Origin of the sequence: Shewanella sp. ECSMB14101, assembly GCF_000773485.1 — a bacterium.
GTDB lineage: Bacteria > Pseudomonadota > Gammaproteobacteria > Enterobacterales > Shewanellaceae > Shewanella > Shewanella marisflavi.
Genome location: NZ_JSFF01000004.1, coordinates 173,015 through 230,685, shown reverse-complemented (window position 1 = coordinate 230,685; position 57,671 = coordinate 173,015). Strand labels below are relative to the sequence as shown.

At 49.5% G+C, this 57,671-nt stretch carries 45 protein-coding genes (2 of these 45 running past the window's edge); 24 read left to right on the top strand and 21 right to left on the bottom strand.

What is annotated here, in order from left to right:
• The 4 genes from NY07_RS05890 to NY07_RS05875 all read right to left on the bottom strand — a co-directional run.
• A protein-coding gene (locus tag NY07_RS05890; protein ID WP_161783152.1) for a DEAD/DEAH box helicase crosses the window boundary here: on the bottom strand, window positions 1-167 show its 5' portion. 2,992 nt of this gene lie to the left of the window's left edge; only the first 167 of its 3,159 coding nucleotides appear in the window; the start codon lies at window positions 165-167; its stop codon lies off the left edge, out of view.
• Window positions 168-322: 155 nt separating this feature from the next.
• Complete coding sequence (locus NY07_RS05885; RefSeq protein WP_033538408.1) at window positions 323-1,537, bottom strand: RsmB/NOP family class I SAM-dependent RNA methyltransferase; 1,215 nt, start codon at window positions 1,535-1,537, stop codon at window positions 323-325.
• A 129-nt stretch (window positions 1,538-1,666) separates the two neighbouring features.
• Window positions 1,667-2,932 carry a sugar MFS transporter gene (locus NY07_RS05880; protein WP_033538407.1) on the bottom strand — a complete coding sequence of 422 codons (1,266 nt, stop codon included), beginning with the start codon at window positions 2,930-2,932 and terminating at the stop codon, window positions 1,667-1,669.
• Window positions 2,933-2,995: 63 nt separating this feature from the next.
• Entirely contained in the window at window positions 2,996-4,618 is a 1,623-nt protein-coding gene (locus NY07_RS05875) for an alpha-glucosidase family protein (protein WP_033538406.1), read from the bottom strand.
• A gap of 484 nt (window positions 4,619-5,102) precedes the next feature.
• Here NY07_RS05875 and NY07_RS05870 point away from each other — a divergent pair, with 484 nt between their 5' ends.
• The 3 genes from NY07_RS05870 (at window position 5,103) to NY07_RS05860 (ending at window position 12,032) form a co-directional block, all read left to right on the top strand.
• Window positions 5,103-7,931 (top strand): TonB-dependent receptor, encoded by a 2,829-nt coding sequence (locus NY07_RS05870; RefSeq protein ID WP_033538405.1) that lies wholly within the window; start codon window positions 5,103-5,105, stop codon window positions 7,929-7,931.
• Window positions 7,932-8,112: 181 nt separating this feature from the next.
• A complete protein-coding gene (locus NY07_RS05865; RefSeq protein WP_033538404.1) occupies window positions 8,113-10,062 on the top strand; it encodes a glycoside hydrolase family 13 protein in 1,950 nt (649 codons plus the stop codon).
• Entirely contained in the window at window positions 10,062-12,032 is a 1,971-nt protein-coding gene (locus tag NY07_RS05860) for an alpha-amylase family protein (RefSeq protein WP_052125513.1), read from the top strand. Before NY07_RS05865 ends, NY07_RS05860 begins: the two co-directional genes overlap by 1 nt.
• Before the next feature lie 138 nt (window positions 12,033-12,170).
• Here NY07_RS05860 and NY07_RS05855 read toward each other — a convergent pair whose 3' ends face one another.
• The 4 genes from NY07_RS05855 to NY07_RS05840 form a co-directional block, all read right to left on the bottom strand.
• Window positions 12,171-12,548: a hypothetical protein gene (locus NY07_RS05855; protein WP_033538403.1), complete on the bottom strand. Its 378-nt coding sequence runs from the start codon at window positions 12,546-12,548 to the stop codon at window positions 12,171-12,173.
• Window positions 12,549-12,657: 109 nt separating this feature from the next.
• Window positions 12,658-13,065, bottom strand: a complete 408-nt coding sequence (locus NY07_RS18990) for a hypothetical protein (protein ID WP_140946898.1) — start codon at window positions 13,063-13,065, stop codon at window positions 12,658-12,660.
• Window positions 13,066-13,788: 723 nt separating this feature from the next.
• Window positions 13,789-15,252 carry a DEAD/DEAH box helicase gene (locus NY07_RS05845; protein WP_033538402.1) on the bottom strand — a complete coding sequence of 488 codons (1,464 nt, stop codon included), beginning with the start codon at window positions 15,250-15,252 and terminating at the stop codon, window positions 13,789-13,791.
• 233 nt (window positions 15,253-15,485) lie between these two features.
• Window positions 15,486-16,643, bottom strand: a complete 1,158-nt coding sequence (locus NY07_RS05840) for a BamA/TamA family outer membrane protein (RefSeq protein WP_081953778.1) — start codon at window positions 16,641-16,643, stop codon at window positions 15,486-15,488.
• Window positions 16,644-17,035: 392 nt separating this feature from the next.
• On the opposite strand from NY07_RS05840, the gene NY07_RS05835 reads away from it, so the two are divergent.
• Window positions 17,036-18,319, top strand: coding sequence for an HD-GYP domain-containing protein (locus NY07_RS05835; RefSeq protein ID WP_033538400.1), 1,284 nt, complete (start codon window positions 17,036-17,038; stop codon window positions 18,317-18,319).
• A gap of 169 nt (window positions 18,320-18,488) precedes the next feature.
• Here the strand turns inward: NY07_RS05835 and NY07_RS05830 are convergent, their stop codons facing one another.
• From NY07_RS05830 to NY07_RS05810, 5 genes are all read right to left on the bottom strand, one after another.
• Window positions 18,489-18,911: a DUF3465 domain-containing protein gene (locus tag NY07_RS05830; RefSeq protein WP_081953782.1), complete on the bottom strand. Its 423-nt coding sequence runs from the start codon at window positions 18,909-18,911 to the stop codon at window positions 18,489-18,491.
• Window positions 18,912-18,916: 5 nt separating this feature from the next.
• Complete coding sequence (locus NY07_RS05825) at window positions 18,917-19,360, bottom strand: hypothetical protein (RefSeq protein WP_033538399.1); 444 nt, start codon at window positions 19,358-19,360, stop codon at window positions 18,917-18,919.
• Window positions 19,361-19,453: 93 nt separating this feature from the next.
• A complete protein-coding gene (locus NY07_RS05820) occupies window positions 19,454-19,897 on the bottom strand; it encodes a GNAT family N-acetyltransferase (RefSeq protein WP_033538453.1) in 444 nt (147 codons plus the stop codon).
• 102 nt (window positions 19,898-19,999) lie between these two features.
• Window positions 20,000-21,043, bottom strand: a complete 1,044-nt coding sequence (locus NY07_RS05815; RefSeq protein WP_052125511.1) for an NAD(P)H-dependent flavin oxidoreductase — start codon at window positions 21,041-21,043, stop codon at window positions 20,000-20,002.
• 108 nt (window positions 21,044-21,151) lie between these two features.
• Complete coding sequence (locus NY07_RS05810; RefSeq protein ID WP_033538397.1) at window positions 21,152-21,556, bottom strand: GFA family protein; 405 nt, start codon at window positions 21,554-21,556, stop codon at window positions 21,152-21,154.
• Window positions 21,557-21,800: 244 nt separating this feature from the next.
• Here NY07_RS05810 and NY07_RS05805 point away from each other — a divergent pair, with 244 nt between their 5' ends.
• From NY07_RS05805 to NY07_RS05790, 4 genes are all read left to right on the top strand, one after another.
• Window positions 21,801-23,891, top strand: a complete 2,091-nt coding sequence (locus tag NY07_RS05805) for a glycoside hydrolase family 97 protein (protein WP_033538396.1) — start codon at window positions 21,801-21,803, stop codon at window positions 23,889-23,891.
• Window positions 23,892-24,135: 244 nt separating this feature from the next.
• Window positions 24,136-25,569 carry a M20/M25/M40 family metallo-hydrolase gene (locus NY07_RS05800; protein ID WP_033538395.1) on the top strand — a complete coding sequence of 478 codons (1,434 nt, stop codon included), beginning with the start codon at window positions 24,136-24,138 and terminating at the stop codon, window positions 25,567-25,569.
• 561 nt (window positions 25,570-26,130) lie between these two features.
• The gene (locus NY07_RS05795; protein WP_033538394.1) at window positions 26,131-27,675 is read left to right on the top strand and encodes an MFS transporter; all 1,545 of its coding nucleotides are present in this window, start codon (window positions 26,131-26,133) and stop codon (window positions 27,673-27,675) included.
• A 41-nt stretch (window positions 27,676-27,716) separates the two neighbouring features.
• Window positions 27,717-30,212 (top strand): glycoside hydrolase family 15 protein, encoded by a 2,496-nt coding sequence (locus NY07_RS05790; protein WP_033538393.1) that lies wholly within the window; start codon window positions 27,717-27,719, stop codon window positions 30,210-30,212.
• A gap of 83 nt (window positions 30,213-30,295) precedes the next feature.
• Here the strand turns inward: NY07_RS05790 and NY07_RS05785 are convergent, their stop codons facing one another.
• Window positions 30,296-31,210, bottom strand: a complete 915-nt coding sequence (locus NY07_RS05785) for a transporter (RefSeq protein WP_235363898.1) — start codon at window positions 31,208-31,210, stop codon at window positions 30,296-30,298.
• Window positions 31,211-31,747: 537 nt separating this feature from the next.
• Here NY07_RS05785 and fusA point away from each other — a divergent pair.
• Window positions 31,748-33,841: an elongation factor G gene (gene fusA / locus NY07_RS05780; RefSeq protein ID WP_033538392.1), complete on the top strand. Its 2,094-nt coding sequence runs from the start codon at window positions 31,748-31,750 to the stop codon at window positions 33,839-33,841.
• A 95-nt stretch (window positions 33,842-33,936) separates the two neighbouring features.
• Window positions 33,937-34,551, top strand: a complete 615-nt coding sequence (locus tag NY07_RS05775) for a 3'-5' exonuclease (protein WP_033538391.1) — start codon at window positions 33,937-33,939, stop codon at window positions 34,549-34,551.
• Here the strand turns inward: NY07_RS05775 and NY07_RS05770 are convergent.
• Complete coding sequence (locus tag NY07_RS05770) at window positions 34,548-35,576, bottom strand: LacI family DNA-binding transcriptional regulator (protein WP_033538390.1); 1,029 nt, start codon at window positions 35,574-35,576, stop codon at window positions 34,548-34,550. The two genes, NY07_RS05775 and NY07_RS05770, sit on opposite strands and share 4 nt — an antisense overlap.
• Before the next feature lie 64 nt (window positions 35,577-35,640).
• A complete protein-coding gene (locus tag NY07_RS05765; protein WP_033538389.1) occupies window positions 35,641-36,333 on the bottom strand; it encodes a DUF3334 family protein in 693 nt (230 codons plus the stop codon).
• Between the two features lie 360 nt (window positions 36,334-36,693).
• Between NY07_RS05765 and NY07_RS05760 the strand changes: the two genes are divergently transcribed.
• The 14 genes from NY07_RS05760 (at window position 36,694) to NY07_RS05695 (ending at window position 49,043) form a co-directional block, all read left to right on the top strand.
• Entirely contained in the window at window positions 36,694-38,331 is a 1,638-nt protein-coding gene (locus tag NY07_RS05760) for a methyl-accepting chemotaxis protein (RefSeq protein WP_033538388.1), read from the top strand.
• 182 nt (window positions 38,332-38,513) lie between these two features.
• Window positions 38,514-38,906, top strand: coding sequence for an ACT domain-containing protein (locus tag NY07_RS05755; RefSeq protein ID WP_033538387.1), 393 nt, complete (start codon window positions 38,514-38,516; stop codon window positions 38,904-38,906).
• A 26-nt stretch (window positions 38,907-38,932) separates the two neighbouring features.
• Window positions 38,933-39,190 carry an HPr family phosphocarrier protein gene (locus NY07_RS05750; protein WP_033538386.1) on the top strand — a complete coding sequence of 86 codons (258 nt, stop codon included), beginning with the start codon at window positions 38,933-38,935 and terminating at the stop codon, window positions 39,188-39,190.
• Window positions 39,191-39,201: 11 nt separating this feature from the next.
• Window positions 39,202-40,911 (top strand): phosphoenolpyruvate--protein phosphotransferase, encoded by a 1,710-nt coding sequence (gene ptsP / locus NY07_RS05745; RefSeq protein WP_033538385.1) that lies wholly within the window; start codon window positions 39,202-39,204, stop codon window positions 40,909-40,911.
• A 64-nt stretch (window positions 40,912-40,975) separates the two neighbouring features.
• A complete protein-coding gene (gene crr / locus NY07_RS05740; RefSeq protein ID WP_033538384.1) occupies window positions 40,976-41,485 on the top strand; it encodes a PTS glucose transporter subunit IIA in 510 nt (169 codons plus the stop codon).
• 140 nt (window positions 41,486-41,625) lie between these two features.
• Window positions 41,626-42,018 carry an ArsC family reductase gene (locus tag NY07_RS05735; protein ID WP_052125510.1) on the top strand — a complete coding sequence of 131 codons (393 nt, stop codon included), beginning with the start codon at window positions 41,626-41,628 and terminating at the stop codon, window positions 42,016-42,018.
• Window positions 42,018-43,148 (top strand): succinyl-diaminopimelate desuccinylase, encoded by a 1,131-nt coding sequence (gene dapE, locus NY07_RS05730; RefSeq protein ID WP_033538383.1) that lies wholly within the window; start codon window positions 42,018-42,020, stop codon window positions 43,146-43,148. The genes NY07_RS05735 and dapE overlap by 1 nt, the downstream gene beginning before the upstream one ends.
• Window positions 43,142-43,849 (top strand): M15 family metallopeptidase, encoded by a 708-nt coding sequence (locus NY07_RS05725; RefSeq protein ID WP_052125509.1) that lies wholly within the window; start codon window positions 43,142-43,144, stop codon window positions 43,847-43,849. The genes dapE and NY07_RS05725 overlap by 7 nt, the downstream gene beginning before the upstream one ends.
• Window positions 43,846-44,679 (top strand): alpha/beta fold hydrolase, encoded by an 834-nt coding sequence (locus NY07_RS05720; RefSeq protein ID WP_033538382.1) that lies wholly within the window; start codon window positions 43,846-43,848, stop codon window positions 44,677-44,679. Before NY07_RS05725 ends, NY07_RS05720 begins: the two co-directional genes overlap by 4 nt.
• 106 nt (window positions 44,680-44,785) lie before the next feature.
• Window positions 44,786-45,397: a carbonate dehydratase gene (gene can / locus NY07_RS05715; protein ID WP_033538381.1), complete on the top strand. Its 612-nt coding sequence runs from the start codon at window positions 44,786-44,788 to the stop codon at window positions 45,395-45,397.
• Between the two features lie 209 nt (window positions 45,398-45,606).
• On the top strand, window positions 45,607-46,794 hold the full coding sequence (kdnA, locus tag NY07_RS05710; RefSeq protein WP_033538380.1) for an 8-amino-3,8-dideoxy-alpha-D-manno-octulosonate transaminase KdnA: 1,188 nt from the start codon (window positions 45,607-45,609) through the stop codon (window positions 46,792-46,794).
• Between the two features lie 89 nt (window positions 46,795-46,883).
• Window positions 46,884-47,954, top strand: coding sequence for a 3-deoxy-alpha-D-manno-octulosonate 8-oxidase KdnB (gene kdnB / locus NY07_RS05705; protein WP_033538379.1), 1,071 nt, complete (start codon window positions 46,884-46,886; stop codon window positions 47,952-47,954).
• A gap of 87 nt (window positions 47,955-48,041) precedes the next feature.
• The gene (gene kdsB, locus NY07_RS05700) at window positions 48,042-48,779 is read left to right on the top strand and encodes a 3-deoxy-manno-octulosonate cytidylyltransferase (protein WP_033538378.1); all 738 of its coding nucleotides are present in this window, start codon (window positions 48,042-48,044) and stop codon (window positions 48,777-48,779) included.
• A gap of 21 nt (window positions 48,780-48,800) precedes the next feature.
• Window positions 48,801-49,043 (top strand): DUF2897 family protein, encoded by a 243-nt coding sequence (locus NY07_RS05695; RefSeq protein WP_033538377.1) that lies wholly within the window; start codon window positions 48,801-48,803, stop codon window positions 49,041-49,043.
• A gap of 147 nt (window positions 49,044-49,190) precedes the next feature.
• Here NY07_RS05695 and NY07_RS05690 read toward each other — a convergent pair whose 3' ends face one another.
• The 5 genes from NY07_RS05690 to bamC all read right to left on the bottom strand — a co-directional run.
• Complete coding sequence (locus NY07_RS05690) at window positions 49,191-49,508, bottom strand: hypothetical protein (RefSeq protein WP_052125508.1); 318 nt, start codon at window positions 49,506-49,508, stop codon at window positions 49,191-49,193.
• 192 nt (window positions 49,509-49,700) lie between these two features.
• Complete coding sequence (locus NY07_RS05685; protein ID WP_033538376.1) at window positions 49,701-52,805, bottom strand: efflux RND transporter permease subunit; 3,105 nt, start codon at window positions 52,803-52,805, stop codon at window positions 49,701-49,703.
• Window positions 52,802-53,887 carry an efflux RND transporter periplasmic adaptor subunit gene (locus NY07_RS05680; RefSeq protein ID WP_033538375.1) on the bottom strand — a complete coding sequence of 362 codons (1,086 nt, stop codon included), beginning with the start codon at window positions 53,885-53,887 and terminating at the stop codon, window positions 52,802-52,804. Before NY07_RS05680 ends, NY07_RS05685 begins: the two co-directional genes overlap by 4 nt.
• A gap of 163 nt (window positions 53,888-54,050) precedes the next feature.
• A complete protein-coding gene (locus NY07_RS05675; RefSeq protein WP_033538374.1) occupies window positions 54,051-56,414 on the bottom strand; it encodes an EAL domain-containing protein in 2,364 nt (787 codons plus the stop codon).
• 243 nt (window positions 56,415-56,657) lie between these two features.
• On the bottom strand, window positions 56,658-57,671 hold the 3' portion of the coding sequence (gene bamC, locus NY07_RS05670; RefSeq protein ID WP_033538373.1) for an outer membrane protein assembly factor BamC. 108 nt of this gene lie beyond the right edge of the window; only the last 1,014 of its 1,122 coding nucleotides appear in the window; the start codon falls outside the window, past its right edge — the gene reads right to left on this strand; it ends in the stop codon at window positions 56,658-56,660.

The window sequence follows — 57,671 nt, the reverse complement described above, 5'->3', positions numbered from 1 at the left end:
TGCCCGCAAGCATTCAGGTTAACGTGGCAATCGACAGGCGTATCACCGGCAAATTTACCACTTAATTGATGGGCAGTTAGCTGGCACTCAAGCAACCGCCCTGCGAGCAGGAGTTGGAGCGCCGCAAATCTTTCCTGATGAGAGAACTCTTGTACAGCCGTTTGCAATAACATCATCCGAGAAAAAGCAATTAGACCTGATTAAACGATCGAAAGGATCCATCATATCACTTTTAATTGGCGATGGTGTAGCGGCCTTAAGCTAAGTGTCGGCTTAGTACTCAAAATTGTGAGCCTAATGCCGACTTAGATTAGCCCCAAGCCTAGGCTTGATTACGTTTCATACGCGCTAGGTAAAAACCATCGAACCCTGTCTCGGCAACACTGACGGTTTCGTCATCAATAAAGCTGAAATTAGGATTCGCGCTAAGGAAGGCATCGACCTGCTGGCGGTTTTCCTCAGGCATGATAGAACAGGTCGCATAGATCAAGATGCCATCGACCTTAACCATACGGCTATAGCTCTGTAAGATCTCTTTTTGCAGTGCAACCAGCACAGGCAAGCGCTCTGGGGTATCGCGCCATTTCGCATCAGGGTTGCGCTTAAGCACCCCAAGACCCGAACAGGGGACATCCAGCAGCACTCTGTCGGCGCTCAGCTTCAAACGTTTAATCGTCTTACTGCTGGCGATAATGCGTGTCTCAACGTTATGAGCAGCGGCGCGGCGCGCACGCTGCTTTAAATTGTCTAATTTCCACTGCTCCACATCCATGGCCAGCAAGCGCCCCTTGCCCTGCATCTGAGCTGCAATAGCCAGCGTCTTACCACCGGCGCCAGCGCAGGCATCGATCACCCGCATGCCGGGCTCGGCTGCAACAGCCGCCGCCACATGCTGAGAGCCTGCATCTTGCTGCTCAAATAGCCCTTGCTTAAAGCACTCGGTACGAAACAGTGCCGCATCTGAGATAACTTCCAGCGCGCTAGGAACTCCTGGCACTTCGCGGGCCTCAACGCCTTCCCTAGCGAGTTGCGATAACAGGTCGGCTGCCGTGGTCTTTAAGGCATTTACCCTTAGGTAGCGTTTCGGCGCCTGGGCCAATGCGGCACGCTCTTTCGGCCAGGCTTCACCTAATTGGGCAGTTCCTAACTTATCCAGCCACTCGGGACAACCGTCAAACAACGCCGGATCTTCCTTGGCGCTGGCAAGACGCTTGGCAAAATCTTCTTCATCGATAGCTAAGGTGTATTGCAACTTAGGGATCGGCAACTCGTAAAACATGTGCCAGGCGTTTAACAGACGTGAGCCCATACGCTCTATATCTTCGGTGCTGATATCGGCTAGATAGCAATAGAGATTGAGACGGCGCAAAATATCGCCGGTGACACTGGTGATCCTGGCTTGCTCAGACGGCGCCAGCTTCAGCCCGGAAAAGTGGTGCGAATAGGCGCGATCCAGGGGTTTCCCCTGCTCGAGTACCATAGCAAGCACATTGATAACTAATTCGGTTGAACTTGGAGACAGCGACGCATTAATCATGATAAAGCCTAGATAGTAAAAATCGCACGGATCATAGGAGTTAAACCCCTGTGACGCAAGCGATACCCAAAGATATGCCAATAAAAAAGGCAAGCATTGCTGCTTGCCTCCTGTTCTTAGGGCTTGCTGTTAGAGCTTAGAGCCCTTCAAGCCATAAAACAGAATGAAGAGATAACAGATGATCGGCAGGAAGAAAGCCTGTTGGATCCCGATATTATCGGCTAATACGCCTTGTATAAGCGGTAAGATAGCACCGCCAACAATGGCCAGACACAAGACACCTGAACCCTGCGAGGTGTGTGGACCAAGATCTCTCAGTGCCAGACTGAAGATAGTTGGGAACATGATAGAGTTAAACAAGCCAACACCTAAGATAGCCCACATGGCGACCGCACCAGAACTGGTCATCGCCAGCGCTACTAGTAATGCAGCCATCATGGCATTGAAACCGAGCACAGTACCGGCTGGTACCTTCTGCATCACGGCACTACCGATAAAGCGTCCCACCATGGCGCCGCCCCAGTAGTAGGTGATATAGCCCGCGGCGCTCGCCTCGGTCAATCCGGCAATGTCATCCTGAGCCAAGAAGTTGACCAGGAAGCTACCAATCGCCACCTCAGCGCCCACATAGACGAAGATACCCACAGCGCCAAGCACCAGGTGAATCGACTGCAGCGCACTGGTTTTGCCATTGTGTACCACCTCACCCTGCTCGCTGCTTTGGCAGTGCTCTTTGATCTGTGGCAGATCCAACTTAGCAAAGATAAGAGCAAGCAGGCCCAGGGCACTGGCAAGGATTAAGTAAGGCAGTTTAACCACCTCGGCTTCAGCCTGAGCCTGGCTCAATGTCTCGGTCGCTTCCACGGCCACAGAGAGGATCAATACCGCGCCAAAATATGGCGCCACGGTAGTACCCAGGGCATTAAACGCCTGGGTGAGGTTCAAACGACTAGAAGCCGTTTCAACACTGCCTAGTGCGTTCACATAAGGGTTGGCTGCCACCTGCAAGATAGTGATCCCAGAGGCCAGTACAAACAAGGCGCCTAAAAACAGACCGTAGGTGGCCAGCGCCGCTGCCGGATAGAAAAGCGCACAACCTAAGGCGGCGATCAGCAGCCCGGTTACTATCCCCTTTTGATAACCGAGCGCCTTTACCAGCTTACCAGCCGGCATAGACACCAGAAAGTAAGCACCGAAGAAGCAAAACTGGATTAACATCGCTTCGGCATAGCTAAGGGAAAACGCCGCCTTGAGATGTGGAATCAAGATATCGTTCAGACAGGTGATAAACCCCCACATGAAGAACAGTGAAGTGAGTGACACTAGAGCAAAACGATAGTTTTCGTTTTGTCCGTCAACCCCGGTAGCCGTGCTAGTTTGCTGCATTATTGCCATCTTTAGGTTCTCAGTTATTTTTGTTGTTAAAATTTTTCAATCAAAGTTTACTGCATCCAGCGCCTACAGCTTCCACCCATAGAAGCAACCAAAGGCCTCAAAATGAATTTGTGGCGCTTGCCACTCGGCATTTGGCAGCCCATGTCCATCAAGCGGTGTCAGTTCACAGGCTTCGGATAGCCTATAGGCTTGTGGCTGATTGCTTAAGTTAAAGGCAACCAAGAGCGTCTTGTCGTCTAAGGTGCGCTCAAATAGCAAAATTTCATCGGTTGCATCGATAAATTTGATATCGCCCGTGACCAATATCGGATGCAGTTTACGCCAGGCCAACATATGACGGTAGTGATTTAAAATCGATGTTGGCTCGGCTTCCTGAAGATCCACCGCCAAGGCTTTATGACTTTGGGGAACAGGCAACCAAGGCGTATTGGGACTAAAGCCGGCATGAGCGGCGTCATGTTGCCACGGCATAGGAGTACGACAACCATCACGTCCCTTAAACATAGGCCAGAAGGTGATACCAAACGGATCTTGCAGCTGCTCATAGGCAATTTCTACTTCGCCTAAGCCCAGTTCTTCCCCTTGATAGCTGCAGACACTGCCGCGTAGTGAACAGAGCAGACCATTAAGCATCTTGGCCATATCACCATTAAAGGCTTCTCGCCCCCAACGGGTGGCAACCCGCTGAACATCGTGATTACCAATGGCCCAACAAGGCCAGCCATCACCTATGCTCTGTTCCAGCTCCTCTACCGTCTGGCGGATATAGCCAGGACTAAAGTCATCGGTGAGCAGCTCAAAGCTATAGGCCATATGCAGACGCTCTTCGCCCTGAGTATACTCAGCCATGGTCGCAAGCGAGTCTTCAGACGAAACCTCGCCTAATGTAACCACACCAGGATATTGATCAATCAGTGCCCGCAGCTCCTCGATAAAGCCAACGGTCTGCGGACGCGTATTATTGTAGTAGTGATACTGATAGGCATAAGGGTTATCTTCACTAAAGCCCCTGCCCTGACGCTTGTCCGCTGGCTTAGCTGGATTGTCTCTAAGCTGCTCATCGTGGTAACAGAAGGTGATCGCATCTAAGCGGAAGCCATCGACACCTTTATCTAGCCAGAACTTTACATTGTCCAGCACGGCCTGACGCACTTCAGGATTATGGAAGTTAAGATCTGGCTGACTAGCTAGGAAGTTATGCAGATAGTATTGCTGACGACGTGGCTCCCACTCCCAGGCGCAGCCACCGAAAATAGCCAACCAGTTATTGGGCGCAGTGCCATCTTCTTTAGGATCGACCCAGACATACCAGTCCTGTTTAGCATTATCGCGACTTTCGCGACTCTCGCTAAACCAAGCGTGTTGATCTGAGGTGTGGCTTAACACCTGGTCGATAATCACCTTAATACCCAGGCGATGCGCCTTGTCGATCAACTCATCGAAGTCATTCATGGTGCCAAACAGTGGGTCGATGGCACGGTAGTCACTGATGTCGTAGCCAAAATCTTTCATCGGCGACTTAAAGAAAGGTGAGATCCAGATGGCATCGACATTCAAACTGGCAATGTAGTCCAGCTTACTGATGATACCCTGAAGATCGCCAACGCCATCGCCGTTAGAGTCCATTAAGCTGCGAGGATAGATCTGATAGATGACGGCGCCGCGCCACCAGGAGAGTTGGTTCATTATCGCCCCTATGTCATCAACGACTATATTAAAGACTGTAAAGCCTCTGGGTTGCATACCTGTTACCCAATCGTTGTCGACGAACAATTGTTATTAGAATGAAACGAGCATACGTCATCCATGAAATCGGGTTCAACATCTCTGCATACGTATGCAAAACCCACAGGTACAAAGCACCTTCTTAAGCGCCAATGTGTATTCCATAAAAAACAATTAGATAGCAAGATTTTTGGAGGCGATTTTGTGACCCTGAGCAGGCCAATCAATCCCCTTTGTGAGGCCTGAGTCACTTTTGAATACGTATGCATAATATTGTTACAGCAACAAGTGCAAGAGTAGTATCGGGTCTGCTACATAACAACTTAGAAACAAGTACAATAACAAGCACTCTCATTCACCTATATAGTTGTGAACAAGGGAACCCCCCTTTATTCACACACAAGAAGTAATACAGCATGAATAGAGTGAAAAAAGGGGAAGATGGATGTTTCAATTTAAACCTAACCTGCTCACGTTAGCCCTGCTTTCGGCTGGCGTTTGTACCCAAGTCTATGCAGCTGACAATGAGGTGGCTAACACTGAATCAACTGCAACGGCTCAAGAAGAATCGATTGAAGTCATTGAGGTTCGCGGTTTTCGTACCAGTGTGATTAAATCGCTTAATAACAAACGCTTTGCTGACACGGTATCAGAAACTATTTCTGCTGACGATTTAGGCGCCCTGCCAGATCAGTCAATTGCCGATGCACTTACTCGTTTGCCAGGTGTTACCGCCGTCCGTACCGGTGGCCAGGCAAGTGGTCTTAATATTCGTGGTTTAGACGGTGACTTTGTTTCAGCAACCTTAAACGGTCGCGAGCAAGTGACCACAGGTGGTAAGCGAGCGATTGAATTCGATCAATATCCATCTGAGCTGATTAACCAGGCGCAAGTCTATAAATCACCAAAAGCATCTCTAATCGAAGGTGGTGTGGCCGGTACGGTAGAACTCAAAACAGCCGATCCCCTACAAGCACCAAAAGAGCACAACTTCACCGTTAATGCCCGTGGTAGCTTTAACGACCGTGCTGGTGAAGTGTCTGACGCTGAGGAGTATGGTAATCGCCTAAGCTTCTCTTACCAAGGTAAGTTCCTTGAAGAAACGCTAGGTGTTGCCGTTGGTTATGCCCACCTTTATCAACCTTATGTATCAAGTCAGTTCATTGGTCTTCGTTTTAACGATGACAGACGTGATGTGAACGGCGATGGCAATCTAGAGTCCATCAGTGAAGGCTTCGAGATGCAACAGAAAGGCGGCACCGATACTCGTGACGGTTATATGGGCGCCATCCACTGGCAACCAAATGATAACTGGAGCATCAAAGGCGACATTTTCCATTCTAAGTTCGATTCAGAAAACTTTGCCCGTGGTTTCCGAGTTAAATCACTGAAAAATGGTCAAATCAGTGATGCTATCGTAGAAGATGGCTCAATGGTTGGCGGCACAGTTTCAACCGACGGCACAGATAACTTTGCCGTATTTGTGGTAAACGACAACGATTCTAAATTTTCTGAGCTGACCTCTGGCGCTGTCAACATTGAATGGAATAACGGTGAAAACCTGACTATCGCGGCCGACATTAGCTACTCTTCTGCCGACGGTGAATTTGTTAACGGCGGTACCCGAGCGGTTATCTATGACGATATTGGCAATCAGGTTAGATCGGGAGAGTCTGTTACTTACAAACTTAATGGATTAAACCCAGCGGATATCGCTTTCGCAAAAGACTACACAGATACCTCAACATTAGGTCTTAGGGAAGTGGGTATGTGGCCATATGATCAGCAAAACGATCTGATTGCCTACAAACTTGACCTGAACTACCAGCTGGATAATAGCGTTGTCTCTTCTATTGATGTAGGCGTGAGATATTCACAGCGTGAGTTTAATGCCCAGCGTTCTCAAGCGGGTTACGGCTTTGAGTTTGGTACCAACCCAGAGAATCAACCTGTAATAGCGCTTACCGATGATATGACACGTGTCGTTAATTTCGGCGGTGAATTATCAGGATACCAAAGTTTCCTAGCTATCGATTTCGATAAGGCAGTGGATCTGGTTAACGCACAATTGGCCGCAACCGGACAAGATCCTTTTGCACCGACAGCCAATTGGGCAAACAACTGGACCATGATCCAGAGCGGTTCGGTCAATGAAGATGTACTGGCTGGATACGTACAAGCTAACCTTGATTTTGCCATAGGCGATCTGCCTGTGACCGGTAATATTGGCCTGCGTGTTGTTAACACTGACCAATCAAGCACGGGTTTGCAGCAAGTTGGCTTTGGTTTAGGTGAAGAGATTGTCGATGAGAAAGGTGTGGTCAGCACAGACTATATCCGCAACGAAGTGGGTAAGTCTTATACCGACTACCTACCTTCAATCAACTTAAACTTCCACCTGACACAGAACGATCAAATCCGTTTCGCCGCCGCATCGGTTATGGCTCGTCCACCTATCGACAAGCTAAAATCAGGTATGGGTTCTTGGTATGACGATGCGTCGACTCCTGGCTATAAGAAGTACAATGCCTGGGGTAACACCAGTCCGCTACTGGATCCTTTCTACGCCGATCAATATGACCTGTCATATGAGCACTATTTTGAAGAGTCGGAAGGTGCGATTGTTTTAGCCGTGTTCTACAAAGATATTAAATCTTTCATCAACAACTTCACCATTCAGCCATTTGACTTCGAAAAAGCGGGCTTTATCGTGCCTGACACTATTGTCGATAACGGCGTAGAGTTCCCTGTTGTTAAAGATGAAGGTCAGTATCAAACGGCAATCAACAATGATAACGGCGGTTACATCCGCGGTGTCGAGCTTGCATATACTCAAGTGTTTGATTTCTTACCCGGAGCTTTGAATGGCTTAGGCTTTACAGGCAGTTACTCATACTCAGACAGTGAAGTTGAGTTCGAAACTGATTTAAGCGGTCAATCGTTATCAATACCACTGCCAGGCTTATCAGAGCATGTGTTGAATACCACCTTGTTCTACACCTTAGATGGTTTCGATACTCGCTTAAGCATGCGCTATCGTAGTGAATATGTATCTGAGCAGGTTGCGGTTGAATCTCAACTGGCCTTCTTCGATGCAGAAACAGTTTTCGATTATCAGGCGTCATACGCGATGGACAACGGCCTTAAGTTCCTGTTCCAGGTTAACAACCTAACGGATGAAGCCAACAAGACTTACTTTGGTCAAACCCATCAAACAGGTACGATTCAAAGCTTTGGTCGCCAGTACTTCCTAGGATTTAGCTACACTATGTGATCTTAGGTCATTGCTGATAAACACCTGCTTTAGTCAAATAAAGCAGGTGTTTCTATATCTGCCCTATAAAAAACCAACAAGGTCAGATTAAGCTTAAACGCTACCTGATTTAAGCCCTAATGTAATTTCAAACGCTAATCTACTTTTAAGCGCGAAACCAATAAGCGCGAAAGGACAGCCCATGAGACGTCTTCATAGCAAGTTTACCAGCACACTCATTGCTACATCACTCATACTGTTAACGCCAGTCACGCATCACACTTTGGCAGCTCCCCTTCCCTTAAACCATGATACAGCACTTCGTATCGAGCCCCTTAACTGGTGGGCAGACATGCACCATAGCCAGCTGCAGCTGATGGTTTATGGCAAAAATATCGCCAAGGCCAAGGTAAGCATCACCGCCGATGGCGTGACCCTTAAAGGCGTTGAAACCACAGAGAACCCCAACTACCTGTTTATCAACCTGGACACCCAGGGCGCGAAGGCCCAGACCTTTCGGCTGATATTTGACCAAGACGGCGAGGCGCAAATTAGCGTGGCTTATGATCTCCTCAAGCGCGATAAGGGCAGTGCCGAGCGCCTCGGCTTTAGCAACAAAGATGTTATCTATCTCATCACCCCAGATCGCTTCGCGAACGGCGATCCCGGCAACGACAATCATCCTGATATGATAGAGCGCGCCGATCGCAGTAACCCAGGTGGTCGTCATGGCGGTGACATTCAGGGGATCATCAACAGCTTGGACTATCTGGCCGATCTCGGCGTCACGCAACTGTGGATCAACCCACTGACGGAAAATAACCAGGCCGAATACTCCTATCATGGTTATTCTGTGACAGACCATTACCGTATCGACCCAAGATTTGGCAGCAATCAAGACTATCGTCAGCTAGCCCTGAAGGCACAAGAGAAAGGCATTGGCATCATCGCCGATGTGGTGGTTAACCATATCGGTTCTAACCACTGGTGGATGCAAGATCTGCCGACCAACGACTGGGTCAACCGGCCTTCATCCTCATTAGCGAAAGGCAAGGACAATGCGAAGGCGCTTACCTTTACCAGCCACAGACGCACAACCTTACAAGATCCCTATTCTGTAGACAAGGACACACAGGAGTTCACTGATGGCTGGTTTGTCGAGTCGATGCCTGACCTTAATCAGCGCCAGCCACTTCTGGCTAATTATCTGATCCAAAACAGCATCTGGTGGGTAGAGCATGGTCACCTAAGTGGTATCCGCGAAGACACCTACTCCTACTCCGACAAGGCGTTTCTGGTAGATTGGACCCAAGCCATCATGGCCGAATATCCACACTTTAACATTGTCGGCGAAGAGTGGACGGGTAACCCGATCACCATCTCTTACTGGCAAAAAGACAAGATCAATAAAGATGGCTATCGCTCGGCGCTGCCCAGCCTGATGGACTTTCCACTATATGAAACCCTGCTTAAGGCGCTTAGCGAAGAGGAAGGCTGGAGCGAAGGCCTGATACGCCTATACGAATTTCTGGCCAACGATGTGGTCTATGCGGACCCAACCCAACTGGTACTGTTCGAGGGTAACCATGACACCAACCGCCTCTACAGCCTGCTAGGCGACAATCTGGCCCTCACTAAGATGGCCCTGGCCTATGTGCTGACCAGTAACCGTATTCCACAGATATTTTATGGCTCAGAAATTTTGATGCAAAGTCCCACTAAAGATCGTAATGACGGCATCACACGCTCTGATTTCCCTGGCGGGTGGCAAGATGATGCTGTCTCTGTTTTTGATAACAAAGGGCTAAGTGATGACCAAGCCTCTATGCTGAGCTTTACCCGAAGCTTATTAAATTACCGCAAACAGGCAGACTTTATTCACAATGGCGGGCTGCGTCACTATGTGCCCCAAGATGGCGTGTATGTGCAGATGCGCTGCGCTAAACAAGATTGCAGTGACAAGGCGCGCCTCATGGTGGTGTACAACAAAAACGATAAGCCAGTAACACTTCCCCTCGCCCGCTACCGCGATCTGCTCGCAAGCGCTAGCAGTGCCCGCGATGTGATCAGTGGCGAGACCATCGCGCTTGGGAAAACACTAACACTTAACGGCCAAGGGATTACCCTGCTTGCCATAGAGGAAACCAATTGATGCCCACACATGCATTAGTTAAACGCTGCAAGCAGCCCTATCAACTGCTACTGACTAGCGCTGCACTGCTGTTATCGGCGCAGGTGGCGGCGCTGCCATCGGCGTTGCAGCCTGAAGTTGGCGCTCAGCACGCCGTTGTGCCTAAAACAACTGCTGAGGCACAGCCAGCTTTCGTTAGGAGTGAAAAGCCTGTGATCTATCAGGTCTTCACCCGTTTGTTTGGTAACACTCAAACCGCCAATATTCCATGGGGTACCAAAGCGCAAAATGGTGTCGGTAAATTCAGTGATTTTACCCCGGCGACGCTTGATAGCATAAAGTCATTAGGAGCAAGCCACATCTGGTATACAGGGATCCCACACCATGCCTTGGTGGGTGATTATACCCAATACGGCATAGGCAATGATGATCCCGATGTGGTCAAGGGGCGTGCAGGCTCTCCCTACGCGGTAAAAGACTACTATAATGTCAACCCGGATCTGGCAGACGATCCCGCCAAGCGTCTGCAGGAGTTCGAAGCCCTTATTGCACGAACTCATGAGGCGGGCATGCAAGTGATCATAGACATAGTGCCCAACCATGTGGCGCGTCATTATAAATCGCTATCGGCGCCAAAAGGCGTCAGAGACTTCGGCGCAGATGACAATACCCAAGTCAGTTATGCTAAGCACAACGACTTTTACTATGTGGTCGACACTCCCTTCAAGGTGCCCTTGCTTTCAGATGCGATAAAGCCCCTTGGCGGCGAGTCCCATCCCCAGGTTGATGGTAAGTTTGATGAGTTTCCCGCCAAATGGACAGGCAACGGTGCCCGCGCCGCCCAGCCAGATGCCAACGACTGGTATGAGACAGTAAAGATCAACTATGGCATCACGCCAGACGGCCGCATCGACTACCCGCAGCTGCCCTCAGGCTATGAGACGAAGTCTGTTGCTGAGCACTACGCCTTCTGGCAACAGGTGCCTGACAGCGAGATCCCAAGCGCCTGGCATAAGTTTAACCAGATAGCCCAATACTGGCTCGACAAAGGCGTAGACGGCTTTCGTTTCGATATGGCCGAGATGGTACCCGTAGCCTTCTGGAGCTATCTGAATAGCCATATCAAGCACACCAATCCCGATGCCCTACTTCTGGCCGAGGTCTACACCCCGAGTCGTTATCGCGACTATATTCACCTTGGCAAGATGGACTATCTCTACGACAAAGTTGGGCTCTATGACAGCCTCAAGGCGATCATTCAGGGTAAGGCGGACACCCGGGCGATCGAGCGCGATCGTAAAAGTGTTGCGGACATCGCCGAGCATATGCTGCATTTTTTGGAGAACCACGATGAGCAGCGTATCGCCAGCCCGGAGTTTGCCGGCGATCCCACCAAGGCACTGCCAGCCATGGTGGTATCCACTACCCTGAGCCAGGCACCTACTCTGATCTATTTTGGCCAGGAAGTCGGCGAAGATGGCAATGAAGATGCAGGCTTTGGCAAGCCAAGTCGCACCAGTATCTTCGATTATATTGGAGTGCCCGCCCACCAGCGCTTTATGAACATGGGTAAATTTGACGGCGGTCAGTCATCAAAACAAGAGTTGAGCCTGCGAGCTTACTACGCCAAGCTACTAAACCTTAGCCACAGCCTCAGCGCCCTAAGCGGTGAGTATGGCGATCTGCACAAGGCCAATCTCGCGCAAGAGAAGGGTTATGACACAGGTCTCTTTGCCTTCAGTCGCTTCGACGAGACGCAAAAGCTGATCATCGTCAGCAACTTCTCATCCACTGAGACAAAAAGCCTGACACTAGCACTACCCGAGACCTTGGTTAACCAATGGCAACTCAATCCCGGCGCTTACCCGCTTAAAGAGATGCTAAGTGATAAGAAGCCAACAACACCGCTGACACTAACGACAAAGGAAGGCCAAGTCACACTAACCCTAGCCCCACTGGAATCTAAGGTGCTCCTTGTCGGAGAGAAATAACCCTACAGATAGATCTCTTCAAGACATCAGAGCGAGTAGAATGAGCATTAACCACGCTCAGCCTACTCGCTTTTTTTTGCGCATGTTGCTTGATGTGGAGATGCGCCTCCAAGCAGAACTTGTGTTTTAATTGGATTGCTATGTTTCGTCGCTCGGGCAACTATTGTCATCAAAAGAATATTGATAGAGACCATGTTCACTCTCTAAAACGACATTATTTTTGTCCACTATGCGCATTGCTAAGTTGCTTTCAGTTAAAGCCGACAGTAAGCCTTTGCAGTCACCTATATCTTTGGGTTGCGGAAGACTCTGTAAGCGCGCTAAAGCCTGCATAAAGTTACTAGACCCATTTTGCTTATTTAATCTCATCGTCAGTTTTGGCCCTGGCGGCATTTCGGACCGCTCTATTCTAGTACCCGTTATTGTGATCTTTTGAGAAGATTGATCGTCAACTTGTGGTTTTGAAGCACACCCAGACGCAAGAATGACAAGTAAAAACATAGCCAAGACTTTCATTTAAATTCCTTTTTTTGACGTCTCACACTAACTAGTAAGCTTTGTTACACCCTACGATATACACTGCAAAAGGTAGAACAGCCTTGATGAGTCCTAACTCAGTGGCTTGTTAAGTGGCATTTTTATTCTGCTCCACTCTCTTTCTAATTTCAGGAAGTTGGTACTGTAGAATACCAAAAGTTATAACCACTGGAATTACAGCAACCCATAATAAACCCTCAATGAACCATAATGACGTAAACAATAATTGAAGGGCTACATATAACAGTAACTTTAACCAATTGGGAGCAATAAGCATTTGTCCCATAATCATAATCGGCAAGGCAAAAATTAAAGTACCCAAAGTGATTGAAGCAGCATGATGGCCAAGCGAATCACCACCTATGAACCACTGATATAAATCGTAGCTAAAAATGACAAATATGGGGATTAGGGATAAAGCTACCAGAAAAACACTATGCCTTTCTTTAGCAACCAATCTTAAATGTTCATCATTTTTTTGTTGAAGTGTCTTCATGCTATCCATGTCATATAGTGCTTAACATATTGATACCTTAAAAGTGCTTTATCAACGCATAAATTTTTCACCACAATGTTTGTGGGAAGTAATAAACATCTAAACTACGTTTGCTTGCATGGACTTAAATCTTTACCTTTAACTAATAATGATTTCACCATCAAATGTATTACTAAGACTTCAAATAAAACCCAATCACAAACTAATGCGTTTCTAATACTGACAGGAAAATAGTCAATTTAATGCCAACAACTTAGCATTGATTTTTATGTGATAACAACTGCTAAGTGCTCATAGAAAGCGAGACTTTACATAAAAGCGCCAAAGTTACTGCTCTTCGTTGTTTCCAGCAATTAAGTATGCGGCCAAATCGAAGAGACATTTAGATACCAGTGTAGATACGCCGGTGACCTTCGGTTTCAGGGATGAAACCGCAGAGCGGCCATGGATGGCGCACAGCGTGTCACAGGTGTATCTGCACATTCCCCCGCCGGGCAGGCGATAAGTAACAGGGAAGGTTTGACCTTCAATTGCCTCCCCAACATCCATTCAGGTCAGAAGACGCATAGCTTGTCACAGGCGTATCTGCACATAAGCCTACCGCAGGTAATAGGTTGCCATGAAGGTATGACCTTCAATACACCCTAATACATCTACGCAGCGCAGATAACAAAACCACCTGCCACAAAAAAGCCCTCGACTAGAGGGCTTTCTATTTTAACCTTACTCCTTCGAAGGCCAGCTATCCGTCCAAGGATTAAAAGCTGGCTTTTGTTCAGCCTTACGCTCTGAGCTTTGATCTTTACCACCGTCATCAGGCGCTGCTGATTTAGCTTTAGCAGGCCTAGCCTTCTTGTCTGTAGAATTACCTTTATAGGATGATGCCTTAGCTTGAGGCTTAGACTGTCCGCTAGGCTTAACCTCTCTGTGCTTATCCTCTCTTGCCTTATCTTGGACCTTCTCACCCCGGCTGGTCGATGCATCAGACCCCTTTTCACCTTGCTGCTCACGCCTGGCCTTAGGCACATAATTGAGAATTGAGATAGGTACAGGCTTTCTTGGCGCAAAGCCCTCAATTTCACGGCGCTCGAGTAGATGATCGAGACGACTCTCAATCATACAGAGGTTCTTAAAGTCATCTTTTGATACCAAGGAGATCGCCTCCCCCTTGGCACCAGCGCGGCCGGTACGTCCGATACGATGCACATATTCGTCCGCAGGAAACGGCAGGTCATAGTTAATCACCAGCGGCAGGTTATCGATATCGATACCGCGCGCCGAGATCCCGGTCGAGATAAGATAGGCGATCTTACCCGCCTTAAAATCAGCCAGGATCTGCTCACGTACCGCCTGAGTACGGCCGCCGTGAATACACTCCGCCTGAATCCCCCGCTTCTCAAGCTGACTCACCAACTTGGCGGCGCCATGTTTGGTCTCGATAAAGATAAGCGCCTGAGGCCAGGCATTCTCTTTGATCAGCTGACTAAGCAGCGCCGACTTCTTATCCTTGTCGACTGTGGTGATCCACTGCTCAATATCAGGCTGACTCTCTTCATTTCTAGTCACCGACAGGTGGATCGCCTTAGGTACCGCCTGTTTTGCTAGTTCTCGAACCGGACGTGACAAGGTGGCAGAAAACAGCAGGTTTTGTCTCTCTTCAGGCAAGGTATCGATGATCTTAGTAATATCTTCAATAAAGCCCATATCCAACATGCGGTCGGCTTCATCGAGCACCAAGAACTCAACTTCATCGAAGCGAATCGCTCTTTGGGTATAGAGATCCCGCAGACGCCCGGGCGTCGCCACCACGATATCGACCCCTTCTATCAACTGCTGTTTTTGCGCCGCGGCATCGACGCCACCATAGATGGCCATAGAGACCAAACCAGAACCTTTACCATATTCGCTAATTCGGCCATTAACCTGACTCACTAGTTCACGAGTCGGCGCTAAAATGATGGCTCGGGCGCGCTTCTTACGCTGAGTCTCACCTTGCATAAGCTTGGACAACATGGGCAACACGAAACTGGCCGTCTTACCACTGCCGGTCTGCGCCGCCGCGATCAGGTTTTTCCCCTTGAGCGCCAACGGAATCGCTTCCTGTTGAATAGGTGTGGCTTGCTGATACCCAAGTTCGGCTAGATTGGATAACAAGGTGGCCGGCAGGCCAAGGTTGGCAAAGGTCATGTGTACTCTCTAATGGTGGCTAAGAAGGGCTAAATGCAAACGCCGAGCCAGGCGACAGGCAATTTAGGCGCGCTAGTATAACAGAGCTAACTACTAAGACTAGCACGACATAACTCAAATAAGACTTAATGGTTTGCCAGACAAAGACTTTCCCGCCGCTATGCTAGCAGCCTGATCATTAGCCTGTCGCCTATGCTATTTACGACTGTAGGCTTTGTCCTGAGTCTGCTAGGCTAAAAAGCCTCTCCGACCGATAAATAAAGCGCATCATTGTTATTGGATGAACGCGCATAATCTAAACGTAAGTTAATTCGCTCGGCCGGTTGCAGCATAAAGCGCAAACCAATACCGTATGACGGAATAACATCATTGGATTTATCCACGTGATTTACATTATCCAACTTACCTGCGCCAACAAAACCGACCAATCCCCAACGTTTATGAAAACGCCAACGTGCTTCCGCCTCAGTTTCTATTGAGCCTAACGCCATGTATTCAGTTGAAGAAAAACCACGCAGACCTAAGCGACAGGCGGCCCATAAGGGTACGTCGCCCTCTTTTAGACACCCTTTTAATTTATAGGCAACCGTGACAGATTCATTAACCGGGAAGTAACCATCAAACTCTAAAGAATAAGATTCAAAGTCAGTATCACTACCAATGGCGTCATTAAACACTGTGCCATTAAGCTTGAAATAGTAGCCATCGTAAGGGTTCGTCGGCACATCTCGGGTGTCATAAATGATCTCTGCCCCCAGCCCAGCAGAGACGATTTCGTTGCGTAAATCAAAATGGATCGAACTGATGTCTACATTAAAATCTTGTTCAAAATCAATGAAAATGCCATTAACACCGACAAACCAGTTACCACTAATACGTCGCTCTAATTCTAACAATGCGCCGTAACCGGTAATGTCCCAATCGACATCAAGGGGTACGCCGAGTAACTCGCTTGATACCAGTGGCAACTTAAGGTCGGCATAGGCGACTCCGCCTTTTAAATGCCAGTTATTATTATCCCAATAACTGGCATGGCCAACCGCGGCGCCCCAACTTTTATTGCTAGAGTAAAAACCCGCTACCCCGGTAACTGATGGCGGTTGAACCGATTTTTGCTCAGCGGTTTGGGGATAAAAATAACCAACCACACCACCTAAACCTGAATCAATGGTGGGATTTGAAAACGGAATTGGCGCGGCAACAAAATTGCCTTTGTTGACCGTTAAAGGGGCTTGGTTTTCCTTTAAATTAGGCACTAATGAACTCGGCTCGTTGGCAGCACTAGGTTTTTCTCCACTATCACTGACCATGTCATCATTTGCTGCAAACGCTGGTGCCAACACCATTCCCAACAATCCCAAAACAATAGGATTCAACCTGATAGTTCCCATATATATTCCCTTGAGTCATTCGCCATCATTTAGCGGGTAAGTTCAGCATAGCACTACCTACACCATAGTCAGCTTTAATTGCCTAAAAATTAACCCCTCTATTATACTGAAAGATATTACAAATTTATTAGTTACGCCCATTTACGTCACGGTGTTGCAGTAGTAGTCAGCCGCAAGGTAAACCTTTAATAGCAAGATTGCGGTTTGTAGTTAGGCGACTAAACCACTAGTCATAAAGACTCAGCTCCCCTTTCAAGCATGCCACCTGTCACATTTTCGTAGGAAAGATCAAGTTTAGCGAAAGGTTAATTAGCTCTTTTCTAGCTGATAAGGTAATAATGTAGTAGGAACTCGGCATTTAGCCCCACTTCTGGCATGGCAAAGGATTGACTATGACTGGGCACTTTTTCTCACTTTCACAGCACAATGATCTCAACGATACCCTTCCCGTATGGCGCGAGTTGATCTTTAAACGCCTATTTGGACTCTTGGCCATCTTATGCGTGCCAGTATACCTCAGCAGCATCTACCTCTGTATCCAGATGGGGCTGCTAAGCATGGCGGCGTTTGACACCCTGGCTTACCTGTTACTCCTCTACATACTGCTCGCTAAGGGGTTAAGTGAGCAAAGCCGCTACTGCATCGGCTGTATCATGTTCTTTATCATAGGGATTGCCTTTCTGATCACCATTGGCCCAACGGGTGCGGGCTTTTTCTGGTTGTTCATATTTGCCCCGCTCACCAGCATACTGATCGGCAAGCGTGCCAGTCTTTTTGCTCAGTTGCTTAACGCAGCGGCGCTATTGGCAATCGGCTTCGCCTTTCAACAGCAATGGTTTAGCTGGCCCCTGACCCAAGGTTACAATACTGGCATCTGGTTTGTGGTCGCGATCAATTTTATTGTCACCAACGCCATTGTGACCCAATCGACCGCCTTCTTATTGGGAAAACTCACTCAATCGCTACGTTCTACCTTAGCCTCGCGCCGGGCCACAGTAATGGGGCTGGCCAAATTAGCTGAATATCGAGACAACGAAACCGGCGATCATCTTATTCGCATGCAGCACTATGCCAAGATACTGGCGAGTCAAAGGCAAAAGGATGAAGATGCGCCTGAGGAGCTGACCGATGAGTTTATTCAGGAGATCTCTCTATCGTCGATCGTCCATGATATCGGCAAGGTTGGCATTGCCGATGCGATATTGTTAAAGCCAGGGCGCCTAACTGAGGAGGAATTTGAGCAGATTAAGGCACACCCGGTTATCGGCGCCAATGTACTGGAAAGCTTGCTCAATTATGCGCCGCAGTGCCGTTTTATAAAGATGGGACGAGATATTGCGGGCGGGCACCATGAAAGATGGGACGGTAGCGGTTATCCAAAGGGAATATCGGGCGAAGCTATCCCACTCTCCGCCCGAATAGTGGCTTTAGTGGATGTGTATGACGCCCTGACCTCGCCGCGCTGTTATAAAAGACCTTTTAGCCACCAAGAAGCGCTAGAGATAATCCTCGAAGGCAAAGGTAGTCACTTCGACCCGAAACTGGTAGAGAGTTTTCTAACGATCAATCACAAGTTCGAGTTGCTCTCAAGGGCTTCTCTGTATGACATACGGCCGGACAAGATCATCAGACCCCCTACACGACTAGTGACAAAGCCCGGCTTGGAAACCAGCTAGATTTTTAGCGCTCCTGATTAACCAAGATTTGTTAAGAAGCAATGATAAGGAAACAATGGTTAGGAAACTCTGGTTAGCCAAGCACAAAACCAGTTAATTATGGCCCAAACTTGTGCCCAATCGACTAATTAACTTGGCTATTCGTTGGCTTAGCTTTTAACAGGCTTGGCTATTGATAGCGCCGACCGCCATGGGTGAGCCAACCATCTATGTGCTGACCTTTAGGATCATCATGAGTCCAATGGATCACGCCGCCCTTGGCATTCCACTCATAGACCCCATAGAACCCCACACGATCGCCAACCTTTAGATCTTCAATACGTGGCGCCAGATCGATATTGTGCGCCACCAGCAAGGTTTGCCCACTTGCCAGCCGCAAAATAAATCTTTGATGCTTACTCCCTTGGGTGTCGTCCGCAAGTAGACGAACCACCTCCCCTTGTCCTTGGATCTGAAGCTGACTTTGCCTTTGCTCGAAAGCCTGACTGAGCTGCGCATCATTCGCCGATACCGAAAGCGTTAAACTCAACGCCAATACAAGCGCGGCAAGAACTCTGCCGACAAACAATAAACCTTTATCTTTCAATGCCATCAACCTCATCTCTTGCCCGCCATACGAATGACTTCAGCCGTCATCAAGACTTTGACTGGCTTATGTTCAGGGTTAGTCTCGCTAGCGACATAGCTTGCCTTTGGCATCTTATCTAGCTTAGCCTGGCTCATCCAGCCTTCGGGGGTCGAGCTAACCAGCGTCTTGCTGATCTCTTGGCCCTGTTCATCAATCAACACATGGTAACTGAATTTTCCAGCGCCTTTGGGTAACCAGTTAGGGCGACCATATAGTTTGACAGGCTTTGTCGGTTTTGCCTGCCAATAGGCAGAAAGGTTATCGGCCCCAATCTCGACAGGATTTAACACCGCCAAGGTCTCAGTCGTTGGCGCTTGATCAGATGGTGTGTTGGTGTTGGTACTGCTATTGGTATGGCTACACGCGGCTAAACCTAAGGTAAAGAAGGTGGCGATCAGTAGAGTGGGTTTCATTATTCATCCTTGTATTATTTTGACTTACTTTTCCCTAATCCAAAATGGCCTAGTTCCAAATAGTTTAATCCCAAAAAGCTCAATCAAAAAAGCTTAAGTATCATCACCTTTAAACGTAGAAGTATCATAGCGTTTAACCATAAAATAGCGCGCAGGACTCCCTTCAAAGGCTGGCACTTGTCCCGCTAGGTTAAATCCCAGCTTTCGATAGAAATCGGGCGCCTGAATGTCCAGAGTATCGACCTGAGCCTGCAAACATCCCCTTGCCTTCGCCAGCTGCTCGGCTTGGATCATCAGCTGCCGCCCAAGCCCAGCCCCGCGACGATTGTCATCGACCCATAACACATGGATCAGAAAGTTTTTATATATGGTTCGGCCATGGACGCCGCCAATCAATTTACCTGCCTGGTCATGGGCCACTATCGTCAGTGGCTGACTCGTCTCCTTGCCCAACTTGTCAATGTTGTACTGACGCACGCCATCAACTAAGGCATCGACCAACTCGCTATTCTCCTGCTCTATTTGGCTGAAAGCCACTTCCTGTCGGTCATCTATTGTATGCATTCGATTAACTCTTTTTTATGTTTAATATTTGTCTTTGTCTTTGTGTTTGTGATTGCTTTAGTGACTCTTGTTCGCTTAGGGCTTCATCAGCGCCAAGGTGAGCGCTTGAGCCGAGATGCGGCGACATGCACCAAGGTTTTGACCACACCACAGCGGGGTAAAGTCGGCCTTTCCCCTTGCTTCAGCTTCCCGGCGAAGCTGCGCCATCAAGGGGGTCGCATAGGGAAAGGTGGGAGCCAGTTCGCTCAAACAGCCAAGCTCATTCATCGCTCGATTTCGCAAACCTCTGGCTGGCCTCCCCGAAAACAGGTTCGTCAGTGCCGTCTCTTGTGGCGTGGCGCCTAATATCGCTTCTCTGTGTAGCCTGGAGGTATTGGCCTCATCGCATAACAGGTACGCGCTACCCACCTGCACGGCGCTAGCGCCCAGGGCAAAAGCGGCTTGAACGCCGCGAGCATCGCCTATGCCACCAGCGGCTATGACAGGCACCGAGACACGGTCGACTATTTGAGGCACAAGCGCAGCAAGCCCTAGCTGAGTATTGAGGTCGCTGGAGAGAAACATACCTCGATGGCCGCCCGCTTCCAGTCCCTGGGCAATAATGCCATCGACACCACGCTCACTCAGCCAGATGGCTTCAGCCACTGTGGTGGCGCTAGAGACCAGCTTAGTCCCCCAGGATCGCACCCGATCGAGCAGATCTTTGGCGGGTAAACCAAAATGAAAGCTGATGAATTCGGGTTTAAAGGGCTCTATGGCGTCGGCTATCTCATGATTGAACGGCAAGCGACTGGCGCCCACTGGGGCAAGTTCGGCCGTTATCTCAAGCTCCTGAAAATAGTGTAATAGCTGCTTGTGCCAGACTTGCTGAGCCCCATCATCCCACTTGGGCATCTGGTGGCAGAAAAAATTAAGGTTTAATGGCGCACTAGATGCTGCTTTAAAGGCTTGGATTTCACTGGTGATCTGCGCTGCATTTAACATGCCGCAGGCAATAGAGCCGAGCCCACCAGCCTTAGCAACGGCAATGGCCAGCTTGCTATCTTGTACGCCCGCCATGGGCGCCTGAATGATTGCCAGCTCTGTACCCAGTAATGCCTTGACGTTTCTATGATTCATCACCTTTCCTTATGTGATTCAGCCGAGGCTGTTATTTTCCATGTTCATCAGGTGTAAAGGAGTCTTAGGCTCGCGAGTTTTCCTGTTGCCCCACGTGTCAGAGCAGAGTTACCTACCTGGCTCATGACCCTCATACCAAGGTAATTTAGCATCCATCTCCTCCCAATTAGCTTTGGAGGTGACAAAATTATGGGAGATGGGACGCTCCCTTATCGCGGAGTCCAATATGCCCAGGCGCAAACGAATACGCTGGTTATCCTGCTCATTGGCGCTGTAGATAGGAGAGGCACAACGGCGACAAAAATAACGCCGCTTTCCTGGGGAAAACTCAAAACTGGCTAAGAAATCGGCTTCATCCGATAGGTTAAAATCCACCAGCTCGACAAAGCCATTAGTGGCAAATGCAGTGCCGCTCGATTTACGACACAAAGAACAGTGGCAATGAATGATCTGACTAATGGGGCCGCTGATGGCAACTTTGATACCACCACATAGACAACTTCCGTGATACATGATTTTCCTGATCCGACTCTATGTTACTGCACTATTGCAATCTGCCTCTATGCTGCCATAAGTTGTGGCGGCAAATCAGCACTATTTTCCACTACAAATTGCTAAATTCGGTAACTAAATGTGCCAAGCGCCCCTTTAGGTTGAATACGTATGCAGCACATTGCCCCATCCTACCTATAACTTCTACCATGGCTGAAGCAACACCTTAACCCTAACAAAAACCTAGAATAAAAAGGTACACGGAATGTCTTGCAATCCTTCACACCCAAGGGCGTCTGCCCACCCTCGCTTATCGCTACTGGCATTGGCTCTCGCGCTCACAGGCGCGACACTGCCAAATAGCAGCATGGCGAAAACCGTTTCGGTCGCCTCACCAGATAAACAGATTGTCGTGAGCCTAAGCGATGATAATCAGCGGCCCGAATATCGCGTCAGTTTTCATGACAAAGTGGTTATTCAGGAGTCCAAGCTCGGCCTAGTGTTTCAGTCCCTTGGCGAATTTGGCCATGATTTTAAGATTAGCGAGATCAAGCGTACTCAGGTGGATAGCCAATGGCAGCAACCTTGGGGCGAGCGTGAATGGGTAGTAGACAAACACAATGGCCTTACCGCCACCTTAAGCAACGGCCAATATCAATTTCTTATCGACATCAAAGCCTTTGATGACGGTATCGGCTTTCGCTACCGGGTACCTAAGCAGGGCACACTAGATAAACTCAATATCACCAATGAACTCACCGAGTTTGTGATCCCGCAAGCTGACAAAGCCACCGCCTGGTGGATCCCTGCCCGCGGTTGGAACCGTTACGAATACCTGTATAACAAGACACCGCTCAATCAGATTGACCGGGTACACACGCCTTTCACCTTTAAGCTGAACAATCAGGTACACATGAGTATTCATGAGGCGGCGCTGGTGGACTATGCGGCCATGACACTCGATCAGCGCCGTGATGGCACACTTAGAGCGGATCTCACGCCATGGTCTGACGGTATCAAGGTGAAAACACAGGCGGGCTTTGCCACGCCCTGGCGCACCATTCAGATTGCCGATAAGGCCACTGGACTGCTGAACTCAGATCTGATCCTTAATCTCAATGAACCCAACAAACTGGGAAATGTCGACTGGGTCGAGCCAGGCAAGTATGTCGGGATCTGGTGGGGCATGCACCTTAACGAGACGACCTGGGGATCAGGTGACAAGCATGGCGCCACCACCGACGAGACCAAACGCTACATGGACTTTGCCGCAGACAATGGTTTTGCAGGCGTGCTGGTTGAAGGCTGGAACATCGGCTGGGACGGCAGCTGGTTCCATAATGGTGATGTGTTTAGCTTTACCCAGACCTACCCTGATTTCGATCTACCGGCGATCTCCGCCTATGGCGCCAGCAAAGGGGTGCGGCTCATCGGCCACCATGAAACCTCGGGCTCGGTCACCAACTACCGCAATCAGATGAGTGATGCCTACGATCTCTATCAGCAATATGGCGTGACTCAGGTAAAAACTGGTTATGTGGCCGATGGCGGCGATATCAAGCGTGTTGACGATAAGGGGATCACCCACCACGAGTGGCATGATGGTCAATTTATGGTAAACGAATATCTGCATAGCGTTACCGAAGCCGCCAAGCGCCATATCAGCATCAATACCCACGAACCCATTAAAGACACGGGTCTGCGCCGCACCTATCCAAACTGGATCAGCCGCGAAGGCGCCCGCGGACAAGAGTTTAACGCCTGGGGCACGCCGCCCAACAATCCATCTCATACCACCACACTTGCCTACACCCGCATGCTGGCAGGTCCGATGGACTTTACGCCAGGGATCTTCGACTTGGCACCTAAAGGGTTAGATGCCGTCAACCGGGTACAAACCACGCTGACTAAACAGCTTGCCCTGTACGTGGTGCTCTATAGCCCAATCCAGATGGCGGCCGACCTGCCACGCAACTACAAAAAGCATCCCGATGCCTTTAAGTTCATTCAGGATGTCCCAACCGATTGGCAGCGCAGCATAGCTCTGGCCGGTGAAGTCGGTGAATATGTGGTCTTTGCCCGTCAGGAACGCGGCGGAAAGAGTCAGGGAGAAGATTGGTACCTGGGTGCTATCACAGATGATACCGCCCGCGAGGTAAGCATCCCGCTGGACTTTCTTACCCCAGGAACAAGCTACCTGGCAGAGATCTACCGTGATGGCGACAAGGCCAATTGGCGCAGCAATCACTATGACTATGTGATTGAAAGCCAGAAGGTTGACAGCCAGCAACATCTGACCCTCAAGCTCGCCAGCAGCGGCGGAACCGCAATTCGCTTCAAAGCCTTAACCAAGTAGTTTTACTTGGGACATTCTCACTTGCATGGCGCGCGTTAGTCGTCGCCATGCAGGTGGATCTGCAAGTGATTATCAGCAACATTTATTTACCTTTTTCTTGCCCTCTCCTCCACTTTTTTACGACTAAAGCCGACATTGCTCGCCCAAGCTGTGCTGTTATTCTGCTAAGGTATTTTCTCCATGGTTACCGCTAAGGCGTCCTCATGGCTCATTCAAGCCCTAACAACCACAAAAAGAATAAGAGATGACAATGAAAGCCACTCCTTACCTTAAGCTACCACTCTTGCTGCTTGCCACAATGACTGCCAGCAGCTTTGCCGCGCCGCCAGCAGCGACGCCTTTAAATGCCGCCAGCTACACAGCGCCCTCAGAAGAAGATCTCCGTCTGTACGATATTGCCAGCGCGCCCCAGGCCTCAAGGATCTTGAAAGATATACAAACCCTGGTCGATTTCGGCACACGTCATACCCTCTCCAGCCAAACCGATCCTCAGCAAGGAATAGGTGCGGCCAGAAACTGGATCAAGGCAGAATTTGAACGTATCTCAGCCGACTGTGGCCACTGCCTGGAAGTGATTGAAGTGGGCGCCACGGTATCGGGAAAACGGATCCCAAATCCAACCAAAGTGGTGAACATCATTGCGATTCAAAAAGGAACGCTAGACCCTAATCGCGTGGTAATGATGAGCGGCGACATCGACTCGCGTGTCAGTGATGTCATGGATGCCACCTCTGTTGCCCCCGGCGCCAACGACAACGCCTCGGGTGTTGCAGGCACCCTGGAGGCGGCGCGCGTACTGAGTCAATATCAGTTTGGCGGCACCATAGTGTATGCCGCGCTCTCAGGTGAAGAACAAGGGCTATACGGCGGCGCGGGTCTGGCCGATTTTGCCAAGAAGCAAGGCTGGCAGGTCGAAGCCGTGCTCAACAACGACATGATAGGCAACATTGCGGGGATTAATGGCGTTGTCAGTAACCATACGGTACGGATCTTTTCTGAAGGCGTGCGGATCGCCGAAACAGAGAAGGAAGCTAAAGAGCGATATTTTAGCGGTGGCGAAAACGATTCGGCGTCACGCAACTTAGCCAGGCACATCAAGCAGCTAGCAGATCAATACATGACTAACCTAGATGTGCAGCTCATCTACCGTCTCGATCGCTTCGGCCGCGGTGGCCATCACCTGCCCTTTAATAAGGCAGGATACCCAGCGGTGCGCATCATGGAGACCAACGAGAACTATCATCGCCAACACCAGGATATTCGTGTTGAAGATGGTATCGCCTATGGTGATGTCATTGAGGGCGTAGATGAAGTCTACGCCGCCAAGTTAACCGCTCTCAATGCCATTAGCCTGGCGGCTATGGCCTGGGCGCCAGCGCCGCCAACCCAAGTGGCGATCACTGGCCAGGTGTCGGCCGATACCAATATAAGTTGGCAGGCTAATCCGACCGCCGAAGTTGCCGGATACCGCATCTACTGGCGTAAAACCACTGAGCCAGAATGGACCCACAGCCGCTTTGTAGGCAAGGTCAACAGCTTTACCCTGAGCAATATGGTGATCGATAACTACCTTTATGGGGTGGCTGCTGTCGGCTATAACGGCAACACCAGCCCTGTGGTGTTTCCCGGTGCAGCTGGTGCATTCTTTCACCCAGTGACCGAGAACGCTAAACCTTAAGCCCTTATCGAAAAGCACCTCAACCAGAAAAACGCGGGAGAAACACTTTCGCGTTTTCCTTTTTATCTCCCCGCTGCGCTATGTTACAAAACTGAATCCACGCTAAAACCACCCAGGCACAAAGTTAAGCTAACACGCTGGTAATTATAGAATAAACCCTAACCCCCAAAACGAGCTGCAGGTTAACAGCAAGCTACGTAAAGGTTAATGCGCCTTGATGAATACGTATGTAATCGGTTGTAGGTCAAATCGGCTCAGGGTTAACATGCCATGGTGTTTAATTTCATGTGTTAACTCTCTATGAAATTGGCCAGGTCGACGCTAGCCCATCAGGCACTGAAGGCATGATGAGGTTAGCACTAGAGTCTCTATCTACTCATCAGGGCTTAAGCTTAGTGAATAAGCCTAGAGAAGTAGAACCCTAGCTTTTGGCGAATACCCGTTTGAGGGAAGCGTGTATTCGCCACTTTTTTCACTCGACCGACTTCCATACAATAGATTTGGCACCCACCCTTTCAGGGCGTGGCAAAAACGATAAATAATTATAAAGAGAAACATTGGATGTCACAGAACGCCCCATCAGTACAAAGCCCCCTGACTGTCAAACCGGCCTTAAGTTTCTGGCAGATCTTCAACATGTGTTTTGGATTCCTTGGCATCCAATTTGGTTTTGCCCTGCAAAATGCCAACGTGAGCCGCATCTTTCAAACATTAGGCGCCTCTATCGATGATATCCCTATTCTGTGGATCGCCGCGCCACTGACCGGTTTGCTGGTGCAGCCACTAATCGGTCATATGAGCGACAACACCTGGGGCCGTTTGGGTCGCCGTCGCCCCTATTTCCTGATTGGCGCTATCTTCACCACACTGGCCATCTTTATCATGCCTCACTCGCCTGTGCTCTGGGTTGCCGCAGGTATGTTGTGGATCATGGATGCCTCAATTAATATCGCCATGGAGCCTTTTCGCGCCTTTGTGGGTGACAACCTGCCGAGTCGACAACGCCCCCTTGGTTATGCCATGCAAAGCTTCTTCATCGGTGTGGGCGCCGTGGTGGCCTCGGCCTTACCTTATCTGCTGACCAATTACTTCGATGTGGCCAATACCGCGCCCGAAGGTGAGATCGCCGATTCTGTCCGTTACGCCTTCTATTTCGGCGGCACAGTGTTACTACTGGCGGTCAGTTGGACCGTCTTCACCAGCAAAGAGTATTCACCAGAAGAACTGGCCCGCTTTGAGCAGTCAAGCAGCGAGCAGATAACCCTTAAACATGATCGCAGCTGGCAAGCTTACCAAAAAGGCGCACTCATCTGGACTGTACTCGGCGCCCTGTTTACCGCAGTGATCTTTCTGCAGTCCCTGGATAAGCAACTGTATCTGCTGGCGATCGGCATATTTGCCTTCGGCCCGTTGCAATGGTTTTGCGCCGTCACTTTAAAGCGGATCGCGCCTGAGGCCAGACACAAGCAAGGCATGGTATTCAGCGTGGTCGATGCGCTGTTTCATATGCCAAAGGCGATGCGTCAACTGGCAGTTGTGCAGTTCTTCTCATGGTTTGCGCTGTTTTCTATGTGGATCTACACCACAGCGGCTGTCACTGACTATCACTATGGTACTCAAGATGTGCTGTCTAAGGCCTATAACGATGGCGCCGATTGGGTCGGGATCTTATTTGCCTCTTATAACGGCTTTGCTGCCCTAGCCGCCTTAGTGATCCCGCTGCTGGCAATGGCGGTGGGCCTCAAGGTGACACACCTGATTAATCTTTGCTGCGGGGGTCTGGGCCTTATCAGCTTCTACTTTATTCAGGATCCGGCTCTGCTTTGGCTGCCCATGATAGGTGTCGGTATCGCCTGGACATCTATCCTCTCTATTCCCTATGCACTGCTGTCCAATGCACTGCCTGCGGCGCGAATGGGCGTTTATATGGGGATTTTTAACTTCTTTATCGTGATCCCACAGTTGCTAGCTGCCAGCGTACTTGGGGTGATCTTAAATACCTTTTTCGACGGCCAACCTATCTTCGCCTTGATCATGGGCGGCTGCTTTATGATCTTATCCGGGATCAGCGTGCTCTTCGTGAGCAATCAATCCCGCCAAGCATAACCGCATTTACCCATAACAATAAAACAGATGAGAACCTAATCATGACGTCTAAGCCTGCACGTTTTACTCGCACCTTAATCGCCCTCTCCTTAGGCACTCTGCTAAGCGCCTGCGGCGGTGCAGATCAGCCTGCGCCAAAGCAAGTGGCTGCGGCCGCAAGCCTCAACATAGCGCCGGGCGCACCTGGCGCCGAGCCTACCTGGGCCTTCTCGGGTAAAACCGGCATAGGCACATCCTATGAACCCTATGTCACCACAGAGCAAAGCGCCGGGCGCTATCTAGACACCCAGGCCAACCCGGTCAGCCGCGTCTGGTTTTCTCTGGCTCAGGGCGTGCTGACCGAAACCATGTATGGCCTTATCCATAACGCCCAGCTAAAAGAGGCACAATTTATCATCGCAGGTAATGGCTTTGTCGATACCGAGAAAGAGAACACCATCACCAGCATAGATTATCTGCATAAAGATGACGCAGGTCGTCCCCTGTCGTTAGCCTACAAGGTGGTTAACAAAGATATCGAAGGCAAGTATCAGATAGAGAAACACTTCTTTACCGATCCCGATCGTGACAGCTTAGTGATGAAGGTGTTCTTTACCGCCTTTGAGCCGGGCATTACCCCCTATCTTTATGTCAACCCGCATATCGATAATAGCGGCGCCAATGATATTGCCAGCGTGAGCGCCGATGGCAATAGTCTCTATGCCTATACCGGCAACCAGAATTCCAGCGTGCTGACCGTGCGCGCCGACCTCCCCTTTAGCCAGACCAGCGTCGGATTTGTCGGCGTATCGGACGGCCTGAGCGATCTCAAGGCTAACGGTGAGTTAAACAACCTTTACAGCCACACCAGTGCGGACAAACAGACTTTGGGCAATGTCGCCATGACCGCGGCGCTGCCTACGCTTAAGGTCGGCGATGCCGAAAATCCCAGCCTGAGCACCACCTTTGTATTCGGTTTTGGTCAAGATCAAGCCAGCAGCGAGCAAACTGCCCAGAAAACTCTTGATGCGGGCTATGATGCGGTGCTGGCGGCCTACAATGGCGAGGGAGATACCATTGGCTGGCAGGACTATCTCCAGCAGCTCTCCGGGCTTAAGGCGATGACAGCCAACACAGCCGATGCAGGGAAACTACTGTATGCCAGCGCCCTTGTTCTTAAGGCGCAAGAAGATAAAACCCATGCCGGCGCCCTCATCGCCTCCTTGTCTAACCCTTGGGGCGACACTGTCTCTGCGGTCAAAGGCTCGACCGGCTACAAGGCCGTCTGGCCAAGAGACTTCTATCAATGCGCCATGGCTTTCTTAGCCATGGGCGATACCCAAACCCCTAAGGTCGCCTTTGAATACCTTAAAAAAGTGCAGGTCAGCGAAGCGACCCCTGGCTATGAAGGCGTTCCAGGCTGGTTTTTGCAAAAGACCCATGTCGACGGTCAAATCGAATGGGTTGGCGTACAGTTAGATCAAACCGCGATGCCTATCATGCTGGGATGGAAACTCTGGCACGCTGGAGTATTAAGCGATCAAGAAATTAGCCAGTGGTATCAAACCATGCTTAAGCCTGCGGCCGATTTCCTGGTAACGGGCGGTGAAGTAAACCTTGACTGGAACCATACCCAGATAGTCCCGCTTAAGACACAGCAGGAACGCTGGGAAGAGCAGCAAGGCTACTCGCCTTCGACAGCCGCCGCCGTGATTGCAGGTCTGATTAGCGCCAGCGATATCGCCAAACAGGCGCAAGATCTCGCCGCTGCCGAGCGCTACCTCGCCACCGCTAAAGAGATGGCCGCCAAGCTGGACACCCTTATGGTGACCCAAAGCCCCATGCTTAGTGCAAGTGACGGTACCCAGGCACCTTACTATCTGCGCCTAGCGCCTAATGGCACACCGGATAAGGCCGATAAACTTGCCGATAACAACGGCAGAGCCGGACTGGATCAGCGTCTCATATTAGATGGTGGTTTCCTGGAGATGGTGCGCTATGGGGTTAAACCGGCGACCGATGCCAGGATCAATGCCACCCTTAAGCTTATCGACAATACAAAGCTCGAAGATAACCTCAGGGTGCGCTACGAGTTTACCGCCAAAGATGGTACTCGCTTCCCAGGATTTCGCCGCTATGGCAATGACGGCTATGGTGAAGATACGCAAACCGGCGGCAACTACGCCGAAAATGGCAGCAATACGCCCGGGCAACGGGGCCGGGTATGGCCTTTCTTTACCGGCGAGCGCGCCCATTTTGAACTGGCTAAGGCCATTGCAACAGACAGCCTGGATGCGGCTAAGAAACAGCAACTCATTGACACCTATGTAAAAGGGATGGAAGCTTTTGCCAACAACGGCCTGATGCTTCCCGAACAGGTTTGGGATGGCGTTGGCGACAGTACCCGCTTTAACTATCAGCTTGGCCAAGGTACCAACTCAGCCACACCGCTAGCCTGGACTCACGCCGAATACGTCAAGATGGTACGTTCCTTAACCGATGCTAAAGTCTGGGACCACTATCCAAGCGTGACCGATACCCTTACCTCTCACCCTTAAACCCATTCATAAAAAAGCCAGTCTCATCGACTGGCTTTTTTATTTGGCCGCCACTTATTGATAGACGATGACATTCAGTCAGATTAAAAGCGATACAACCAAAAGGCGCCTAAGGAGTCAAAGTCGTTACCAAATCGAGTGAGCACACCAGTGCTGGCATTGAGCTTTATACTGCTTCGCGCTGTAAGGGCCAGGGAGTAAGTTAAGCCAAAGCGGGAATTATTTTGACCATCCCCGGAGGATAAACCGTTTTTGCTGGTTTCCCCGCCAAAAAAATAGTTAGCGTTTAACGCCAGCCAGTGTCCGGGCGAAAAAGTATAGATAAGATGCGCTTGCAGGTTGGTCTGCGGTTCCTGCGCTAACCTTGTATCGCCCAAATAGGATGCGTTATCGCCATAGAGACGAACCGAAGCGCTTAGATTGTAATACCAGCGACCTAGCTTATGGGAAAGGCCCAGCCCTGGGCGAAATATCCAGCGGTTGGCGCCGGCATTAAGGAGATACTCAGACTGGTAACTGCCCAAGGGGGCGGTGATCTCAATGCTTGTGCCCAACACGATTCCCTGCTGCCAGGAGGCAAAGGTTTTCGCGTCCATGGCCGGTGCACCATAAAAGTTCCAGGTCAGTTTAACACTGGGATCGTTATAGCCACAGCGATCGGCCTCGACGCGCTCACCATTAAGCATGGCGCTGCCCTGAAAACAGCTGCGTGCAAGAGCCAGATCCAACTTGGCACTTCGTTCGGCCAACGAAAAGGTTCTGGCATAGGCTAAGACGAGCGTATCGATCGTCAAACTGGCATCTGAGATTGCTGCGCCGGGAGATGGCGATACCTCCCCTTCAGAATGAAGATAACCAAGGGCAGCAAAATTTAATCCAATCGGAAGATTCGTATAGCTGCGCGGCTCAAGATCTTGTGCCTGTACGGCGCTAATCACCCACAAAAATGAGATGCCAAAGGCTGCACAGCGAATAATAAGATGTCTGGTATTAAGCACACTGGCTCTTAAAACCTGCTCCTTAAAAACGAAAGCAGATAAAACGTGAGCCTTGATCTTATGGAACGCAAAGCTGTGAGCCGTTAAACGCCTAAGCAACGAATTTACCATGCATTTCTCCAAACTTTTGCCTTCACCTTGATTAACTTAGCACGACAAATACACCTTTGCTTAACCCATAAGTGGGTTGAGTTCGTTTTAGCCCTCCCACACAAACACAGGCTATCTAATCCTATACCGCAGCAAGCGGGGGAAGAATGTCTTTCTTAAAATAAATCAGGCGCGGATTATTTCTGCCCAGCACAGCAACATATAAAAAGATATAACGAATTTTCGGGTTATAACATCATGTTCTTTTTATGACCGAAAACCAGTCCCGCTATGGGTTTGCTTCAGGGGGAAGACATCAAAGAGTGGGTAATTTCTCGAGATAAAGATGATATTTCAGCAAAATTGATAAAAATGAATAAAAAAATTTGAAAAGTATTGATATACTTCCCCCCGAATTTTAGAACGTAACTCCAATAGAGTAGAAAAATGACTGATTTATCAAAGTACAGAAACATTGGTATCTTCGCTCACGTTGATGCGGGTAAGACCACCACAACAGAGCGTATCCTAAAGCTAACCGGTAAAATTCATAAAGCTGGTGAAACTCATGATGGTGAATCTACAACCGACTTCATGGAACAGGAAGCTGAGCGTGGTATTACCATTCAGTCTGCTGCTGTAAGTTGCTTCTGGAACGATCACCGTTTCAACGTCATCGACACCCCTGGCCACGTTGACTTCACAGTTGAAGTTTATCGTTCTCTAAAAGTACTAGACGGTGGTATCGGGGTATTCTGTGGTTCTGGTGGTGTTGAACCACAATCAGAAACCAACTGGCGTTATGCAAACGAATCTGAAGTTGCGCGTATCATCTTCGTAAACAAGCTGGACCGTATGGGTGCCGACTTCTTGCGCGTTGTTAAGCAAACTAAAGACGTTCTTGCGGCTAATGCCCTCGTAATGGTACTGCCTATCGGTATCGAAGATGAGTTCAAGGGTGTTGTCGATCTACTAACCCGTAAAGCATGGGTTTGGGACGAAACTGGTGAGGCTGAAAACTACAGCATCGAAGATGTACCTGCTGACATGGTTGACATGGTTGAAGAATACCGTGAGCAACTGATCGAGTCTGCCGTTGAGATGGACGACGATCTGATGGAAGCTTACATGGAAGGTGAAGAGCCATCTATGGAAGACATCAAGCGTTGTATCCGTGAAGGTACTCGTACCATGCAATTCTTCCCAACATACTGTGGTTCTGCGTTCAAGAACAAAGGTATGCAGCTTCTACTAGACGCAGTTGTTGACTACCTTCCATCTCCAACGGAAGTTGAGCCACAAGATCTAACTGACGAAGAAGGTAATCCAACTGGCGAACACGCTATCGTTGACGCTGATGCACCTCTGAAAGCACTTGCGTTCAAGATCATGGATGACCGTTTCGGCGCCCTGACCTTCGTACGTATCTACTCAGGCCGTATCAACAAGGGTGACACCATCCTTAACTCTGCAACAGGTAAGACTGAGCGTATCGGTCGTATGTGTGAAATGCAGGCTGATGAGCGTAACGAACTTGAAAGCGCACAAGCTGGTGACATCATCGCTATCGTGGGTATGAAGAACGTTCAGACTGGTCACACTCTGTGTGATGTGAAGCACCCATGTACGCTTGAAGCCATGGTGTTCCCAGAGCCAGTTATCTCTATCGCAGTAGCGCCTAAAGACAAGGGCGGCAGCGAGAAGATGGGTATCGCTATCGGTAAGATGATCGCAGAAGATCCATCATTCCGCGTTGAAACTGACGAAGACTCAGGCGAAACCATCCTTAAGGGTATGGGTGAACTTCACCTAGACATTAAGGTAGACATCCTGAAGCGTACTTACGGCGTTGAGCTGATCGTAGGTGAGCCACAAGTGGCATACCGTGAAACTATCACTCAAGAAGTTGCTGATAGCTACACGCACAAGAAGCAATCTGGTGGTTCTGGTCAGTTCGGTAAGATCGACTATGTTATCCGTCCAGGTGAAGCAAACTCAGGCTTCACGTTCAAGTCATCTGTTGTTGGTGGTAACGTACCTAAAGAATACTGGCCTGCTGTTGAGAAAGGTTTCGAGAGCATGATGAAGACTGGTACCGTGGCAGGCTTCCCAGTACTAGACGTTGAACTAGAACTGACTGACGGTGCTTTCCACGCAGTTGACTCATCAGCTATCGCGTTCGAAATCGCTGCTAAAGGCGCATTCCGTCAATCTATGCCAAAAGCTGGTGCGCAACTACTTGAGCCTATTATGAAAGTTGACGTATTCAGCCCAGAAGACAACGTAGGTGACGTAATTGGTGACCTTAACCGTCGTCGTGGCATGATCTCTGGTCAAGAAGCGGGTGTTACAGGTGTTCGTGTTAAGGGTGACGTACCGCTTTCAGAAATGTTCGGTTACATCGGTTCTCTACGTACAATGACCTCTGGTCGTGGTCAGTTCTCTATGGAGTTCTCACACTACTCACCATGTCCAAACAGCGTATCTGAGAAAGTTATCGCCCAAGTTAAAGAGCGTAAAGCTGCTGAAGCTAAGAAGTAATTTTACTCCTTAACTGAAGTTTCTTTACTAAAAACCCTAACAATGTATGTTGTTAGGGTTTTTTCTTTTGTGTCTTTCCCCATACAGGAGCCCTTATGTCCCAAGATGCCATAGTGGTATTGGATTTTGAAACCACAGGCCTCTCCCCCTTACAGGGCGATCGCGCCATCGAGATAGGGGCGGTAAAATTACAGCAAGGTGTAGTGGTCGAAAGGTTTCAGCAGCTGATGAATCCCGGCTTTGCCGTCAGCGGTTTCATCGAACAATATACCGGGATCAGCAATCAGATGTTGGAGCAGGCACCAAGCGTGGCCAGTGTCATGAGCGACTTTGCCGACTTTATTGATGGCAGTCACCTGGTGGCTCACAATGCCAGTTTCGATCAGAAATTTTTGGCGGCAGAACTTGCCCGCATTAACCTAGAGCAATCACAACCATTTGCCTGTTCACTCCTGCTGGCAAGACGCCTGTTTCAAAACTCACCCAACCATCAGCTTGGCACCTTAGTCAGTTATCTCGCGATCGAAAACGATGGGGTGTTTCACCGCGCCCTCAATGATGCCGAGGTCACAGCCTCCTTATGGCTGGCGCTCAACGATGCGGTCATAAACAGATGGAGTTGCCCTGCTCCCAGTTTTGAGCTGATGCTAGCCCTTCAGCGCCAACCTAAGCAACAATTAGATCAATTTATGCGTAGGTGGCAGGGCTAACGGGATTCGCCGCAAGACTCCCGTTCAATTAAGCTGGTGGGGATCAACTGGTTACTCACCTCTTGGCCCTTGATCATCTTCAGCAGACTCTCCACCAAGATCTCACCAGCCAACTTAGTATTTTGCTTGATGGTGGTCAGCGGCGGATTGGCAAAGCTTGCCACGGGAATATCGTCATAGCCTACGACGGCCACATCCTCTGGCACCCTAAGTCCTTTTTCCTTAAGCGCACGTATGGCACCTATAGCAATGAGATCGCTGGCAGCAAAAATGGCATCAAAGGGACGCTTTTGCGCTAACAGCTGATTGGTCGCCTCGAAACCAGAACTTTCTGTGCTGATGGCATCAAACTGTAGGCTTTTCTGCAAGGTGACACCCGCCGCCTTAAGCGCCTGTTGATGACCAAGATATCTGGCCTGAAACTCAGGGCTATGGCTGGACGCATCGCCAATAAAGGCGATGTGACGTCGGCCCTTAGCCAGCAGATGTTCTGTGGCGAGCATGCCCCCCTGACGATTATCACAGCCAATGGAGAGAACTGAGGACTTGTTTTGCGCCGGCCCCCAGATCACAAAATGGGTATTTTGCGCCGCGAGTTTGTCCAGTTTCTCCTCATAGTCCATGTAATCACCGTAACCCAGCAAGATAATGCCATCGGCTTTATTGCTGTCCTCATAGTCAGCATGCCAGTCGCTGCTAAGCTGCTGAAAGGACACTAATAAGTCATAGCCTTGCTGAGCGGTGGCCCGGGTAATGGAGCCTAGCATGGAGAGGAAAAAGGGATTGATTAACGAATCATCGTTGGTGGGGTCTTCACACAACAACAAGGCCAGTGTCAGACTGCTTTGAGTACGCAAATTACTGGCATTCTTATCGACCTTATAATTGAGTTCTTTGGCAATGGCCTGAACCCTAAGGCGCGTCTCTTCATTGACCAGAGGGCTGTTTCTTAGCGCGCGTGACACGGTTGATTGCGACACACCCGCACGGTATGCGATATCGATAGAGGTGGCTTTGGTTGTCATAATTATTGGCGACCTTGTAAAAAATCAGCAAGACGAGCCAAGACTCGTCCCCTTAGACCCTGAATTATATCCCAAGCTCCTTCATCAAATCATCTGAATCGTCCACCACCACGGCGCTATTCACTGCAGCCGACCAAGAGCTGTCATTTGCCTTACTGCCTTGACCATGCTGGGCCAGCAAAGCATCGGGATCGTCCTCTTCATGCTCAAACTCTGCCAGTTTGATGAACTCTGTCTTATCCATGGCAAACTCGAGATAGAAGATATGATTTCTAGCGGTTTTAAAGGCGACGCGGCGAGCCACGGCTTCATCCAGATTAGTATCAATAGAGATGGTCAGCTCTTTGTTGATGGTCAGCATCTTAGGCTGACTCTGATTAATCGAGGTTTGCAGCTCCTTGTTCATCTTCACGATGAAATACCCCAGGATCTGGTTCATCAGTTCGCCCATGACGTCACCCACCTCATCAGAGGTATGTGAAAACGCCAGCTCAGACTCAGGCATTCCCATCTGTTTCATATAAGCCTGATAGATCTCGACCGCCGCAGGCGCTGAGAAATTGATCACCACCAGACCAGAGAAGCCACCATCGAAGATGGAAAAGCAGCCTAAATCGGGCTTCAAACAGGTCTTGGTGATACTCTGCACCATGGCCGCATGGCTCACTTCACTGGCAGTCGTACTAGATAGCACATGGCACACTGAGTTACAGAGTTTAAGTAAAATATCGTCGGATGTGATCACTTGTGAAGTCATAAGCTCATAATAAGTAAAAAAGAGTCATACTCCATTCTGCGCTCTCTTATGATAAAAATCAAAATCAAAACAGAGGATTAGTTGATTCTCACTCAGAGGTAACAAAAACCGCAAGTTTATTGACTCATTAGCCCCCTTAGATGGCCTTAGAAACTGGCGCTGTTGGCGTCAGTAAATTGATTACAAAAACGTCAAAAAAACATCATAAAAGTGCTAAAAAATTACCTTCTGTTTACATATTTACGTGAGCCACGTCCAACTAATTAACATTAGGTATTCAATAGATTGACTATTGATTCTAATCATCTTGGTTAGCCTGTATATTTGCAACATTCAACTGGACCGTAAGTAGGACGTCACATGCTAGAGCTCCTCAGAAGGTTTACCATACTTCAACGTTTGATCTTTATGTTAGTGCTTGCCGCGATAGGCACTTTTGTATTTGCCAGTTTTTCGATCAACGAACAACGCAATAACCTGATCGAGCAGAAATGGGTACAAAACGATGCGCAGCTATCAACACTCTTAAGTATCATCGCAAGCCATCACAAGCAGGTAGAGCAGCAGCAACTGTCTGCCGATGAGGCCAAAACCGAGGCAGCCAATCTGGTCAACCAGATCCAATATGGCACGACTGGTTACTTCCTACTATTTGATAAAGACCATACCCTGCTCGCCAATGGCGCCAGCCCAGATAGGCTCGGGATGAAGGCTTCATCCCTTGCCGATAGCATGGGAGGCAGAGCCTTTGACAGACTCTTGAATACTGCTCAAGCAAAAGGCGTCGCAAAAGAAAGCATAGAAATGCTCAATCCCATTACAGGCAAACAAGAACAAGCCTTGGTAGAAGCGCGCACCTTCCCTGCATGGCAATGGACACTGGTCACTACCTCCCAAATGAGTGATGTCAACGACACCACCTACAGTGTGATGTTTGATTACCTAGGTATCATGGTCCTGATTTCGGCGCCTATCTTTGCCTTCTTCTTGGTGCTAAATCACTCCATCAGTTCACCACTGAATCAGGCTATCGATGCCATGAAAGATATCGCAGAAGGTGAAGGCGACCTCACTAAAAGACTGCCGACGAAAGGCAAAGATGAGGTCGTTTCTCTCGCCATCGCTTTCAATAGTTTCGTTGGCAAGATCAATAAGATGGTGGCTGATCTACAGCCTGTTGGACAATCACTGAATCAAGATGCAGACCGCCTGTTTGATGCCGTTGGCGAATCCAACGCCAGCGTTGACCATCTGCACCAGGAAACCAGCAGCGTAGCAACTGCCATCAATCAGATGCTGTCTACGACCCATGAAATGGCCACCAACACACAACAAGCTGCCGATGCCGCCACCAGTGTCAAACAGCAGGCACAAGAAAGCAAAAAGCAGATGGATGGCACGGTACAAAACACTCAGCGTCTGGTACAGGAGCTGAAAAATGCCGAAAGCATCACTCAACATCTGGGCGTCTCTTCTGAGCAGATAGGCAGTATCTTAGATGTGATCCGCGGTATTGCCGATCAAACTAACCTATTAGCCTTGAATGCGGCCATCGAAGCCGCCCGCGCCGGTACTCATGGTCGCGGCTTTGCCGTGGTAGCAGACGAAGTGCGCGCCCTGGCCAATCGCACCCAAGACTCCACCAATGAGATCCAGAAGATCATTACCGATATACAAAACGGTGTTGCCAACGTGATGCATAGCAACAGCGATACTCAAACTCAATCGGTTGAGCTACAGCATCAAGCCCAGGCCGTTGGTGAGTCACTATCAACTATCTTGGAACTTATCGCCCACATTAGCGATATGAATACTCAACTGGCCAGTGCTACCGAAGAGCAATCTCTGGTAACAGAAGAGATCAATCGCAACATCTGCAGCATTACCGAACTGTCAGAAGTGTCAGTCGCCGCCAATGAAAGCAATCGTCTTGCCGCCGAATCTTTGCGCCAAATCAGTCAAACCAGTGCCAAAATATTAGGCCAGTTTAAGGTGTAACCTTAAACGGTAACGATTGAATTAAGGGGAGCCAAACGGCTCCCCTTTTTAATCCTCAAACATCAACAACTCATCAAGGTCAGTGGGGGTAAAAATCCACGCGCAAAGCTCGACAGCGGGGATTAAATCTGTGATAAGCTTAACGACACTAGAATTTTCAGCATCGATGGGATCACATTACCATGGCTCGAATGACGTTAGCGGTTCATCCTCAGCTATACAGTATTCACAGCTTTAGCCCGGACAGCGAGTTAGCGCCAGAGGTATTCAGTCAGCCCATGTTTTTCATCGGTAAAACCAAAGATGAACTCTCTGTGGTGGTCCCTGCCGAGTTGCCTCTGGACAGCCTGGAAGAAGAGAGCGATTGGCGCTGTCTTGAGGTCGTCGGTCCGCTAGGGTTCTCCATGACGGGGATCCTCGCCAGTGTCTCTGGCACCCTGGCCGAAGCTAAGATCAGTATTTTCGCCATCTCAACGTTCGATACCGACTATATACTGGTGAAAAAGGATAAGCTGCAACAAGCCATTACTGCGCTCAAAAAAACCAACTATCAAATCATTCATTATCAGGCGTAAAACCCGTCTTATCTAAGAGCACGTTTATGTACCAAAAGACTGTCACCATCATGGCCGAACATGGCATTCATACCCGTCCAGCAGCCCTGCTGGTTAAGGCAGCAAAAGCCTATGATTGTGATATTATCGTTGAATGTCAGGGCAAGCAGGCTAGCGCTAAGAGTCTGTTTAAACTGCAAACTTTAGGTCTATATCAGGGTGTTGAGGTCACGGTCAGTGCCAACGGCGAGCACGCACAGTCGGCGGTGGATACCGTCACAGAGCTCCTCATCACCTTAAGCTAACAGGAGTTATGATGACCATTCGAGGCATAGCGGTATCAGCAGGCATCGCATTTGGACAGGCAAAGGTCCTGCGTACCCAAGAAAGTAAACTCGATTATCATCTTCTCCCTCCTGATCAACTTAGCCGCGAACAACAACGTCTCAACCGAGCGCTCAAAGCCCTGATAAAGCAGAGCCAGTCCAGCGCCGATAAGTTAGATCCCGACTCAGAAAACTATCAGCTAATCCAAGCGGATTTGATGTTACTGGAAGATGAAGAGTTATTGGCTGAACTCAGCGATACCATTGGCCAGCGACAATTTTCAGCGGCCCTGGCAGTCGAGCATACTTTCGCCAAACAGGCGCAGGCAATGCAAGAGATCGACTCACCTTATATAGCCAGGCGCGCAGAAGATGTGTTGAGCCTTGGCCAGCGATTGATCCGAATTTTGCTTACGGGTCACTGTGATAATCTCTGTCGACTACCTGAAAACGCCATCGTACTGGCAAAAGATATCACCCCGGCAGAATTTGCCACCTTGCCCCTTGAACGCGTCAGTGCCTTAGTATTACAAACTGGCGGGGTGACCAGTCATACGGCTATCTTAGCGCGCAGCGCCGGGATCCCGACCCTGATGAGCTGCCACTGGCAAACCTTAGAGGTGACCGATGGTCAGCCGCTGGCGGTTGATGCCATCAATGGTGAACTCTATCTCGCCCCCAAGCCGGAACAAATTGAATATCTAGCGGCGCAAAAGCAACAGGCCGATGAGCGCAAGTCGGCGCTGCAGGCACTCAAAGGCAATGTAACCCAAACTGCCGATGGCCGCCCTATCCCACTGCTTGCCAATGTGGGTTGTATCAGCGAGGTCAATCATTTAGCTGATGTTGGCGCCGAAGGGGTTGGCCTGTTTCGCACCGAGTTTATGTTCATGAATAATCATGAACTCCCTGACGAGAACAGGCAGTATCAACTCTACTGTGACGCCTTACAACTGCTCGATGGAAAGCCGCTGACCATCAGAAGTATGGATATTGGCGCCGATAAAGAGGTGCCCGCCCTCGCCATGACGGCAGAGGAAAATCCGGCACTTGGGCTAAGAGGTGTACGCTATACCCTGGCTCATCCAGATCTTTTTGCCGCCCAGTTACGCGCCATTTTAAGGGCAGCCAACCATGGCCCCATCCGCTTGATGTTCCCTATGGTCAATCAAGTAGAGGAACTAGAGGCGATTCTCACCTTGCTTGAACAATGTAAGCAGGCGCTCGTTGAGGCAGAGAAAGGTTATGGCGAATTGGAGATCGGCATAGTGGTAGAAACACCCGCTGCCGTTTTTAACCTGGAGTCCATGCTGCCGTTGCTCGACTTTGTCAGCATAGGCACCAATGATCTTACGCAATATACCATGGCAGCCGATCGCAGCAATCCGTTGCTGATTGACCAATACCCTGTGCTGTCACCGGCGATCATACGCCTTATCGCTCAGACAATAGAGTGCGCCAAGGCGGCCAACGTCCGCGTATCCATGTGTGGCGAGCTCGCCAGCAACCCTAAAGCCGCGGCGCTTTTAGTGGGTCTTGGGCTAGATGAATTCAGTGTCAACCTAGCGTCTTTGCTTGAGGTAAAAGAAGAACTCAGTCGTTGGTCCCACCAAGATTGTGTGACCTTGGCGCAAAAAGCCCTACAAATTTCGCGGATAGACGCCTTAAATCAATTATTAACACACTGTCACTCTTCATAATTTTTGAGTATGCTAAGCATAAAATAAAAATGACTCACCAGCGTGGAAGCACAGAGGCAAATCTATGGGATTTTTAAGCCGCATAAGACGTTTAATTTCTGGTCAACCGCCTGTCACAGGTGGCATTGATGTGTTCGCCCCTGTCTCAGGCGAAATCGTGGCCATTGAAAAGGTACCGGATGTGGTTTTTGCCGAAAAAATTGTCGGCGACGGTATTGCCATTGCACCTAAGGGCAAGCAGATAGTGGCCCCAATCGATGGCACCATAGGCAAGATATTTGAGACCAACCACGCCTTCAGTATCGAGTCGCCCCAAGGGCTAGAACTTTTCGTGCATTTTGGTGTTGGTACGGTCGAACTCAGAGGTAATGGCTTTACTCGCCTTGCCGAGGAAGGCCAGCAGGTAAAAGTCGGTGAACCCATCTTAGAGTTTGATCTCGAGTACCTAAAGGCCCATGTGGAAAGCCTGCTAACCCCAGTCGTGCTGGCAAACATGGAAGATATTCAGGGACTAGATAAGCGTCACGGCAGCATCGAAGCCGGTAAAGATGTGATCTTCTCGGTTCAGCTATAACCCTTTCATCAGTTACCGGTGCTTAGCCTTGCTATCGCCGGATCACTTATACCCTTGAGTGATTTTTTTTCAAATAACCACTCATCCCATAACCGTCACTTGAGACAGGCTCGACTCGGTGCCACAATGACGGCAAAGTGATGTTGGCCTTTGGCGTACAGCGAAACGGCCCAAACAAGGAGAATCAGATTGTGACCCTATACGGCATTAAAAATTGCGACACAGTAAAAAAGGCACTCAAATGGCTAGAAGCCAATCAACAGAGCGTGACCTTCCACGATTTTCGTGTCGATGGATTAACTCAGCAGCAGATTGAGTCATGGACCGAGCAAGTCGGCTGGGAAAGCCTGTTTAATAAGCGCAGCACCAGTTTTCGCAATCTAAGTGACGCAGAAAAGGCCGATATCGACCAAACCAAAGCAATCGATCTCATGCTCGCCTATCCCACTCTCATCAAACGTCCTGTGCTGGAACATCAAGGCAAGGTGAGTGTCGGTTTTAAACCGGCGCAATATGAGGAGATCTTCCGCTAATGAGTCAGGATGTCCTTACACTGGCACAAGACCTTATTGCCAGAGCCTCAGTAACGCCCCTCGATGAAGGGTGTCAGCCTTTAATTGCTGATCGTCTTAAGGCAAAAGGGTTCAACATAGAATCTATGGTGTTTGAAGACACCACCAACATGTGGGCACGACGTGGCGATCAGGGCCCGGTGTTCTGCTTTGCCGGTCATACAGATGTAGTGCCTGTTGGCGACCTTAATCGCTGGCATACGCCACCATTCGATCCCGTTGTGATCGACGGTTACCTTCATGGGCGTGGCGCTGCCGATATGAAAGGCTCTCTTGCAGCCATGGTGGTGGCCACAGAGCGATTTGTCGATAAACATCCTGATCACAAGGGCTCTATCGCCTTTCTGATCACCAGCGATGAGGAAGGTCCTTTCATCAATGGTACGACCCGAGTGATAGACACCTTAGAAGCGCGCAATGAAAAGATCACTTGGTCGCTGGTCGGTGAGCCCTCCTCCACCCATAAGCTGGGGGATATCGTTAAAAATGGTCGCCGCGGCAGTCTGACAGGCAACCTGACGGTCAAAGGCATACAGGGACATGTTGCCTATCCACACCTGGCCGACAACCCTATCCATAAGGCAGCGCCAGCCCTTGATGAACTGGCGAAAATGAAGTGGGACAATGGTAATGAGTTTTTCCCGCCTACCAGTTTTCAGATAGCCAATATCAATGGTGGTACCGGTGCCTCTAACGTGATCCCGGGCAACCTAGAGGTGATGTTTAACTTCCGTTATTCCACAGAGGTTACCGCCGAGATCTTAATTCAACGTGTGCTGAATATCCTCGATGCCCACGGACTGGATTATGAGATCAGCTGGATTTTCAACGGCCTGCCTTTTCTCACCGATGCAGGCCCGCTGCTCGATGCCACTCGCGATGCGATCAAGGAGATCACAGGCACTGACACAGACCCTCAAACCTCAGGCGGCACCTCAGATGGACGCTTTATTGCCCCAACAGGCGCCCAGGTTATTGAGTTAGGCCCAGTCAATGCTACCATCCACAAGGTCAATGAGTGCGTTAAGGTTGATGATATCGAACAACTTGCCCTCGTTTATGAACGCATCTTGGAAAAACTGCTTTGTTAAGTGACAAACTTTATGGCGAAGGTGAATTGCCCCTGAACGATTATCAGGGGCATAGACTCGCCCCGGAGTGCGCCGAGCAGTTTGCTAAGATGCAGGCCGCGGCGGCCAAAGACAATATCGCCATCGCCATCTGCTCTAGCTACCGCAACTTTGAGCGTCAACTTGGGATCTGGAACGCTAAAGCCAGTGGCCAGCGCCCGGTACTCAATCACCAGTCCCAGCTCATTGCCATCGACGCCCTGAGCGAGGCTCAACTTGTTGACGCCATTCTCTGCTGGTCGGCGCTGCCTGGCATGTCACGCCATCACTGGGGCACAGATCTGGATCTATTCGACGCCAATACCGTTACCCGTGAGAAGTTGCAGCTCATCGCCAGCGAATATGACCCCCAAGGCCCTTGCCACAAACTGAATCTCTGGCTTAAGCAGTACGCAGCAGACTTTGGTTTTTATTTGCCCTATCAAGCAGGCCTGAGTGGCGTTAGCCCAGAGCCTTGGCACCTGAGCTATTTTCCACTTGCGGATCAATACCTCAAAGCCTTCGACAAAAAAAAGCTTGAGGCACAACTGCAAAAGGCGCCTATTCTTCTTAAAACAGCTATTCTCGCTCGCCTTGACGAGCTGGTAGCCCAATACGTGTATTATGTAGCCCCCTCTCCTCATGGGCTCAATGCAAGCACACTGACGAGTGATCATCAATGAATTTAGAAACTTACCGACACAGTTTTACCCTAAAAGGCCAGCAGATGAGTTATCTGGATATCGGCCAAGGGCCGGTACTCCTGCTTGGCCACAGCTATCTGTGGGACAGCGCCATGTGGGCGCCGCAAATCGCCCATCTCAGTCAGCACTACCGCTGTATCGTGCCTGAACTTTGGGGCCATGGAGAGTCGGATCCCCTGCCGAGCGACTGCCGTTCTCTTAAACATCTTGCCGAGCATTATCTGGCGCTGATGGACAGTCTGAGCATTGATGAGTTTTCAATCTTGGGGTTGTCGGTTGGCGGTATGTGGGGCGCAGAGCTGACCCTGATGGCGCCGCGCCGCGTAAAGACACTGGTGATGATGGGCTGTTTCCTCGGTTTTGAGCCTGAGGTTAGCCGAGCGAAATACTATGGCATTTTAGATACCATGGTGGCCGCAAAACATCTACCCACGCCGCTCATCGAACAGGTAGCACCGCTATTTTTCGCCGACGATGTTGAGGCCAAACAACCCGCACTTATCGACGGCTTTAAGACCTCACTGGCAAGCCTGCCACCGGAGCGACTCGACAGCATTGCGCGCCTGGGTCGCATTATCTTTGGTCGCCGGGATATCATGGAAGAAGCCGAGCAACTCACCCTGCCCGTACTGATTATGACAGGGACTCAGGATAAACCCAGACCTGTGCTGGAATCCTATTTGATGCACGATGCCATCGACGGCAGTGAGTTTTTACATATCCCAGATGCCGGCCATATTTCGACCTTAGAGCAGAGCGACTGGATTAATCAGCAATTAAGTAGCTTTTTTGCGAAACATTTGCGCTAACTCACAACACTGACTGACAAGCGATACTGAGTAGACCAGCAGGGAAAAATTTTGGTGCTAGAATGCGTCCCTGCAAAATCTTCTTCATAGACATGATTTTAACTAAATGAAATTACTTAAACCTTTGTTCGACAACAATCGCCGCTGGGCCAACCGCATCCTGGAGGAGAACCCTAACTTCTTCCAACAGCTCGCCCAGCAGCAAAACCCCGAGTATTTGTGGATAGGCTGTTCGGACAGTCGGGTACCTTCAAACCAGATCATCGATCTTATGCCCGGTGAGGTTTTTGTACATCGCAACATCGCCAATATGGTGATTCATACCGATCTTAACTGTCTGTCAGTGCTGCAGTATGCGGTGGAAGTGCTCAAAGTGAAACATATCATGGTGGTGGGCCACTATGGTTGCGGTGGCATTAAGGCCTCGATGGGTAATGAGAGACTCGGGCTTATCGACAACTGGCTGGGTCACATTCGTGATATCCACCGCTTGCATGCAAAGGAACTTGCCAAACTGGATGAGAAAGCCCGCTTCGATCGCCTGTGCGAACTGAATGTGGTTGAGCAGGTGCACAATGTCGCCAGTACCTCCATAGTGCTAGATGCCTGGGAACGAGGCCAGGATGTATCAGTACACGGCTGGATCTACAGTGTCGAAAACGGCCTACTCACAGATCTTGATGCCACCCTAGATATCGATTTTTTAGGTAAGCGTTAACCCGCTTTTGCTCCTAAAGCTCGTCTGCTTGGCGCATGATGGTTAAATCATGCGCTATCTTAAGTTCCCCTCGAACAAAAGCAAAAAAAAGCCGCTAATTTCAGTAAATATTCCTTAATAAACATCGCAGTTTTACACCCATCGCGTTTATAATTCGCATTGATTTATTTTTCGCGCCGCGGGCGCAGCGAATGCTAAGGAACTATTCCATGCCTGGTTTTGAATTATTTGGTCCTGAAGAGAAACAGGAAGTTGCTGACGTAATGGAAAACGGTTTTACCTTCCGTTACAACTTTGATCACATGCGTAATGACCGCTGGAAGACGCGTGAGATGGAGCAACTGCTCTGCGAGAAGATGAATGTCAAACACGCCCACTTGCTCTCTAGCGGTACCGCTGCGTTGCAAACGGCGATGGCCGCTGCAGGCATTGGTGCTGGCGATGAAGTGATCGTGCCTCCTTTTACCTTCGTCGCCTCTGTCGAAGCTGTCTTCATGGCTGGCGCCATTCCTGTATTCGCTGAGATAGATGAAACCTTGTGTCTGTCGCCTGAAGGTATCGAAGCCGCCATCACACCTCGCACTAAAGCAATCAACTTAGTTCATATGTGTGGTTCTATGGCCAAGATGGATGAGATCAAGGCCATCTGTGAAAAGCATAACTTAGTGCTGCTCGAAGATGCCTGTCAGGCTATCGGCGGTAGCTACAAGGGTCAGGCTCTTGGCACTATCGGTGATGTAGGATGCTACTCGTTTGACTCGGTCAAGACCATCACCTGTGGTGAAGGCGGCGCGGTAATTACCAACAACGACACCATCTATGACCATGCCCACATGTTCTCAGATCATGGCCACGACCATGTTGGTAACGATCGTGGTGCTGAAGGTCACCCTATCATGGGTCTGAACTTCCGCATCTCTGAGATGAACTCAGCTATGGGTCTTGCCCAGCTGCGTAAGCTCGACACCATTATCGAGATCCAGCGTAAGAACAAAAAGCTGTTGAAAGATGCCATGGCAGAGCTGCCAGAAGTCAGCTTCCGCGAGATCCCAGATCCTGAAGGCGACTCAGCAGGCTTCCTAAGCTTTATGCTACCAACTGAAGAACGTACCCAAGAGATCAGCAAAAAACTGGCTGAAAATGGCGTTGACGGCTGCTTCTACTGGTATGTAAACAATTGGCACTACCTGTCAAACTGGAAGCACATTCAAGAGCTTAAGTCACCAGCCGCTCTCCCGATCACATTAATCGAAGACAAGCCTGATTATACTCAGGTGTCCGTGCCTAAGTCAGACGCCATCATGAGCCGTACCATTTCGATGCTGATCAAGCTGTCTTGGAGCGAAGAAGAGATCGCCCAGCGCATCGAAAACATTAAGCGTGCTTTTGCGGCCTAAGTCTCAAGTCACTCATTTTACCTGTCGCGTCGGCCACACGCCGCGCGACGTTACTTTTTACAGTAGAAGTCTCAACGGAGAATGTTGTAATGAGTTTTAAAAATTTCAAATGCGTACCAAAAATGATTTTTGGTCGTGGTTCTTTCGCTCAGCTAGATACCGTCCTGAGTGAAGAACGTCAACAAGCAGACGATTTCGTGGTGTTCCTGGTTGATGATGTTCACCAAGATAAGCCGCTTGCCAAGCGCGTTCCAGCCCAGCCCCATGATCTGGTGATTTACGTCAACGTGGACGAAGAGCCAACCACAGAGCAGGTTGACTCGTTAACCGAACAAGTACAAGCCTTTGCTGGCAAGCTACCTGTTAGCGTAGTCGGTTTAGGTGGCGGTTCGACCATGGACCTTGCTAAAGCCGTTTCTTTGATGCTGACCAACCCAGGCGGAAGCGCTATGTACCAAGGCTGGGATCTGATCAAGAACCCTGCAGTACACCACATCGGTATTCCAACCGTTTCGGGTACCGGCGCCGAGGCGTCTCGCACCGCGGTACTGTGTGGCCCAGTTCGTAAGCTAGGTTTAAACTCAGATTATACTGTGTTTGACCAAATCATCATGGACTCTGAGCTGATTGCCGGCGTACCGACTGACCAATGGTTCTACACAGGTATGGACTGCTACATCCACTGTGTTGAGTCCCTGCAAGGTACTTTCTTAAATGAGTTTGCCAAGGCCTTCGCCGAAAAGTCTATGGATCTATGCCGTGAAGTCTTCTTGGACGATCACCCAGAGAAAGATGACAAGCTGATGATGGCCTCTTACATGGGCGGCATGAGCATAGCTTATAGCCAAGTCGGTGCATGCCATGCGGTCTCTTACGGTCTGGGTTATGTACTGGGTTACCATCACGGTATCGGTAACTGCCTAGCCTTCGATGTGCTGGAAGAGTTCTACCCTGAGGGCGTTGCCGAGTTCCGTCAGATGATGGACAAGCACAACATCACTCTGCCAAAGAACATCTGTAAAGATCTGCCAGATGAAACTATCGCTAAGATGGTTGCCGTTACGAAGAGCATGGGACCACTATGGGCCAATGTGTACGGCGAAGGCTGGGAAGAGAAAGTTACCGACGAGATGTTGACTAAACTGTTCCGTCGTATCTAATCTGTAAGCTCAAGGAGAAAGGGGCTCTCAATGAGCCCCTTCTCTATATATACACTGTGCGAAACTGTAAATGGTAGGTATATCCAAATGAATGTGACTCTGTTAATCCCAGCTCGCTATGGTTCAAGCCGATTTCCCGGGAAGCCACTGGCGCCGATTAACGGTAAACCCATGATCCAGCACGTATACGAACGTGCGGCACTGGCAAAAGGCTTAACTGCCATTTATGTGGCAACCGACGATCTGCGTATTAAAGAGGCGGTCGAAGCCTTCGGTGGTAAGGGGGGGATGACAGATGAGAACGCCGCATCAGGCACCGACAGGATTGAGGATGCCATCACGCAACTGGGTTTGGCCGGTGATGATCTGGTGATCAACCTTCAGGGCGATCAACCGCTGATCGATCCTATCTCCATCGAACAGATCATTACCCTGTTTGAGCGCCACCCTGGCGAATTCGCCATGGCAACCCTAGGCTATGAGATCACCGAAGAGCATGAGCTTAACGACCCTAAACACGTCAAGATGGTGTTCGACAACCAGTTTAACGCGCTTTATTTCTCACGGGCACGAATTCCTTTCGGTCGCGATACCCAGGATTACCCTGTGTATAAGCACCTTGGCGTCTATGCTTACACTCGTGAATTTGTTCGCATCTTCAATAAATTACCACTAGGTCGCCTGGAAGATCTCGAAAAGTTGGAGCAATTACGCGCCTTAGAACACGGTTATAAGATCAAGGTCGCGATCAGCGCCTTCGACTCTCCAGAGGTGGATACTCCAGAAGATATTCGCATCTGCGAAGCCCGCCTGGCGGTCGACTAACTAACGTCTGGGAGATAGCGGATGTCGAGTCTCGAAGTTTGGCTCATAATCATCTTGGTACTTGGTGTTATCGCCAGCAACTTGGCGGTGCTCAAATACAGTAATAAGTTTAAGTTGCCGCCATTTGGTAAACCTAAACCAGAAGACAAAAGTGCTAAGCAGCAAAGCGTGCAAAAACCTGAGGACGCTTCTCATCCGGATGGGAAGCAGACAGACCCTAAGCCTCGGGATGACGCAGCTGATACGGATAAACGCGACAGATAGCTAGGATAATTAAGCGCAGCCAATAAGCTGAGCGATAATCGACGTTCCAAAAAAGATAAAGGCTTACCAAGGTAAGCCTTTTGTATCACTGTGAAACCAAACATTGGCGCTTGTGGTTACCCATGTAGCCAGATGTTATCACCCGTATTAGCTCGTGAGACTCTCGACCCAAGTTTCGGGGTTCGCCACAATAAACTGGTATTTGTCGCCATTACTCATACTCACCTGGATCCCATCTGGCGTAATAGGTAAGATCCCCGCGCCCTTACCCCAACAGGTCTCCACCTTAACTATCTCTTTGAGGGGTAAATGATAAGGACCATAGAGGCCATCGGCACTAAAAGACTTAAAATCGAGGGTTTCTCGATTTAGGCTCAAACGTCCATCGACTCGAATGGCATTCTTCTGTAGGGTCGCCGGGCTTGATTTTGCCTGTCGCTGTTCAGTCTCAATTGATAATCTCATTGCATATCTCCCTGCTGCAACTAAGTATCACTCTACTCTACTATAGACTGTACACCTTGTTAATAAGCCTTTGGTTGGCTGAGGCTTTGTCACATCTATACGATGCTTAGGTGTTGGTAAAATTAAACACCTTAAGTCAAACGCCTAGACGATAGCGACAAAAAGGCCAATCTTGCGATTGGCCTTTAAGAACTAGTTGCGTATATCCTGTTTTAACTCCTCTTCGAGGCGCTGACTTACCGCCTCTGGGGAACCTGTATTACGGGCGATCAAGCCATAAGCGACAGGGATCACCAAGAGTGTAAAAAAGGTCGCCAGTATGATACCCGACAGCACCACAACCCCGATCACAAAACGAGTTTCTGCGCCGGCGCCCTGAGCCATAACCAAAGGTATGGCCCCCGCTGCCGTCGTGATCCCCGTCATCAGGATAGGACGCAGACGCTGGCTGGCCGCCTGAATGATCGCCTTGTCGAACTCGAGTCCTTTATCCCTTAATTGGTTAGCAAATTCGACAATCAAGATACCATTTTTAGCTGCAAGGCCCACCAACATGATAATCCCTATCTGGCTATAGATATTCAGGCTCTGCCCTGTTAACCAAAGGCCAATCAGTGCGCCCAGCGTCGCCAACGGCACGGTCAGCATGATCACCATAGGGTGAATGTAGCTCTCAAATTGCGCCGCCAAAACCAAGAAGACAATCCCCAAGGCTAACAGGAAAACGAAATACATGGAGCTACCCGATTCCTGATAATCGAGCGACTGACCCTTATAGCTGATCACCGCTTCGGCTGGCAGATAGGTGTAAGCCAGATCGTTGAGGTAGTTAAGTGCCTCGCCCAAACTATAGCCATCGGCTAAGTTGGCTTCTATGGTGATCGCCCGCATACGGTTGTAGCGATTCAGCTGGCTGGCGTCGGCAAACTCCTCAACAGAGACAAGGTTTGCCAGCGGGATCAACTCGCGACTACGGTCAGAGCGAACATAGATGTTACTCAGATCGCTGGCGGTATTTTGATTATCCCGGTTACCCTCGATGATCACGTCATACTCTTCACCATCGCGCATGAAGGTGGTCACCAGACGCGAACCCAGCATAGACTCCAAGGTTCGGCCGATGTGAGAGATAGATACCCCGAGATCCGCCGCTCTATCCTTATCGATCACCACCCTGAGCTGTGGCTTGGTTTCTTGATAGTCATGATCTAAACCGACAAGGTTAGGGTTTTCCTTAGCCTTTTCCAGCAAGATGTCACGCCATTTGGCGATCTCTTCATAGCTTGGGCCGCCCAGTACGAACTGCACAGGTTTTCCTACGCCTCGGCCGAAGGCCTGGCGCATGACAGGGAATGCTCTCACCCCAGCCAAATCAGACAGGCGACCACGTATATCGCCTATGATCTCAAAAGCACTGCGGCGTGTTGCCCAGTCTTCGAGCACGATAATGGCCATACCATTAGAGAAGTTGGCGCTGCGACCAAAACCACGTGGTGCACGAATCAGCAGTCGCTTAATCTCACCACTCTCTACCAGCGGCATCAGGCGTGCTTCAATCTCATCCATATAAGGCGTGATATATTCAAAACTTGCCCCCTGCGGACCGTTAACGATCAGGAACATAGAGCCCCTATCTTCCCTCGGTGCAAACTCCTGCGGCACCTTAGTCATCAGGTAGCCACTGAGACCTAGCGCTATAACCACCAAAGAACTGACGATAAAGGGATGGGTCATGGCGCGCTTTAAGGTCGCCTGATAACCATTTGACAGCCAGTCCATCCCTGCATCGATTTTGCGCACCAACCAAGGGTCTTGCCCAGCCGGTTTAAGCAACTTAGAACACATCATGGGGCTTAGGGTCAGCGCCACCAAGCTTGAGAAGATCACCGCGGCGCTCATCGCTACCGCAAACTCTTTAAAGAGCTTGCCCAGATCCCCTTCAAGGAAAGTGATCGGCATAAATACGGCCACGAGGACTAGCGTTGTTGCCACTACGGCAAACGCCACTTCGCGGGACCCCAAGTAAGCGGCCTTGAGGGGTGAGTCGCCCTCTTCGATACGTCTGTGAATGTTCTCCAGCACTACGATGGCATCATCCACCACCATACCGATGGCTAAGATCATCGCCAGCAGAGTCAGCAGGTTAATGGTATAACCCAAGGCATAGAGGACGATAAAGGTGGCCATCAGAGACACAGGCACAGTTAACGCCGGGATCAACATCGCGCGCACACTGCCAAGGAACAGATAGATCACAATTATCACCAGGAACATGGCGATAAACAGTGTCTGATACACCTCCTTGATAGAGGCCTCGATAAACACAGAGCTGTCGTAAGAGCGTTTGATCTCCATCCCAGCAGGTAATGTGGGGTTGATCTTATCGACCAGTGCATTAGCGGCGCGAGCCACTTCCAAGGTATTAGAGGTAGATTGCTTGGAGATCCCCAGACCAATCATGGCCTCACGGTTACCACGGAAGGTGATACGTTCCTCTTCCGAGCCAATCTCTACCCTGGCCACATCGCCAAGCTTGATAAGATAGCCATCTTCCCCTTCAGCCAGTACCAGATTGCTAAAGTCTTCTTCCGTCTTAAAGGTGCGCTCCAAACGCACGGTGAAATGACGGTCTTTCGACTCTACCGAACCGGCCGGCAGCTCAACGTTTTCTGATCTCAGTACAGACTCAATATCCGACACTGTCAGGTTACGGGCCGCCAAGGCTTGACGGTCTATCCAGATCCGCATGGCGTAAACCTTGCCGCCGCCGATACGGATGTTTGCCACGCCGTCGATCACCGAGAATCTGTCGACTAAATAACGGCGGGCATAATCGGTGAGCTGCAAGGTACTCATCTGATCTGAGACCAGGTTGAGCCACATGATCACCTCATCACCACCATTAGCCTTTTGCACCTCTGGTGGATCGGCTTCTTCTGGCAGGTTGTTGAGTAGCCCTGAGATCCTATCTCGCACATCGTTAGCCGCCGCTTCAATATCGCGGCCCACATCAAACTCTAAGGTTACAGAGGAGCGACCATCGCTACTCGAAGAGTTGATGTTGCGGATCCCCTCAACACCACTGATCCTGTCCTCTACCAATTGAGTAATACGACTCTCTACCACGGCCGCACTGGCGCCGCGGTAGTTTGTTTGCACCGACACTATCGGCGGATCGATATTGGGATATTCCCTTAAGGGCAGTTTATCAAAAGAAACCAGACCAAAAGCGATCAATAGCATGCTGATGACGGACGCAAAAACCGGTCGTTTTACCGACAAATCCGTCAAGATCATACTAGGGGCTCCACCTTAGCTTGTTGACTAAAACTAAAATTTTCGCTGAACTGCACCTTAACGGTATCGCCTGGGCGCACTTTAAGAATACCGCGCACCATCACCTGCTCACCCACGTTTACGCCGCCGACAATCTCGACCCAACCGCGTTTACGCAAGCCGATTTGTACCTGACGACGCTCGACCACATTCTCATCATTAACCAAGTAGACGAAATGATTCTTCTGTATTGGAATAATCGCCGCTTCAGGAATAATGAGCGCATCTCGGCTCTGCTTAATAAGCTTCACCTTCATCAACATACCCGGCAATAGACGTAGATCCTTGTTAGCGATCTCAGCGCGTACCATCACCGCACGGGTGATGGGATTAACGCGGCTGTCGACCGACACAACCTTGCCGGTAAAGAGTTCACCCTCAAAAGCCACAGCGCTAGCTTCAACCGATTTACCTATGGCCAAGGACTGTAAGAAACGCTCAGGCACCGAGAAGTCGAGCTTTATGGTGGAGATATCATCTAGAGTGGTGATCACAGTACCAGGTGTCACTAGGCTTCCCTGGCTCACTTGCCGTAGACCCAAGCGTCCCGAAAATGGCGCTCGGATACGTCTGTCCTTAAGGGATGACTCCGCCTGCTCCAGCTCTGCCTTAGCGGTGTCGATAAGGGTTTGCAGCCTGTCACGCTCAAGGGCGGCAACGGTCTGGCTGGTCACCAAAGAACTAATACGAGCCAGTTCGCGCTCATGATCTTTCATCTTAACTTTGGCGACTGTCACTCTGGCGATCTGCTCTCTATCTTGCAAACGCACCAGCAGTTGGCCCTTTTCCACCAGTTGACCGTCTTCAAAATTTAACTCGGTGACCATGTCAGTCACCTTAGGCGTCACAGTGATAGACTCATTCGCTTTGCCCGTACCCAGGGCTTCGACTTCGTCGCGAATAGGTTGCATCTCAGCCTTAGCAACCACGACATTTGGCGTCGGCCTAGCACGTGGTTTAGTTGTAGATTCCGTCTGTTGATTGAAATAGTAGGTGGCGGCGCCTGCCGCTAAAAGTATTGAGATTATTATCGTTTTTTTCATCAATCTTCCGAATGAATACACATTATGTTAACGGTAGTTTACCTAGTAATCTAAGTGCTTCAAGGCGTTTTACTTTTGCTTACAAACTTAACGCTTGGTTTACACTCAGGGCGATTTTCCAACACCAGAGAGGATTCCCTATTCCTCTTCACACTCGCACATATCATCTATAAAAAGGTGCCTCTTTCAGCATAAGCAATAGGTTTTCCGCGCTCATAGAGGGATTCATAAACTGTCCCTGACCATAGTCGCAACCTAAGCTCTGCAACGTTTGATACTGCTCTTGTGTTTCAATTCCTTGCGCTACGGTTTCAATATTAAGTGTATTGGCAAGGTTAATAATGGTTTCAAATATCACCTTGTTGTCATAAGCCATCACCATGGGGCTGATGAGGCTGCGCGCAATCTTTAGGCGATCGAAGCGAAAACGCTGCAGATAATGAAGGCTTGCATGGCTTGCGCCAACATCATCCAAACTAACTTGAATGCCAAGGCGTTTCGCTCTGGCTATCAGTGCCGACACTTCCCCCATCTCGGTAGCTAGACTCGGTTCAGCCACTTCTATTGCTAACAAGCCTGCAAGCTTAACCCCCAGCTCGCCTTGCCCTTCTAGACTGTCGAGCAAAAAGCGACCATCACAGGCAATATTCTGACTGATCCTAAAACCCTGCGGAAAAGCGTCATGGTGATTTTGCAGCAGCGCCAGTAATTGTTTCGCCACATAGTTATCTAACGAATCTAACCCTTCCTGGTGCCTCAGTTGAGGCAATAATCGCTTTGCCGAGATAATTCCTAGTGTTGGATGTCGCCAACGCAGCAGCGCCTCGGCGCCAAACAGTTTTCCATCCTTGAAGCGATACAGGGGCTGAAACTCCAAATAAAGTTCACCGTTTGCAATTGCCTCCATGAAGGCTTTTGCCAATTGCTCCTCATCACAACTCTCCTGCTCCGTGTCAAACTGACACATTTGCGCCCGCCCCTGCAGCTTAGCACTTAGCAGTGCCTGGTCGGCCTGGCGCATCAGCGACGATTCACTCTGGTGCGGAGAAAAACAGGTCACCATCCCCAAACTAAACGAGAGAGAAATAGAGATCCCCCCCAAATCATGCACCTCCATCATCTGCTGGCGCAGCGCCTCAACCCTGTCATAGCATTCAGAGGGAGAGCTAATGCCTTCGAGCAGCAATGCAAACTGGTCTCCCCCAAGGCGGCTGAGGGTATCATGGGCTTGCAATGCCCCTCTGACGCGATTGGCAACCAACTTAAGCAACTCATCACCAATTTGATGGCCGTAAGCATCATTTACCGCTTTAAAATGATCGATATCGAAGAACACCAGGCCGAAGCCAAGAGGCGCATTTTCTTCTGTCTGAGTGATAGTACGTAACGCCTGGCCTAAACGATCAATGAATAAACTGCGATTAGGCAACTTGGTTAAACTGTCCTGCAGGGCTAATTCGGTTAGACGGGACTTCAGCTGCATTCTGGCGATGGCATTACAGATATGTTTAGCGACAAAAACCAGTAACTGCAGATCCTCTTCACGATAACGGTAATCACCATGATAACTCTGCACCACAACAATGCCGCGACAGGAGTCACTGTCAAAAGGAACACCCAGCCAGGCGAGGGGGAGCGCGCCGTTGATCACTATATCCCCATCACTCACCATCTGCTTAAGCTTGTTTTCATCTGCCAACAAGGGCTTATTTTTCAGCAGCACATACCCAGTGATGCCGAGCTCCGCCGGCGACATGGCGAACTGGGCATCTTGAGGCACCTCATCATATTCATCCACATGATAGGGGAAATGTAAGAAGTGACCATCGTCGCTCATTAGCGCGACATAGAAATTGTCCGCCAAAATAAGCCGAGAGATACATTGATGTAGCTTGCTATAGAAGTGTTTGATCGAATCTGTCTCAAAGATGATCTCGGCTATCGCAAACAGGGTGTCCTGGATCTTACTGGTGTACTCCAGCGCCTCTATCCGCTTTTGCAAGCTAACCAGATTATTCGCTCGATGGATCTTCAGCGCCGTGATAGTCGCCAGTGCAAATAAAATATGCTCATGCTGCGCCGTGTAGAAATTCTTCTTGGGATGCTCAGTGTCTATTACCCCTATTACCTCACCGTCTACCAGCATGGGCACGGCTAACTCAGATAACCTTGGGGCATCATCGACAATATAATTAGGGAATTGGCGAGTGTCGGCGACGATCAGAGGCTGCTTTGTCTTGGCCACAGTGCCGACAACGCCCTCGCCGATTTTGAGCTCTATGGGCGCGAGGATCTCGTGAGCAGTGGGGTTTTTCGCACCGAAGGTGGCCTTTTGCACCAGCAATCCACGCTCTTGATCCAATAGATAGACCACCACATCATCGAACCCAAGTTGTGACACCACATTTTGTGCCAAATGCCATAGGATCTCTTCCACGCCACTCAGTGAAAGCATGTCGATGGCAAATTCACTAATCACCTTTAAATACTTAGCTTCGACATCCTGCAGTTGAACCTTAGATCCCATGCCTACTCCGGCGCTATTGTGGTATCAGACTAATGAATGACAATCTCAATAACTATATGGCATAGATGGCTGACCCGCCATTTTCGCCACTACCAAAGAGGTAGTTGTTTCGTCTAACGACTCACTGAGTTTCTGTCTTAACGGATGAAGTTTACCGCAATCTTGGCTTCCTTCGGCTAACTGCCTTTTCAGGCCAAAAAAAAGAGGCCTAAGGCCTCTTTTCTAGTTTATATCTGCAATGGATTATCTGACTTTGCGATCTTCGTTCATCAGCTCGGCTAAACCGCTATAAACGGCCTCGACCACCTCGTTAGATACAGGCTCATCTTCTTTATCTTTTAGATAGATGCGTGTCTTACTCACATCTACTTTATCTTGCTCAATTTGCAAGCGATAAGAACCCTCTTCTATCGGCAGCTTCTTCTCGCTCCACAGTGAGCTCCAGAAACCTGAATCATCATTGACATTGATATAGTAAAGCCCCTTGTTATTGTCCATGTCGACAATTTCAAAGCCCATCTCTGGCAGTACCAGGCGTAATCGCTCCCAAGTACGGCTGAAACTAGCATCGGCTAACCAGTAACTTATCTCGGCTGTCTCAGCATCGCTCGTTTCTGACGCCTTCACCATCTCAACATCTATGCCCAGGCTATCACGTAAACGTTTGGCCTTAATCGCCTTAGCACGCTTAATGCTCATGTAGGCGATGGTGCTGTTAAGCATATCAACGGTGTAACGACGCTTATCTTCACCAGTTAGCAAGATATCCTGCGCCTTACCATCGAAGCTCTCTTCGTGATCAATTAATTCGATAGCAAGATTACCGTTACGGCCATGAGGACGCACATTTACGCTGAATCGATAGCGTTGACGCACAGAGTAAACCTCATCGGCGCCCCACATAGAGGTCTCAATAACTTCTTGATTTTCTATCCAATCAGTCTCGATGATGCCACTTTCTCTGTCTTCTTTTACCAGCTTGATATTATGCTGATTAAAATATTCATCCAAGATACCAAAAATTTCAGTGCGTAGATCGATATCATTGTCGATAGACTCGACCACGATCTTAATGCTGTCACTGGATTCTTCTACATGGGTACCTTCTGCCATAGGCAATACTTGCAGCGGCGGACGAATATCCAGCTTCTTACCCACCAGGTTTTTATCAGCCTTGCGACCGACCTGTGGGATCTCGTATTCGGTATTGTACTTAGGCTCATTCAATCCCGCCGGGATCACCAGCTTAGGCTGTAC

Coding starts and splice junctions, on each gene's coding strand:
- NY07_RS05885 (WP_033538408.1), bottom strand. CDS start 1,537: ATGATTAATGCGTCGCTGTCTCCAAGTTCAACCGAATTAGTTATCAAT.
- NY07_RS05880 (WP_033538407.1), bottom strand. CDS start 2,932: ATGGCAATAATGCAGCAAACTAGCACGGCTACCGGGGTTGACGGACAA.
- NY07_RS05875 (WP_033538406.1), bottom strand. CDS start 4,618: ATGAACCAACTCTCCTGGTGGCGCGGCGCCGTCATCTATCAGATCTAT.
- NY07_RS05870 (WP_033538405.1), top strand. CDS start 5,103: ATGTTTCAATTTAAACCTAACCTGCTCACGTTAGCCCTGCTTTCGGCT.
- NY07_RS05865 (WP_033538404.1), top strand. CDS start 8,113: ATGAGACGTCTTCATAGCAAGTTTACCAGCACACTCATTGCTACATCA.
- NY07_RS05860 (WP_052125513.1), top strand. CDS start 10,062: ATGCCCACACATGCATTAGTTAAACGCTGCAAGCAGCCCTATCAACTG.
- NY07_RS05855 (WP_033538403.1), bottom strand. CDS start 12,548: ATGAAAGTCTTGGCTATGTTTTTACTTGTCATTCTTGCGTCTGGGTGT.
- NY07_RS18990 (WP_140946898.1), bottom strand. CDS start 13,065: ATGAAGACACTTCAACAAAAAAATGATGAACATTTAAGATTGGTTGCT.
- NY07_RS05845 (WP_033538402.1), bottom strand. CDS start 15,252: ATGACCTTTGCCAACCTTGGCCTGCCGGCCACCTTGTTATCCAATCTA.
- NY07_RS05840 (WP_081953778.1), bottom strand. CDS start 16,643: ATGGGAACTATCAGGTTGAATCCTATTGTTTTGGGATTGTTGGGAATG.
- NY07_RS05835 (WP_033538400.1), top strand. CDS start 17,036: ATGACTGGGCACTTTTTCTCACTTTCACAGCACAATGATCTCAACGAT.
- NY07_RS05830 (WP_081953782.1), bottom strand. CDS start 18,911: ATGGCATTGAAAGATAAAGGTTTATTGTTTGTCGGCAGAGTTCTTGCC.
- NY07_RS05825 (WP_033538399.1), bottom strand. CDS start 19,360: ATGAAACCCACTCTACTGATCGCCACCTTCTTTACCTTAGGTTTAGCC.
- NY07_RS05815 (WP_052125511.1), bottom strand. CDS start 21,043: ATGAATCATAGAAACGTCAAGGCATTACTGGGTACAGAGCTGGCAATC.
- NY07_RS05810 (WP_033538397.1), bottom strand. CDS start 21,556: ATGTATCACGGAAGTTGTCTATGTGGTGGTATCAAAGTTGCCATCAGC.
- NY07_RS05805 (WP_033538396.1), top strand. CDS start 21,801: ATGTCTTGCAATCCTTCACACCCAAGGGCGTCTGCCCACCCTCGCTTA.
- NY07_RS05800 (WP_033538395.1), top strand. CDS start 24,136: ATGACAATGAAAGCCACTCCTTACCTTAAGCTACCACTCTTGCTGCTT.
- NY07_RS05795 (WP_033538394.1), top strand. CDS start 26,131: ATGTCACAGAACGCCCCATCAGTACAAAGCCCCCTGACTGTCAAACCG.
- NY07_RS05790 (WP_033538393.1), top strand. CDS start 27,717: ATGACGTCTAAGCCTGCACGTTTTACTCGCACCTTAATCGCCCTCTCC.
- fusA (WP_033538392.1), top strand. CDS start 31,748: ATGACTGATTTATCAAAGTACAGAAACATTGGTATCTTCGCTCACGTT.
- NY07_RS05775 (WP_033538391.1), top strand. CDS start 33,937: ATGTCCCAAGATGCCATAGTGGTATTGGATTTTGAAACCACAGGCCTC.
- NY07_RS05770 (WP_033538390.1), bottom strand. CDS start 35,576: ATGACAACCAAAGCCACCTCTATCGATATCGCATACCGTGCGGGTGTG.
- NY07_RS05765 (WP_033538389.1), bottom strand. CDS start 36,333: ATGACTTCACAAGTGATCACATCCGACGATATTTTACTTAAACTCTGT.
- NY07_RS05760 (WP_033538388.1), top strand. CDS start 36,694: ATGCTAGAGCTCCTCAGAAGGTTTACCATACTTCAACGTTTGATCTTT.
- NY07_RS05755 (WP_033538387.1), top strand. CDS start 38,514: ATGGCTCGAATGACGTTAGCGGTTCATCCTCAGCTATACAGTATTCAC.
- NY07_RS05750 (WP_033538386.1), top strand. CDS start 38,933: ATGTACCAAAAGACTGTCACCATCATGGCCGAACATGGCATTCATACC.
- ptsP (WP_033538385.1), top strand. CDS start 39,202: ATGACCATTCGAGGCATAGCGGTATCAGCAGGCATCGCATTTGGACAG.
- crr (WP_033538384.1), top strand. CDS start 40,976: ATGGGATTTTTAAGCCGCATAAGACGTTTAATTTCTGGTCAACCGCCT.
- NY07_RS05735 (WP_052125510.1), top strand. CDS start 41,626: ATGTTGGCCTTTGGCGTACAGCGAAACGGCCCAAACAAGGAGAATCAG.
- dapE (WP_033538383.1), top strand. CDS start 42,018: ATGAGTCAGGATGTCCTTACACTGGCACAAGACCTTATTGCCAGAGCC.
- NY07_RS05720 (WP_033538382.1), top strand. CDS start 43,846: ATGAATTTAGAAACTTACCGACACAGTTTTACCCTAAAAGGCCAGCAG.
- can (WP_033538381.1), top strand. CDS start 44,786: ATGAAATTACTTAAACCTTTGTTCGACAACAATCGCCGCTGGGCCAAC.
- kdnA (WP_033538380.1), top strand. CDS start 45,607: ATGCCTGGTTTTGAATTATTTGGTCCTGAAGAGAAACAGGAAGTTGCT.
- kdnB (WP_033538379.1), top strand. CDS start 46,884: ATGAGTTTTAAAAATTTCAAATGCGTACCAAAAATGATTTTTGGTCGT.
- kdsB (WP_033538378.1), top strand. CDS start 48,042: ATGAATGTGACTCTGTTAATCCCAGCTCGCTATGGTTCAAGCCGATTT.
- NY07_RS05695 (WP_033538377.1), top strand. CDS start 48,801: ATGTCGAGTCTCGAAGTTTGGCTCATAATCATCTTGGTACTTGGTGTT.
- NY07_RS05690 (WP_052125508.1), bottom strand. CDS start 49,508: ATGAGATTATCAATTGAGACTGAACAGCGACAGGCAAAATCAAGCCCG.
- NY07_RS05685 (WP_033538376.1), bottom strand. CDS start 52,805: ATGATCTTGACGGATTTGTCGGTAAAACGACCGGTTTTTGCGTCCGTC.
- NY07_RS05680 (WP_033538375.1), bottom strand. CDS start 53,887: ATGAAAAAAACGATAATAATCTCAATACTTTTAGCGGCAGGCGCCGCC.
- NY07_RS05675 (WP_033538374.1), bottom strand. CDS start 56,414: ATGGGATCTAAGGTTCAACTGCAGGATGTCGAAGCTAAGTATTTAAAG.